We start from the raw sequence: 57671 nt of genomic DNA, 5'->3' as shown, positions 1-57671 counted from the left end.
CGCAGGTAAGATATTGGTCGTTGAGTTTGGCCAGCTGGTCATAATCCAGCTCAACGCCTAGTCCGGGTGCGTCTGTAATCGCAACGCACCCATTGCGAATCGGTAGCTTGCCACCTTTGATAACTTCTTCATCGGCCTCCTGCCAGGGGTAATGTGTGTCGCAGGCATAGGAGAGATTGGGTACAGCAGCCGCTACATGCGTCATTGCCATAAGACTGATGCCCAAGTGCGAATTGGAATGCATCGAAACGCCCAACCCAAAGGTTTCACACATACGGGAAAGGATCTGGGTATCACGCAGGCCACCCCAATAGTGATGGTCCGCCAGCACAATCTGTACGCTGTTCAGCGCGATGCTGCGGCGGAACTCATCAAAATCCGTCACGACCATGTTGGTCGCCAGTGGAAGGCCTGTGCGCCGATGCAGCTCAGCCATCCCTTCAAGGCCTGGACACGGATCTTCATAGTATTGGAGATCATCGCCTAACAGCTCCGCCATGCGAATCGAAGTCTCGAGTGACCAGTTGCCGTTTGGATCGATGCGCAGAGGTATGCCAGGAAAAGCCTGCTTGAGCGCTTTCATACAGGCAACCTCATGCTCGGGGCCCAGCAGGGTTCCCGCCTTAAGCTTGATGCTTTGGAATCCGTTCTCCTCGATCATGGTACGCGCCTGGGCGACTACCTGCTCCGGACTGATCGCCTCGCCCCACCGGTCTGGCTTATAGGGTGACTGAATATGCTCGGCATATTTTAGAAACAGGTAGGCGCTGAAGGGGACCTCCCGACGTACGGCGCCGCCCAGAAGATCTACCAGCGGCACCCCTATTGAACGGGCTTGTAGGTCCAGAAAGGCAACCTCGAACGCCGAATATGCATTTGCCACTTGTTTACTGGGGTGTGAACCCGGCGCCAACTCTGCTCCGGGATTGGCACCCGGTTGAAGACGGGCCACTGTCTGGATGACCTGAGCGCGCAACCCGTTGAGATCGAAAGGATCAAGGCCGAGCAGGCTTTCCTGCATGGCCTGCAGCACGCTAAGCACCGGTGCATCACCGTAGCTTTCGCCCAAGCCTATAACACCGTTATCACTCTCGACCTCAATGATCGAGCGCAGCGCATAAGGCTCATGGATACCACTGGCGTTAAGCAGCGGCGCATCCTTGAAGGCAATCGGGGTTACACGGATGTGTTTGATCTTCATGATAGAACTCCTGAACACTAGAGAGGGCCTACGGGACTGCCCGGCAGGCCCGTCCTTTACTCAAGCAGGCGCAGCGGCCATCTTGGCTTTGATCCCGTCGCTAGGCCCTCTTCTCGTCTTGGTCATGAAGACCAGAATGCCAGCAATCAAGGAGACCGTGGCAAGGCCAATGAGGCCACCCTCGATCGAGCCGGTCCGTTCCTCCAGAAAGCCAAACGTGGCAGGCGCAACGAAACCGCCCAGGCTACCTACCGAATTGATCAGTGCGATGACTGCCGCCGAGATACGTGCATCCAGATAAGACTGGGGGATCGGCCAGAACAGTGATGACGCTGCCTTGAATCCGATAGCGGCGAAGCAGATAGCCAGAAACGCAAACACCGTCCCCCCCATCGTCGAGGCGAACAGCCCAATGGCTGCAATGATGAAGGCCGATGAGGCCCAGGCCTGCTGCCATTTGAAGCGGGACGCCAGACTGGCGAACAGGTACATGGCCACGACGGAAATGATCCAAGGAATGGAATTGAAAAGACCAATCTCGAAGTCGCCCAGCCCGCCCATGGAGCGAATGATGCTTGGCAGCCAGAAAGTGCAGCCGTAGATCGTCAGCGAGATCGAAAAATACAGAAAGCAGAACAGCGCGATTTGCGGATCACGCAACAACTTGAACGCTGAAGGATGAGCCTTGCTCTCGCCTACTGCCAATTCGCGCTGGCGTTGCTCCTCATCGATACAGTCAGTCAGTGCATTGCGCTCTTCCGTGCTCAGCCATTTGGCATCCTTGGGCAGAGAATCCAGCCAGAACCAGACAAAACCGCACAGTACGACCGAGAACAAGCCTTCTATCAGGAACATCCATTGCCAGCCGGACATCCCCAGCCCGGTTATTCCCAGCAGGGCGCCAGACAACGGACCAGAGAGGATAGAGGCAATGGCTGAACCACTCAGAAAAATTGCCATGGCCTTGCCACGTTCATCAGCAGGCAGCCATTTGGTGAAGTAGTAAACCACCCCAGGGAAAAACCCCGCCTCGGCAACGCCAAGCAGGAATCGCAGGATATAGAACCAGGTTTCATTGGGTACGAACGCCATGGCCGTTGCGACAATACCCCAGGTGAACATGATGCGCGTCAGCCAGGCCTTGGCACCGAACCGCTGCAAGAGCATGTTGGACGGGACCTCGAATAGCGCATAGCCAATGAAGAATAGGCCGGCACCCAAACCATAGGCAGCGGCACCAATCCCGAGATCGGTCTCGAGATGGCTACGTACAAAGCCGATATTGACCCGGTCGATGTAGTTCACGATGAACATGACGACAAATAGCGGCAAGACATGCCGTTTCACCTTGGAGACCGCACGGGTTAGCACCGTGGAGTCCACGGAAGACTGGACATTACTCATGGGCGACTCCCGCTCATTGTTTTTGTAGGAGAGCGTCGATAATGGAGGCCGATATTGTTACTGTCTAATCTATATTAGGTCTTGATTGATACCGGTATTAGATCAATGTTTGAACTCGCTCAGCTCCGCTGCTTCACCACGGTGGCCACAGAACTCAACTTTCGCCGTGCGGCAGAGCGGCTGAACATGACGCAGCCGCCGTTAAGTCGGCAGATTCAGTTACTTGAGCATAGCCTGGGCGTAGAACTCTTTTCTCGAAGTACGCGCAGCGTAGCCCTGACTGCGGCAGGAAGAGCCTTTTTCATCGAAGCCCAGGCACTTCTGGAGCGAGCACAACAGGCTGCAATTGCCGCGCGACGTTTTGCCGAAGGCGACATCGGCTCGGTTACCATCAGCTTCGTTGGCAGCGCCGTTTATGAGTTTCTTCCCAAGGTCATTGCCGAAGCCCGTCTTAGTCAGCCTAACGTCAAGGTTGCCTTGACCGAGATGAATACGTTTCAGCAACACGAAGCGCTACGGGCACGCCGTATCGACCTGGGTATCGTCCGTGCACCACTCCTGCAGCCGGGCTATGAAACCGAATGCCTGGTGCGTGAGCCGTTCGTGCTTGCTGTACCCGCCAGCCATCCCTTAGCTCATGCACCTGTGATAACCATGCAGGATCTTCATGGGATGCCCTTTCTCATGTATTCGCACTCAGCTTATCCCCCCTTCAACGAGCTGCTAACCGGTATGTTCCGCTCCGCCAGCGTCGAGCCGGAATACATTCAATGGCTAAGCTCATCGCTCACCATTCTGGCGTTGGTCAACGCGGGGATGGGATTGGCGTTTGTACCTCGCTGCGCCACCAATGTCGTCTTCAAGGAGGTGGTCTTTAGAGAAATCGATCTGGGCGACGGCATACAAAGCGAATTGCATCTGGTATGGCGTACAGATAATGACAATCCCGCCTGCAAGATGCTGCTGGAAGCCATCCGCTCTGCCATCAAGGCGGAGCGTTAGCAGAACCCGCTAGGTCTCTATCAGGAACCCTTATTGGCTCACTCTGCCAGATTGATGAGGATGCTGTAGTCCAACGCTTTGCCGAGGCAGGAAGAGAGCTAGCCAGCGGACCGAGTGGTCACAGGCCAGGAAAAAGCCCCGGTAATCGCTTTCGATTTGGACGTACACCTTGGTGCACCCTGATCAAATCTCTCAGCCTTCCCTCTCCGCTTCGTTACGACGAGGGCCACGCTGGACCCCAGCGTAAATCCAAACGCGATCAACCCGGTTGCCTGGAGAAGTAGGCGTACCGTTGTTTAGCAAAACGGTATCGTCTTCTCCGCCAGCACTAGCGTGAAGGGTCGGTATCATTCAGTGGATACCGACACAATGGCAACATCTTCTCAAGACTCGTTGACTGACGCCCTATGAACCTCGATAGGTGCTGAAACCATAAGGGCTGAGCAACAGTGGGATGTGATAGTGCTGATCCGTTTGTTTGACTTCAAAGATCACAGGGATCTCAGGAAAAAAGGTTTCGTGGCCGGTTTTCTTGTAATACTCGCCGGTCTTGAAAACCACTCGATACTCACCTTTCTGTAAGGGCTTATCACTGGGATACAGCTCAGCGATGCGACCTTGCTCGTTGGTAGTGCCTTGGGCCAGCGGCTGCCAAGTCTCTCCGATGTGACGCTCAAGCGTTACATTTACACCGGATGAGGGTACGCCGGTCTCAAGATTGAGCACATGTACGCTAAGCGGATTATTGGCAGCGACAGCCATGCCGGACATTGCCGTCATACCCAGCGCCAGTATCAGAGTCTTCATGGTGGTTCTCCTTCAAGGGTTAGTTTTCAAACCTATCGCCGAGGCAGCCTCGGTCGCACATTGCTCATCCTGGGCAGCGCCGCCAGCACCTGCTACGCCAAAAGCGCCTACCAGCGCGTCGCCTTCATAGAGGGGCACACCGCCTCCAAGCAGCAGTAGCTCAGACAAGGTATTGAGGTTGGCAGCCTCCGGATTCTGGCGGGCCTTCTCGGCCAGCTGGCGTGTCGCTGTCTTGGTAGACAGTGCGGTATAGGCTTTGCGGCGGGCAGCGTCTGCGTTATGAGGGCCCACCCGGGTATCGCGCTGAATAAGAATGGGGTTCCCACCGCGATCAAGTGCTGCCATTGCAGCATGACAGGGCGCAGCGTCCAGCAAGCGACGGGCTGTGGCCAAATCCAGCTCCGCCTGTTTCGGTAAGGCGGCTTCTGCGTTTACGACTGCCAGCATGAGCAATGTGAATGTAACGATTCTGTCCATGACAGGGCTCCTTGGTTGGATCGATATACCCTAACCAGGCCGCACGGTCAGAAACGGGTCATTGCAATGACATTTTTGTCAGAAACCGCGTGATGCATGTATGACATACCCATTTAACTAGACACCGGGTGTAGTGCTAGGCTTTCCCAACGTACTGCTCAAGGACCATCTTCAATGGAAGTAAAACCACCTGCGTATCGCCCTGGCGCCATCGTTATCGGTGCCTCCTCCGGAATGGGTGAGGCACTGGCGCGCCGTTTGGTAACAGAAGGCTGGCGGGTCGGTTTGGCTGAAGAGTTGAACGCCTTCAGGCACTCGCCCAGGAACTAGGTGATCACGCCATCATTTGCCCACTGGACCTGATGGAAATAGACGAAGCCCGGATAGCTCTGAAAGGCTTTATCCAGCAGGTAGGTCACGTTGAGCTAATAGTCATCAGTGCGGGGACAGGCCATGTCAATCCGGACCTGACTTGGCAGCTCGATGAAGAAACTATCGCTGTCAATGCACTGGGCTTTGCGGCCATGGCCCAAATAGCCATGAAGCATTTCATAGCGCAGGGACAGGGTCACCTGGTAGGAATTTCATCCATTGCCAAGCTCCGTGCCAATGGGGGCGCTACCGCCTATTGCGCCTCGAAGGCCTTCGTCTCGACATACCTGGATGGCCTGCGCGACCTGGCACGTCACCATAAACTGCCTGTGACAGTAACCGAGGCGTGTCCCGGCTTTGTCGACACCGACATGTTGAAAGCTGATAAACCCTTCTGGGTGGCCACGCCTGAAAAAGCCGCCGATTGTATATATGGCGCCATCAGGACGCGTACCAAGCACGTCTATGTCACCAGGCGCTGGGGCTTGATTGGTCATCTGCTGCGCCTGTTGCCTTCGCCTGGCTGACAGTATTCTCAAGCGAGTAGCGCCAGCGAATTACTATACTAATTACCTCTATTGGTTTGCCAACGGCGGAGCTGCATACCGATATTTAGGAAGCTAGCAATTCGCATGAGTATCTTTAATACTGATCAATCCTCTATCAGGTTCAAAAAACAATCACCTCTTACTACTATTTAATTAAAAGCGTTATAAACTCAAGAAGAGTTTAATTTAATATTTCTACTTCTCTTTTATTTCACGTTGACTAACCAAACGTAAACGTGTGCTCTCCTGTATACGTACCTGTACCGGACTACATCAACAACAGGCCTATAAGGATATATATGTTCAAGATCAAACCCCTCGCGATTACCATCCTGTCCTTGGCTATTGCTGCCCATGCCTTTGCAGAAAACAATATGGCCAGCCTTACCCAGACCGGAGAAGGTAACGTTGCCAGCGCTGCCCAGTCTGGCGAAAATGGCAAGGTCACGCTTTCCCAAGACGGTACAGCCAATAATATCTACCTTTATCAGACTGGTCTTGAAAACGACGTCACTGTAAGGCAAGAAGGCGTTACCAACCGCGCTGAAAACACAAGCACAGGTGGCCTGGGGAGTACCTCTGTGGTTGAACAGAACGGTAACAACAACACCTCCCGCATTTTTCAGGATGCCAATACCTTCTCTCAGACGAATGTTACTCAGGAAGGCTATTACAACAGTGTTTACGCCTCCCAAGAAAACACCATTACATCCCATCAGGATTTTGTGCAGCGTGGAGACCATAACGTAGTAGAAGCAAAGCAGAACTCTGGGTTTTCACGGCAAGCCGTTACTCAGCTTGGCGATGGACATGCGGCGCACACTTATCAAAATGGGTCTGATCAAGTAAAGGTTAGTATTTACCAAGAGGGTGACGTCAATAATGCCCGCGCCAATCAGTACGATACTGTTCTGTCAGACATTGTTATTCAGCAGAACGGCTACGGTAATGTGGTGGTTGCCCACCAACATAAAGGTAATGACCACATAGTCACTACTAACCAGAGCGGTGCAAGTAATACTTCCCGTGTAGAGCAGAATGGTTCCAACAATCAGTTCAGGACAGCTCAGGTGGGCGGCGGTAATTTGATTACTAGCGAAGACGGCAATGGATATGGAGGTAATTTTAAACAGCAGGGTAGCTACAACTCGGTTGACGCGACACAGACAGGAAATGGCAACGATCTGTACTTTGATCAGACGGGTCAGCTAAATGCGCTGTCATTGGTACAGACAGGTAATAATAATGTGCTTGAAGGTTTCAGCTCAGGTAATGGAGACGTCATCTCCGTTATCCAAGAAGGCTTTGATCAGACTGCGCAAATCAACCAAAACACCGATCTGAATATGGCTACAGTTTCGCAGACAGGCATCATGAACGCTATCAATATCGCCCAAAGCACCGCTGGTAATATCGCCAATGCTTCTCAAAACGGTAACAGTAACACAATTACGCTTATGCAGCGCTGATCATAATAGGCCGTGTCGTAACGTTCCTTGATCGTTAAACATGGATCATTTCTTTGATCCATGTTTTAACTTCCGTTCCATATACGGCTTAAGCATCCTGAATAATACCGTTCAAATAGAACGGCTTAATAATCATTCTTGATGTCCATAGGCCACTAATACCATTGGTCTGAACCTTTTTAATAGAAAAGCATTGTCTATTCATGCACAAGCGTTTCAGCACCTTGCATATGACCTAAGGATACAGCCGGCTGTCGCCATTACCGACTAACTGGTCTTTAGAAAAGAAGTATAGGAACGAAAAGCTATTCATCATCATCCACACTTGCGGTCCAGTCATGTTCAATTCACATCTCAAACAAGAACTCGCTTCTCTCAAGGAAGAAAATGCCTCGCTACGGCAGATCCGAGAAGCACTTGAAGCAGAAATGATGACATTGAGGCTGGACAACAACGGCATCATCCAGACCGCCAATGAACAATTTCTTCAAGCGATGGGCTATTCAAAATCAGAAATGGTAGGTCAGCCCCTCGATAAATATATTCCTCCTTACGTTAAACAACTGGAATGCTATAAGGGCTTACAAGCTGCCATCAAACAGGGCAAACACATTAGCGGTCTTTATCGACTTTCCAAAGCGGATGGCAACTTGGTGTGGCTGCGTGCTGTATGGCAGACGCTAAAAGACCAGGATGGTAAAGCTGCCGGAGTCATCTGCCTGGCAAGCAATGTGACCGAATCTGTAGATGTGGCCACTGAGAATGCGGGCCTCATCAAGGCACTGCGCCGCTCCACAGCCGTAATTGAATTCAACCCAGCCGGTGAGGTGCTCGATGCGAACGATAATTTCCTTCAAGGGATCGGCTATCGTCTTGAGCAGATCAAGGGCAAGCATCACCGGATGTTTTGTGAGCCGGAAGAATACAATTCCGAAGAGTACCGTGAATTCTGGCGGCGGCTGAATCGGGGCGAGTATGCCTCCGGCCGTTTCAAACGTGTAGACAGCATGGGCCGTGTGGTGTGGCTCGAAGCAAGCTACAACCCAGTGTTCAACACACGCAACGAGCTCTACAAGATCGTGAAATTTGCTACGGTCATCACCGAGCAGGTCAACCAGCAGATGGCGGTTGCCGAAGCTGCCGATATCGCCTACCGCACTTCGCTGCATACCGACGATACAGCTAACAAAGGCGCTTCGGTAGTTCAGGATACGGTAAGCGTGATGCGCCAGATCGCCGATGAGATTCAGGTGGCATCCAACGGAATCGAGGCATTGAGCAAACAGTCGCTGCTAATCAATACCATTGTGCAGACCATCAGCGGCATCGCCCAACAGACAAACCTACTAGCCTTGAACGCAGCCATCGAAGCAGCACGGGCCGGTGAGGCGGGTCGGGGGTTTGCGGTGGTCGCTGACGAGGTACGCCAATTGGCTGGACGAACCAGCCTGGCAACCAAAGAAATTGTCGATGTGGTACAACAGAACCAGTCATTGGCCGAAGCCGCAGTTGCCAGCATGGCAACCAGCAAAAGTCAGACCGAACATGGTCTTGGATTGGCTAACGAAGCAGGTTCGGTAATTCTGGAAATTCAGGATGGCGCCAAGAAGGTAGTAAGTGCGGTAGAGCAGTTTGCCAATCAGCTGGGAAGTTGATTCATAAAACGCTGAAAATGACATCCGCTCAGTAAAGCTGAGCGGATGTCGACCAACACGGGACCATCAAGAGACTTTATTGATACGGCGTTAAACCTGAGCTGAAAACTTTTCCACCAGTTTGGTCGTGCCCGCTACGATCAAGAAGTCACCTTCGTGTATCCGTGTATCTGCCTTGGCATACACGAAGTCTGTCTTGAGCCGCTTAAGACCGATCACGGTCACGCCATAGCGTGTACGAATAGCCGATTCGGCTAGCGTTTTTCCATGGGCTTCCTGTGGCGCTCCGGTTTTGGCAATGGCAAAACCATCCTCAAACTCGATGAATTCGAACATCTTGCCTGTCACCAGATGAGCCACGCGCTCTCCCATGGCGGCCTCTGGATAGACAACATGATGAGCACCGATTCGCTCAAGAATCTGTCCATGCTTTGCACTCATGGCTTTGGCCCAGATGTCTTTCACACCCAGCTCCTGAAGCGCCAGGACGGTTAGAACACTGGCCTCAAGGTCGCTACCAATGCCAACAACAGCATGTATGAATTCATCAACGCCCAACTGGCGCAAGGCTTCGATATTGGTGCTGTCGGTTTGAGCGACATGGGTCAGCCGGTCGGACCAGTTCTGGACGAGGCTTGCATCCTCGTCCAGCCCTAGTACTTCATGCCCCATGTCGATTAGCGATTCGGCAACAGAGGCACCAAAGCGGCCCAGACCGATAACGACCACGCTGTCACTGCGGGTCGACGAGAACAGTTTATCCAACAATGGGGCGTTCCTCAGGATAGCGATAAGGTTTGTTTCGGCTACGCAAGGCCAGGGCAGTTGCCACGGTAATCGTCCCGACGCGGCCTACGAACATCAGGACGATGATAACGACCTGCCCTATTGGAGGAAGATCAGCCGTGATTCCCGTGGAAAGACCTACCGTGGCAAAGGCAGAAATTGTTTCGAACGCGATTTTTTCAAGAGGAAACGAGGTCACACTGATCAGAATGAGTGTTGCACTCGCGACCATAGCAGTTCCCAAAAGAACAACAACCAATGCTTGGCGTTGCGTTTCCGAAGCGATCCGTCGGTTAAAGACTGCGGTATCCGTGTTACCCCGGATCTCTGCCCAAACCACAAAGAACAGTAAAAAGAAGGTAGTAACCTTTATACCTCCAGCGGTACCCGCGCTACCGCCCCCGATAAACATCAGGATGTAATGGATAGCCAAGGTCTCTGTGGTGAATTGCCCGACGTCTAAACTATTAAACCCAGCTGTACGCGCGGCAGCAGAATGGAAAAAGGCGGCCAACAGCTTGGCCCCTGTGTCGAGTGGACCAAGTGTGCCAGCGTTATTCCATTCATATCCCAGCATGGCTATTGTACCGATGATCAACAGGAGCGCCGAGCCCAGCAAAGTAATGCGCGTATGAACAGACCATGGCCGGTTTTTCCGGCGCATGTGCCTGAGCTCATACAGGACGGGAGAGCCGATGCCGCCTATGATCAGTGCAGCAGTGATGGGAAGAATCACGATAGGGTCTGCGACGAACCCCATCAGATTATCTGAGTAAGTAGAAAATCCGGCGTTATTGAACGCCGAAATCGCGTGGAAAATACCATTCCATGCGGCACTCTCCCAAGGCTCCTGATAAGCAAAATGCAGATGGAAAGCGAGCAGTGCAGCTATCGTCAACTCGACTGTGAGCGTAACGGCCAACACCAATCGCAGCACCTCAACGACATCACCCAACCCAAGCAAGCGGGTTTCACTTTGGGCCAATAATCGGCTGCTCAGTTGCAAGCGTCGATTAACCAGAAGACCCAACAAGGTTGCACCACTCATGATGCCGATTCCGCCGATCTGGAACAGAACAAGAATGATGACCTGACCGAAGCCGCTCCAATAGGTCGCAGTGTCTACGGTGACAAGACCGGTCACACAGGTTGCCGAAACCGCAGTAAACAAGGCCGTCAGAAAGGGAGCGCTCGCCTCACCGGCTCGCGCTATTGGCAACATAAGCAACGATGTGCCTATCAATATGGTGATCAGGAAGGCCAACGGCACCAGCCGGGCAGGATGTTTTATGGTATTTCGCAGCAAGGGCCTGTTCTCGAGTCATTGTTTTGTAGGGCATTTACATTGTGGCAAGACGCAACGATATGCGCGTCTATGAGACCACAGTGAAAAAACGGCGTCCTCAAAAACTCTTATGATTGGCAACCTAATAAATAGCCTTACTATTGTTGGCATCCTTCCAAAGCCGTTCCTATACTCAAGCTGCTTTACGCACCGGTTGGGTGCCATGTTGACTCATTTGAATGTTGGTTAGGGAAGACCAGAATTCTTGCCTGCCTGTTCTGATGCGCTTTTCATGGCTCCCAGCCATTTGCTGATAGATACCCGCAGGCGAGATGCCTATGCAGTTGTGGGTGAGCCGTCATCAGTTGATAACGATTTCAGCGGTCTCATGACTTTGATATAGGGAGATTTTTCAATGCCTGCGCTCAAACCCCTCGCTCTTGCCGTACTGGCTACCCTCACCTTGCATGCTCATGCAGAAAACAACACGGTAGATCTTAATCAGGACGGCGAAAACAACACCTCCACGATCGAACAGAGCGGTACGTCCAATAACTTTACGCAAACGCAGACAGGACAAAACGGTTACGGATTCATTGAGCAGTCCGGTACTGAAAACAGCGGCACGGTTTACCAAGAGGGCGTTGGCAACAGGACGCAATTTATCCAGGAAGGCGGAAGCCTCAACGTTGGGCAGATTTACCAGTCGGGCAATGAGAATACGGCTTATATCACTCAAAGTGACTACGAACATCGCGGTATGGGGTTTCGTGGCAAGGCCGATCAAGATACCGCAATCATTGAGCAAAACGGCACGGCAAACAACGCTGGCATCAACCAGACCCTATCGTCTTACAGCAATGCCTCCATACGCCAGAATGGCGACAATAACGATGCTAACAGTGAGCACTACAGCTCCAACTACGGAACTCAAACGACAGTTCAGGAAGGCAGCGGTAACAGAAGTGACATCTTCCAGTCCTTCAGCGAGTACCCAATCGCCTCGGTTTATCAGTACGGTGATAACAACGATGCGCGGGTTTCTCAGCTGATCGATAACAGCGTCGCGCTTGCTACCCAGGAAGGAAATGGAAATAGCATCAGGCTGACGCAGAACAGCATCTTTGGGGAACCCTCTGCAAATAATGCTACTGCACGTGTCGATCAGTCCGGCGACCTCAATAAAGTCGATATCACGCAGGGCGGGACCTACAACGAAGTCAATGTATCGCAAACAGGTAACAGCAACGTTGTAGGCGTGGCAGGAGAGACGTCCTACGACGTGGCCCAGACAGGTAACCGCAACTTCCTGTCATCGGTTCAGGACGGAACGGGTAACGAGCTGTACTTCAACCAGAACGGCGATGACAACGAACTGTATGTATCACAGTCGGGTGATGCCAACACGATTACGGCTACGCAAACCGGCATAGGCTATTCGGCCATTCTCTCTCAGAATGGCTCAGCCAACAGCATGAACGTAACCCAATCTTCTCAGGGCGATATGGCGACCATTACCCAGAGCGGTACGGGTAACACTGCGACACTGACACAGCGTTAACCGCTGACGCTGGCCAGGTTCAGGCGCCTTGCGAAAGGCCTCTGAACCGGGCTCTTATCCTTAAATACAGGTTCCCACAGGGTCTACCGGCGGCGTATTGTCATCCTCCGCAGGCATCTCGTCCGGGTGAGTCTCGTCTGGAACACCGTCATCGAAATGACGATGAGGATCGTTGTCCATCAGCTGTACTCCGGGTCAGTCGGATTCTTTTGAGGAAGACGCTCATCGGGGGCATGCTCACGCTGATCATCACCGATTGGCTCATCCTGTGGTGAAGGGGTTGGATCGATTTCCGGGTCGTCCGGTGCCTTTTGGAATTCAACCATCAGTCTTCTCCTGTGCAGTGGGTGCCCTTTTTGTTGGGCAAGTCTATGACCACTTTGTTCAGGCTGGCTGAGCACTTGGAGTTATTGCAGCAGGGATTGAAGACGAGGATCCGTACTTTACTGGACTATTACACGTCTCTGCACCAGCGAGCCGACGTCTGACCACTAGCGACTTGGCAAACCTTTTCTATGCTTTGGAATATACCGTTCAGGCATCAAGGAGCCTTCATGAATATCGACACCCTGTTCAATGAGATTCACAACCTGCCCAGCGTGCCCAAGGTCGCCCAGGATCTCATCCAGCAATTCGATAACCCTTCCTCCAGCCTGGACAGTGTTGCACGTAATGTAGAGCGGGATCCCGTCATTGCCGCTAAGGTATTACGCCTCGCCAATTCGGCCCGGTTCAAGGGTGCTCGTGATTCGACCAGCATCGAAGATGCCACCATGCGCCTGGGCTTCAATACGCTTCGTACGTTGGTTCTGGCGTCCGCCATGACAGGCGCGTTCAAGGTGGACTCAGGCTATAACCTGAAAGCGTTCTGGACTCACAGTTTTCGGGTAGCCAGTATCTGTCGACTCCTGGCAAAGCAGCTGGGCAAAGACCCGGACACAGCCTTTACCTGTGGCATGATGCATAACATTGGTGAGCTGCTGATTCAGGCGGGTGCGCCTGACTATGCAGCCACGCTGAACAAGCAACCTAAAAGGGACGCTACGGGACGAGCAGCGGATGAGACCGTGCAACTGGGCTTTGGCTATCCAGAAGTAGGGGCAGAGCTGGCAAAGCGTTGGCAATTACCCAAGGTCATTCAACAAGCGATCGCTTATCAAGGTCGTCCCACCCAGGCACCTGCCGAGGCGGACGATTACCCACGCATTGTGGCGCAAGCAGTAGCGATCAGCGATGTCTACGAAGCCCATGGTGCCACGCCTGAGGCACAGCAGCATCTGACCGGCCCCCTGTTCAACGGACTAGATACAGACAAGCTGTTTGCTGCCTTACCCGACGTGCTTGAAGCCGACAAAGCGTTTGCCGAACTGATCGGCTGAACCCTGCCCGGCAGCCATGTGCTGCCGGGTATCACCTCAGCTTAACGGTCAGGTCGCCGGAACGACAAGATCGCCGCCGGGCCGGCGAAAGCCCAGCATGTTGCCATAACGCATGACCCCCCAGGTTTCCACGACCGGACCGGAGCGCAGCATCATGCGGACTTTGACTTCACTCTGGTAACTGGGAATGACGGTACAGGCCTTGGCCTGCTCGCCAGGGATATGGAAGGTGTTCTGTGGATCCAGAGCGGCCTGCGGGCAACGGTCAAAGCCGAAGACCGGCACTTCTGCACCATTCACCACGATTTTGAAGCCGGGGCCCATCGTGATCACAGGAGGCAAATCAGCCCATGCAAGACCACTTGTTACACCAAGGGCCACGGTTGCCGCCAACATACGGATTGCCTTCATAGACTGGCTCTCCTCTACCTATAAAGCACTACCACTTAAGACTAGAACCGCTAATCACGGAGGGGTTCCCCTAAGTCTTGTAGAGCAGGCCCAACGGTCCCGACGATACGACGCCCATGTTTCAACTGATCGTGTTACCGGTCGAAACCCAAACGCCGCCTTACGGATAAAGGCTATGCTCATCAACTAGACGCTGGATTGAGCTATAGGAGACACAGGAAAAAAGACTTTTTTCAGGAAATCTTGCATGCGTTTGATAGGCAAAGTGACGTGCAAGAAAACAAAGCGGAACGCTCTTTTTGAATAAACGAAAGGCTGAATCGGCTATGTCCATGTCTATCTGAACGCCTGGTTCAGTACCAGGAGAAAGATCGCTCAGGATCGCAGTACAGTCATTGGATAATCAGCGCTGCAATGCGTTCTATCCGACCCAAAGGTTGAGCTGTAAGACTAGCGCATTAACCAAACCGGCTGAGCTTGTGCTTTTCATGAGCTAACCATGCGCTTTATGGCTTACGCCGGCGTTCTAGCTCGTTGCCAATAGCATTTCCGCAACGCCAGCTATGGGCTCTCACATCCATACCTGGCGGTGTCAGGAGGGGCTTGCAACCATGCGTACCCCTCCTGAAGGCTGATTACGTCCGAAATCCTCCGATCAATCCATGTAGCTCCTCAGAAAGATGCTCCAGACGTGCGGCATCTGTACGAGCCGCTTGAGCCAACTGCTCTACCACCAGGGCGTCGTCATGAATATGCGAAATATGTCTATTGATATCTTCGGCGACCTGATGTTGCTCTTCGGCAGCCGCAGATATTTGTATGTTCTGATCGCGGATATTGTCGACCGAGCAGCGGATCTGCTCAAAGCTAACCCTGGCTAATTGAATGCGTTCAACGCTGTTATGGGACATCGACAAGCTGTTTTGCATCTGTTTCGTGACTTCCTGGGTGCGCCGCGCCAGACCGCCCAAAAGCCCGTCAATCTCTCCGGTTGAATCAGACGTGCGCTTGGCTAACGCTCGAACCTCATCGGCTACTACGGCAAAGCCTCTGCCCTGCTCGCCTGCTCTAGCCGCCTCGATGGCAGCGTTCAGGGCCAACAGGTTTGTCTGATCGGCAATCGAGCGGATTGTGTCGAGGATGGCATTAATGTTCTTGCTGTCCTGCTCAAGAACAAGCATCGCCTGGGTAGCCTGCGCGAGGTTGTCACTTAGTTGCGAAACACTTCCTGTAGCCTCGTCGATCTGTAGTTGACCATTATGTACCTCGCGGAAACCGGTATCCGCCGACACCGCGGCCTGACTACAAGAGCGCGCCACTTCGTTGGCTGTAGCAACCATCTCATTGAATGCAGTAGAAACAAGCTCTACGGCTTCGCGTTGCCGCCCTGCAGCATCGTTAATCTGATGCGCGACGCGTGCACTGTCGTGGGAGGCTTGCTGCAACCCTGTCGATGCACTGCTGACGCGCTGCACAAGCTGACGGATTGTGTCCAGGAACTGGTTGAACCAACGCGCAAGCAGGGCTGTTTCGTCCTTGCCACGAACGGTCAAACTCCGGCTTAAATCACCCTCACCCTGTGCAATGCCCTCCAGCCCATCGGCTACGCTGCGGATTGGCTTTGCAATTAAACCGGCGAAGCTGGCGCCCACCAGAGCAAAGATAATAACCAAAACCGTAGCGATCAAAGCGATCTGCCAAGTAAGGCTCAACGTTCTAGCCATCACTTCGTCCCGCTGAATCAGCCCGATGAAGCGCCAGCCCAGGTCTGGCGAAGACCAGACATTTGCCATGTACTGCACACCATTAAGTTCAACTTGCTGCAGTCCACTCGTAGCGCTCGCCAAGCGAGCGTATTCATTTCCTAAGTCCTTTAGCGACTTGAAGTTATGCTCTGCATGGCTGGGGTCGACCAGTACGTTACCATTGTCTTCGATCAGCATAAGGTAGCCGCTATGACCCAACTTGATCTGCTTAACCAGGTCGGTCAGCTGCTTGAGCGACACATCCAGCCCAAGCACGCCAACTGGCCTGCCCTGAGCATCGTCTATGGTGCGTACGGTTCCCATTAGCACCACATCGTCAGGTGCCCAGTAATACGCTGATGTCCGTACCGTTTTGCCCGGATTATCCATGGCGGTCTTATACCAGGGTCGTACCCGTGGATCGTAATTGCTGAGCTTAGGATCATCCGGCCACAGTGCATAGCCGCCATCAGCCTGCCCTACTGACAAATAGGCCGTAGCGGGATGCGTAGTGGCAAATCGAGTAAAAAGATCAAGCATTACCGCGTTGCTGCTGGGTGTTGGCAGTTGATCAGCATTGGGCTGCATATAACGTTTGAGTGGCTCTGTATTTGTCACAGCGGGCAGCTTAGCGAGATACTCAACGTTCTGGCTGATGCCGGCAAAAAATTGTTGCATAGCATTGTCGATCTGACGAATTTCACGACTACTGCTGTCAATAAAGTCGTCCTGAGCCTGGCTGCGCAGGTTCATAGCCACAACGACCGCTATCAGAAGCACAGGTGTACAGGCAATGGCCGCAAATGCGCAGGTAAGTTTTTGTTTGATAGTCATAACGGCCTTGCTCCAGCGAAAGCAATAGGTGGTATTTGCCAATCAAGGTGGGGCAAAGGAGTAATGAAAGACTCGATTGGTATGAAAGTTATCTGCTGGAAGCTTGATAGCTGTAGGCCTAACAACGTTTTTAAACGTGTGCAAATGCAACCTTGAGGTCAATGAGAAAACCAAGCTATCTCGAGGACAGTATCGATAATTAGAAAGATAGCTCTGCAATATTTTTAGTAGTACCCCAGTAGTTCAGCCAAATCATTTTAGTTCGTACATTTAGTAGATGCTTGGCGCCAGGGCTACAATAGAGCGCGCTAATTACGCAGCGCAAATAGCATCTAACCATGACGGATTGAAATTGAAGTCTGAAAACCGTGTCTATCAACATGCATCTTCTTGAGGACGACCGTATGGATGGGCACGAAAAGTATGAAGCGCTGACGGGCAAGTCCTGGACGGCAGCTGTGACAGAGTGGAATCAACTTGAGCAACGGGTACAAGAAGCAGCCACTCAATATCTCGAATGCGCAGCACCTCATCAATCGGATGAACGGAAACAGCTCGAAACGGCCTTGAGATCACGACACAGCGAAGCGGACGCGTACTGGAAAAAGATGTGGGAAGATCTTGATCGCTGTTAGCAAAAAGCCCGGTCATATAACCGGGCTTCTATTCGAGTATTCGACTACAAAGGACGATTTACATCGTCATCATCCAAAGTATCGTCTGGCATAGCGGGATCAACCACATCGCCGCCAATACCTGTATCGTCTGGCTTAAGCGGATCAGGGCTTTGTGCTGTTACTGGAGCGTGCTCATACGTAGCCATGGTGCATCTCCTTTCTTATAAGGCCAAAGCGGCCTTGTAACTTAGAGACATCAAATCAAGAAATGTTCGCACCACCGTTTCCGCTCGTCTAATTAGCTGAACAATAAAAAGCTCGGCATAAAACCGAGCGTTCATCTATGCAGATCAGTCCAGCAGGCTATAGGTAATCGTCGCTAAACATAAAAAGGTCAGAATCCCAATTCCCAGCGCTATAGGCATACACATCATCCCAAAGGACAGGTATTCAAGCAGCCAACCCATAATGCCAAATAAAAGAAAAAGAACAGCTGCACCTACCGCTAATGCGGTTCCTTGTCTTACCAAGAAACCACCGCCTGACCTGACCATAATGATGCCTCTGCAGGAGCAGCGATTGCTGCTGCGCAGAGATATCATGTTGTGACAGGATTCACATCAAATACTGTATTAACAATCCGACCGTTAATCTGATACCTCAAGCCTTGCATTGGCAGGACTTGAGGTAACCCTCTATCAGATGCCACCTTCTTCATCGGCCTCGTCAGGTGCCTGGTCAGGGTCCAGTGGTGCCATCTCGTCATCGTTCGCACCTACTTCATCACCCGGACCTAATGGATCAGAGCCCTGCATCCGCCATGTGTCGATTGGTTGAGTATTCATATACACCTCGAGTGGGGTCCTAAATGACCCTATCGTTGGACAGCACTTGTAGGGCTTCATTGAATCCGTGAAACGCTTTGAATCAAACGGTCTTTATGAATACCCAAGGCTTGCCGGCCTTAATGCTCTGGTTCCGCTACTGGTTGATCCAAAGTATCTAGCGATGCAAAGACCTCTCGGGCTGCGAACAGTCCGTTCAATGCCGCTGGGAAGCCTGCATAGACCGCCATCTGCATGATGGTTTCAATGACTTCTTCACGCGAAACACCTACATTCAGCGCGCCCTGAATATGTACTCTGAGTTGAGGCGCTGCATTCCCCATAGCCGTGAGCGCCGCCACCACTGCAATTTCTCGACTTTTAAGGTCAAGACCGGGACGAGAGTAGATGTCTCCAAACGGAAACTCGATTAGATAGCGTGCAAAGTCCGGAGCGATGTCAGCAAGACTAGCAACGACGCGCTCGCCTATCTCACCATCGATTTCCTTTAACTTCCCAAGTCCGCGTTCATAGCGCGTTGCAGTGTTCATCAGGCGTCTCTCCATGGTAGCTAAGGGTTATGTCAGGAATGCTCCAGCGCCTGGTAGTGCTCGACCTTGGCTTGCAGGGCATCGGCAGACTTTTTCATGGCCTCGATCTGGGCAAGTACCTCCGCCAGGTGATCCTCCAGTAAGCGACGGCGCTCGGATACGGTTGAGTCTCCAACAGCACGCAACTTTGCGAAGGTCAGCATTTTTCCGATAGGCATCTGGGTGGTACGCAGCCTTAGAAGAAAACTGATCCAGGCCATGTCTGATGCTGCGTAACGCCGTTGGCCGCCAGGGGCTCGGCCAACAGGCGCAATCAACCCGATACGCTCGTAGTAGCGCAACGTGTGAGCCGTCAGACCAGTACGCTTGGCAACTTCATCTATCGTTAAATTCGAGTCCATGGAGAAGATCCTAGAGGTTAGAGTGCGCTCTAAGTCAAACACTTTTTTCCGCCCGCCGACACCTCTTCATGTTGTGCCGCAATCGTCTAGAGACCGCTTGCTACAGACGCGGCTGCCCTATTTCTCGAAGGACTTGCGGGGCCATTCACTTGAGCTGATCACGGGAGCTGTCGTAGGAGGCGCTGCCGGCCATGTTGCCGGACATCACGACAGTGCAGGTGCGGCGGTTGGCCATCACGAGACCAATAAGAAGGACACAGCCAAAGATACCCAGTCGGAACAAGAGATCCGGTGCCGCGCAGTCAGGCTCCTCTCAGGCGGCACCGGCTGATAAATAAACAAGGTCGCCATAAGAGCACTGCCGGTACAGTAACCGGCAGGCAGCTGATTGTCTTTTAAAGGTAACGTCTTTGATACCCGCCTGTTGAGCCTGAACGTCTGTCTTTGACAAACGTTCAGATGACTCAGACACTAGCCGGATCGGCTGATAACGATAATCAAGCGTAGCTCAGCAAAACGAGTCAATCGATTACACGTGCGGTTTATACCAACCTGAACCGACCTACCAGCTTTTGCTGGTGCTCAGCCAGACGCGCCAGCTCCAGACTGGTTGCGGCAGTCTGCTCGGCACCTGCGCTGACTTGGATAGCCACATCGTTGATATCCACGATGTTGCGGTTGATGTCCTCCGCTACGGCGCTTTGCTCTTCCGCAGCCGCAGCAATCTGCAGGTTTCTATCGTTGATACTGGCTACGCCCTCGGCAATCCTGGTGAGCATATCACCGGCCCGCTCGATGTTGGAGGCGCCTGCGCGAGCCTTGCCTACAGTCTCCTGCATCGATTGAGTAGCGCGATCAGAGCCTGTCTGCAGGTTTGCAATCATCTGCTGAATATTGCCAGTAGACTCTTGTGTCTTTTGGGCCAGCATACGTACCTCGGAAGCCACCACTGCAAAGCCCCGACCGTGGTCGCCGGCCCGTGCCGCCTCGATGGCCGCATTGAGCGCCAGTAAATTGGTCTGGTCCGCAATACCGCGGATCACATCAAGCACCGTGGAAATGGAGTCGCTTTCTCGCTTCAGGTCGCTGATGATGGCTGCGGTCTGATCGGCCTGGGCAGACAGTTCGCGTATGACACTGATCGTGCTTTCCACCTCACGTCGACCCTGGCTTGTGCTCTGGTTGACCTCTTGTGACATGCTGGCGGCATCGCTGGTGCTCTGAGCCACCTCCCGCACGGTCGCGCTCATCTGGTTAATCGCGGTGACGACAAGCTCAGTACCCTGGCGCTGGCGCTCAATGCTTTTGCTGGTCTGAAGCGTGACCGCTGAGGATTCTTCCGCGGCCGTCGCCACCTGCGTGGTGGCGTTACCAATCTCCTGAATCACCTGACCCAACTCGTCAGCCATACGATTGAGGTTATGGGTAATCTCGCCAAATTCGTCCTTACCCTTGTAATCGGATCGCGCAGTAAGATCGCGTTGCGAAAGTGCCAGCAGCGCATTGTTCACCGCTTTTACGGCAACGCTGATGTTGCGAATGATCAGGTAGGACAGCACCGAGACGACCAACAGCGCAAGCACTGCGACACCCAGCGTTGTCCACAGAACGGCTGACGCATGATGCTGCGCCTTGGCTGCCAGGGCGCCCACCTGCTGTCCCAACTCTTCCTCTACTTCACCCATCAGATCGATTCGGCTCGTCGAGGTTTTGAACCATTCTTCGGCCGACACACCCAGTGACTGACCGATCGGCGTCTCGAATGCCAGACGCTGCAGACGTGCGACCTCAAGCGCGCTGGGCTGCTGCATCTTTTCATCAAGCTTGCGCACAAGCGCCTCAGACGCGTTACGTCTGAAGGCCTCGGAGTAGGCGGAAAACTCACCCAGGTTACGGCTGAAAGCTGATAGCAGATCAGAATCGAACCGATCCTGGTTGAACACGACACCTAGCATGGCCCGCTCACGACCTGCCCGTTCCTTCATCTCGATGAATTCATTAAGCGAGGATAACGCTCGGGCAAGCGATGGCTCATTCACATTGTGCTCCAGTGAATGAGTGAATCCAATCAGCGTTTGAATGACTTTGGTAAACCGCGAGCCTGATTCACGGTTGGTGATGCCCAGCGTATCGATCTGGTCACGGGTGGCTTTCAAACCATCCAATCCAGCCATGGCATCGCGAATCTCACTGGCGCTTCCAGAAAGCGCGCGCAAGGCCGCCATAGCTTCATCCGTCTGCTGACGCATGCGAGGCAGCATATCCCGCATTGCATTTCCCTTGCTGCCCAGATAAACACCGCTTGCGCCGCGCTCACGCTGCAGCACAGTAATTAACTGACTTACCTTCTGGGCAACCGTGCTCGCTTCCACCGTTCGATTCATCTCCTGCAAGGTCTGGTAGCTATCAACCACCTTCGCCGTCGCGAGCCATAGGAAGCCGAGAAGTGGGCATATGAGAATCAGCAGAAGCTTGAAACCCAACGGGATGTTTCGGAGCACGATGTTCACCTCAGAGTCTGCTTCGATATCAATGGTACGAAGCTCAGTCGATTACCTGCCGTCGTGCTTTATTGGCTGCACGTTAAGCAGGATGAGCGCAGCCAAAGGCTGCCCTTGCAAGGCATCACATTCTCTATCGGGCCGATAGAAAAAATCTTTAGAAAGGATATGTGTCCAACCCCTATAACTTTCGGCTTCTGTATCGGTAGTTAGCTTGCCCGTCTGGCTCGTGCGCCATGGTCCTGCAAGAGCTTGTATTGATGATCGGGTAAAACGATATGCTCCGCATGGCCGCCGACGAGATAACTGACCTGTTTCCCTGGAGTAAACCACCGACAATGTCGAAAGCCAGGAAAGTACTGTTGCTGCTCATGATTGTGGGCGCTGCCCTGGGTTATCTCGGGCTTCGTGCCGCTTCAACTCCGCGCGAGGCTCAAGTAGGAAGCACTGATACCGCTCAGCGGCAGCAGCAACTGATTCATGCACTGGTCTCACACAAGAAAAGCGCTATCAAGGAAGCCCGCTGGGTTACACCTTCCCTACTCCAGGTAGGTGTTGTTGATGATCATACCTTGCAGTTCCGGCTGGCCGAGTCCGTTTGCCTGAGTGCCAAACAGTACGGTACGCCCGCAAAGCTTGTCAGAGTGGTGGATGCAACAAAAATGAGGCAAGGTGGAAAGCTGGTAGAGCTTGGGCAGGCCGCTTGTCAGTAGATAGTCTCGTAAAGGTCGTATAGACGAGAAAGCCAACTCTCAAGCGTGCCCCGATCATCACAATCGGGACACGGCGAATCTGGAATGCTGAGCCGTTTAATGTAGCCATTAATCGGCCTGGTGCCTTCCGGTTGATGTGAGAGATGCCACCTTAATTAGCGGTTGATCAGCCCGTATTTACGGAGCTTGCGGTACAACGTATTGCGACTGATACCGAGCCGCTCAGCCACATGCCCCCGATGCCAGTGCTCAGCCTGCAAGGCTGCAACCAGGGCATCACGCTCCGCTGTCCCCAAAGGGTTACATGCATTTTCTGCAGGTGTCTCCAGCGGCAGAACGGCTGCCACATCCCTGAGGCCGATCCAGCACCCTTCGCTCAAGGCTACAAGCGTTCTCAACAGGTTTCTCAGCTGACGAATATTGCCGGGCCATGGCTGCGCCAGTAGCGCCTGCCTGGCTGCCGATTCCACTCGAATTTCTTTGCCACGAGCCTCCTCTCGGAGCAGATGATCGATCAGCTCAGCCTTGTCGCTTCGTTCTCGCAAAGGCGTCAAGGTAATCTGCAGACCGGTCAGACGGTAATAGAGATCTTCCCGAAACTGACCCGCCGCCACCAGCGCCTTGAGGTCTCGATGGCTGGCACTGATCAGGCGAATATCAAGCGGCTGTGGTGTGGTACTTCCCAACGGAACGACATGACGTTCCTCTAGAACACGCAGTAGCCGGGTCTGCAGGGCAAGCGGCATATCGCCAATTTCATCAAGGAACAGGACGCCGCCATTGGCATGCTGGAGCTTGCCTGCCATACCTTCCTTGCGTGCACCGGTAAATGTTCCGCCGCAATAACCAAACAGCTCGCTCTCGATCAGCGTCTCAGGAATGGCCGCACAGTTGAGTGCGATAAATGGCTTGCCTGCACGTGAACTGGCACGGTGCAGCGCAGTAGCGAAAGCTTCCTTGCCAGTCCCGGTCTCCCCATAGAGAAGAACCGGCACATCATGCTCCAACACCTTGAGCGCCCGATCGAACGCCGCATGTAGTGCATGATCGGCGAGACATAGCCCCTCGATCTTTGCGCGGCGAACCGGCGGAGGCGTTACAACCGTACGCAGCTGTATGCCCCGTACCTGTGCATGGAGCAACACGCCGCTCAAGGTGCATATCGACCAATAGGTACTGGGTTGCGGCTGCGCATAGGCCAGGAGTTCATCGAGTCTGATGTCAAGCACGCCCTCCAGCGACTGACCCAGCAACGCCTCACGGCGGGTGGCCAGCAGGTTCAGGGCCGGCTCGTTAACTGCGGTAATCCGACCGCCTCCATCGAATGACAGGAGCCCCTCGCTAAGCAGACCGAGAAACTCGGGCTGGGTATGGAAGCGCAGCAGGTAGTCCTGCTTACAATGCTGTAGGAAAAAGCCATTTTCGATCAGTTTTGCCGAAAGTGTCGTGAGCGCCATCGTATGAAACTGGCTCTGCCGCGATTGCTGCTCGCGAACCGTAGAAACGTTGAGTACCGCCTGGAGATTTCCGGCCGGATCAAAGACGGGCATCGCCGAGCAAGTCAAACCCGTGTGGCGACTGCGAAAGTGTTCTTCCCGAAAAATCGTGATGGGTTGGCGCTCAACCAGACAGGTACCCACCCCGTTGGTCCCCTCGATATCTTCGTTCCATACCGCACCAAGCCACAGACCAGCACGCTCGAGCAGAGTTTGCTCTGCCTCATGGAAGACGCTTTCAATCACCACCCCCTGGGCATCGGTCAACAAGATCGTGTGTCCTGCCCCGCCCAGCTGCTGGTAAAGGGTGTTCATCTGCCCACGGGCCAAGCCAAGGAGGTTACACAGCGGCTCTCGGTGATCAACCAGGCGCGGCTGCTCTATGACGCAAGGTGCCTGGGAACTGGCAGGATCCAGCTGGTAGTGCTCAAGGCAGCGCTGCCAGGAGCGTACGACAACCGGGTCTGTAGAGCCTGAAGGCAAGCTGACTGGTGCTTTTGAAAAAGGAGGTCTTGAAATATGAGGCCTTTGGGACATTCTTGTTGTTCTCCCTTATGCAGGCGGCAAGATGCAATGTCTAGTGTAGGTCATTCAAGCCTCCAAGACCGGTAGGCCAGAAGCGGTACAAAATGTCACCCCCTTAGGCCATGATCGATACACGGGCTGACCTGGGATAGCCACAACCGTATCGGCAACACCACAGCAGGTAAGCGTTTTCCAAACCTGGCCTTATCCTTGCTCCACTCTCCTATGTATTCCCCTGCACAACAACAACGATCAGGAGAGTCCATTCATGCGTTACGCCTTTTTCTGCACCAGGAACGTTTGCGCCCTGCCATACGGTACGCCAAGGCCATCCATTATCGATTCAAGGGAGCAGCACGCTACGCCCGCTGAACAATCCCTCCTACGCCAGCATGCCTGGTACAGGGAAGCCCTCACCCTCTTGCCCGTTGCGTGGCCTAACTAACCCCGTCACAACAGACCTGTTTGAGCCAACGCGGACTTGCCGACCCGGGGCGGACTGCGCACAAAAACAATTAGTCCGGGAGGAGACACCTATGAATATTCATATTGATCCTACAGCCGTATCTCAAGCGCAATCCCCCACAGCCCAGCTCTCCAACTGGGTAGAGCGCTTCGGCAGCCGCCTTGCTGCACGAGACATCAATGGCACACTCGAGCTGTTTGCCGATGATTGCCACTGGCGTGATCTGGTGCTGTTCAGCTGGAACCTGATTACGCTGGAGGGCAAAACCGCGATTCGTGAAATGCTTGAGGAGCGCCTCGAACAGACCCAACCTGATCACTGGACACTGGAGGGCGAGGCGACTCTAACCGACGGTGTACTCGAAGGCTGGATCCGTCTGGAAACAGACGTTGCCCGTGGTAAAGGTTATGTGCGGCTCAAAGACGGGCTGTGCTGGACACTCCTCACCACCATGCGTGAACTCAAAGGGTTCGAGGAGCCTTCCGGGCGGCGTCGCCCCATGGGTGCAACGCATGGACATGGTTATGCCGACAAGCGCAACTGGCTGGAAAAACGCCGTGACGAGGAGGCGGCCCTGGGTATCACCGAACAACCCTATTGTCTGATCATCGGGGGTGGGCAAGGCGGTCTGGGGCTTGCCGCACGGCTCAAGCGCCTTGGCGTTCCTACCTTGATCGTCGACAAGGCTGAACGACCGGGCGATCAATGGCGTGGTCGCTATAAGTCGCTTTGCCTGCATGATCCCGTCTGGTACGACCACATGCCGTATCTGCCCTTCCCTGATCACTGGCCCGTCTTTACGCCCAAAGATCAGATCGGCGACTGGCTGGAGATGTATTCCAAAGTCATGGAGCTCAATTACTGGGCAAAGACCGAATGCGTCAAAGCCTCTTATGACGAGGCTGTGCGGCAATGGACCGTAGAGGTGGTACGTGACGGCAAGCCGATTACGCTTAAACCTACCCAGCTAATTCTCGCAACCGGTATGTCGGGTGTGCCCAATATTCCCGTTTACCCCGGCGCTGAGACGTTTGCCGGGCAGCAGTATCATTCCAGCCAACATCCAGGAGGCGATGCCTGGCGTGGCAAACGAGCAGTCGTTATTGGGGCCAACAACTCGGCCCATGACATTTGCGCCGATCTTGTGGAAAACGGTGCGGACGTCACCATGGTGCAGCGCTCCAGCACCCATATCGTACGCTCCGATTCGTTGATGGAAATCGTCTTCGGCCCCCTCTACTCCGAGGATGCCCTTGAGAAGGGGATCACGGCAGACAAGGCCGACATGCTGTTCGCTTCCCTGCCCTACCGTGTGCTGCCTGAATTCCATCGCAAGGCCTTCGACCGTGTTAAGGAACGAGACAAGGACTTCTATGAGCGGTTAAGCGCAGCCGGTTTCATGTTGGACTTCGGGGACGATGAGTCCGGCCTCTTCCTCAAATATGTTCGCCGCGGCTCAGGCTATTACATTGATGTTGGGGCGTCGGAGCTCATCGCCAATGGCACTATCAAGCTCAAGAGCGGGAAAGGACTGAGCGTCGATCATATCGAGCCAGACGCCGTAGTCCTGACCGATGGCAGCCGTTTACCAGCCGATCTCATCGTTTACGCCACCGGCTACGGCTCGATGAATGGATGGGCCGCCAAGCTGATCTCACAGGAAGTGGCTGACAAAGTAGGCCGGTGCTGGGGGCTTGGGTCAGGTACCACCAAGGACCCAGGCCCATACGAGGGAGAGCTGCGTAATATGTGGAAGCCTACCCAGCAAGACAACCTCTGGTTCCATGGGGGCAATCTCCATCAGTCCCGACATTATTCTCTGTATTTGGCTCTCCAACTCAAGGCACGCTTCGAGGGGCTGAATACCTCGGTCTACAAACTTGCGCCAAGCTACCACAAGGGGTGATCGGCTTGCGCCAATCGCTCAACACTGCGGTCTTGCATGCTTTCTCCAGGCGATGTGCAAGACCGTCTCACGATACGCCGGATATCCGTAGGGCGCTTGAAAATGCAGATCAATGCAGGTGTCCCTGTCATGCTCTTGACTAGCAGCTTGTCCGGACTGGTCGGTGCCACTTATATAGGGGGTAGATGATTAGGCCGCAGGGCACAACGCCGCTACAGGCGGGCGTCAAGTAAGACAGGCAGCAAGACGGGCCTTTCCCTGATCCGCCTTGCTGTTTTGCTATGAGTCGCAGCTCAATCCGCGGTTCGACTCATTTTCAGGCGCTTATGCCATTTGCGTATCGAGGTTAGCGCCATCCCCCTTGTAGTCTTCATGCTTGATGTTGTCGAAACCGGGCGACGGCAAATGCCCTCCGTCTGCAAAGAACTCATACTCCTCCTCACGGTATTCGAAGATACTGAGCTCCTCCGGTGCGTCACGCTGGCCGTAGTTGTACATGTATTCATCCAGAAACTCGAAGCGCTGTTTGCCATCAGCGGTGAGCAGGTTCTGATCATTCAGATCGTTGATCAGGCTTTGCAAATCTTCGCGATGAGCATCCATGCGGTTGTTGTGCTTGATGTCCTCGACGATCAGGAAGGGCGTCAGCGCCACCGTCAATGCTGCGCCAACCCATAGCAGCGGCCCCGCCAGGGCACGAACGGCGTTGGCTCCCATGACCGCGGCCATTTGTGCGCCGCCACCGGCAAAGTTGAAGGCGCCCGCAGCAACAGTAATAGCACCCTGCGCCACGGCGACCTTGTCGTTGCTGTTAAGACCTGACTTGATCTTCAAGCCACCCAGCACAATGTCAGCGACCCCGGTGAAGGTATTAGCGCCTGCATCCATGACCCGCAGGAATGCCGAAACGCCACGGCTGGTAGGGGTACTGCCCTTGAGCCCCGGATTTTTGGCAAAACCGTCACGGAAGCCGTCGTTCAGCGTTGTCCATTGCTCCGGCGTCAGATCCATCTTTGCTGCAAGTTTCTGCTGATCGGGAACAGGGGCCGCATCAATCGCTGCGTTGAAGCCTTCATAGATCTTTTTCAGATCACCCTCCACAAGGCTCAGGTTTCTGCCAGAACCTTCCGGTACATCCTTACCAAAGATCTGCGGCAAGGACTTGTCCAACCCCATCATCTGGTTGATCTTGGTCCCCCAGATGCTATCGACGATATTACTGCCCAGGTTCACGAAGTGCTGCCCTGCGCCCAAGACACTGACAAAGTCTTTTGCAATCGCCAGACGCTCCTCTGGAGTATCCGCCAGTGTGCCGCCCTTGCCTGCAATCTGGTAGATCCCGGAAGCCAGGGAAATCAGACCACCTGCAGACCCCAACGCACCGTTGCTGTTGAGCTCGGTAATGGTCTTGAGCATGCTGCCATGGGCGCCCTCACCCAAGGTCTTGTAGACGTCTTTGCTCATAACCTTGTTGATGTCATCCGCCGTCACGACCCCGTTCTTGCTAAAGGTCGCCCCCAATTCCTTGAGTGCTTCGCCAAATGCTTTTGCAGTCTGCTTGTTACCCAGGAACTCCTGTACGAAGCGCTCGGTTTCCACGGTGCGCCGCGATATGTCGATGCCGCCTTTTTTCAGTGCGGTCAGGAGCGTCTTGATGGTGTCCTGGGTAGCTAGAACTGTGTTTTCGTCGTTGATTCCCGAGGGATCGGCCAGCAGCTTGTCGAGATCAATTGTCGTGGCGTCGATCATCATGTGCTGTGAAAACTGCGCAGCCTTGTCTGGGTCGAAGGCCGCCAGCGAAGCATAGGTTTTGCCGATGTCAGCCTCCGCCAGTTCATCCTTGCCATTCTTCTTGAGTTCGGCGATATAACGCGAGTACTCCTCGGAGAAGGCCATGGTCTCGAGTTTTTCGCGCACCGCGTCCTTGTTTGGCAGTGCGTCTAGGGCCTTACTTTGTTGAGCCTGGAAATCCTTCTGTACGCTTTCCGAGCCGAAGAGCTTGCCGACCTGTTCGTCCACCTTGGCCTTATCAATGATGGAAGACAGGTCTTTACCGCTCACCTTGGCTGTACCCTGCCCCATCGACATGTCCAGCACGACCATATCCAACCCGTTCTCGCTGGCGCTCTGAGCACGCAAGGCGTTATAGAGCTTGGCGCGGTCATCGTCCTTGGCAATGCTGCCGTTGTCGATTCCCTTTTTCCAATCGGCGAGCAGGTTCTGCCACGTCAGTTCGCTCACGGTAAGTTTGCGGTTCTTGTCCGCTGGATCAGTTGTGGTAGTTTCCAGGTTGGCGACATCCGTTTCAGTATCCGGTGGCAGGCCTGCACTTTCGCGTGCAAAATCGATTTTCCCTTCTTCGGTAAGCTCTGGCCCCTTGAGATTGGAGAAACCGTACTTGCCAAAATCCTGAAGTCGGCCGGCTTCAGTGCCATTTTCTGCTTCGCCGCCCTTGGTGATGCCATTGATCTTGCCATCGCCAATATCGCTACCAGAAAGAACCTTGCCTTCACCGTCGTAGCGCTCGATGTGTTCGAGCACCTGTGAAGCCCGGTAGGCTGCATCGGCATCTTTTTCAAAATCGCCGACTCGCTCCTTGAGCATATCCTTGATGCCACTCTGGTTTCCCAGATTCTTGAGTAGCGGATCGCTGTCGATAATATCCTGGGCCGAGCGCTTATCGTTCGGAGGCAGCTCCCATACAATGCCCAGCTTCTCGGCCTGCTCACGGGCCTGCTTGTCACCCGCTACCGCTGCAGGGTCCTTGAGCTCACCTTTCAGGCTAGAAAAACCGTACTTACCAAAATCCTGCAGCCGACCGGCTTCAGTGCCGTGCTTCGCCTCACCACTCTTGGTAAAGCCGTTGATACTGCCATTACCCACATCTTTTCCGGCAATCTTCTCACCAGAGGCGTCCAACGTTTCTACATGCTCCAACACTTGTGCAGCCCGGTAGGCCGCATCGGCGTCCTTCTCATAATCACCTACCTGCTCCTTGAGCATGTCCTTCACGTTGCTCTGGTTGCCCAGGTTCTTGAGCAAGGGATTGGAATCAATAATGTCTTGCGCGGAGCGATCATCACCTTCCGGCCGCTCCCAGCGGATACCCAGTGCTTCTGCCTGCTCGCGAGCCTTGTCGTTATTACCAGCTAAAGAGACCTGATGGAGCTCGCCCTTCAAAAAAGAGAACCCATACTTGCCAAAGTCTTGTAGGCGGCCAGCTTCAGTACCGTGCTTTGCATCGCCCCCCTTGGTGAATCCATCGATTCGATCATTATCGACATTGCTGTCACCGATGATGCGATTACCGTTTTCATCGATCTTCACTACGTGCTCAAGCACCTGGACAGCCCGGTATGCGGCGTCAGCGTCCTTCTCGAAATCGCCCACCCGCTCCTTGAGTTTGTCCTTCACCCCGCTCTGGTTGCCCAGATGTTTGAGTAGCGGACTGTCGTCGATGATTTCCTGAGCCGAACGCGTATCGTCCTTAGGGCGCTCCCAGCGGATGCCGACCTCCTTGGCATCTTCCACTGCCTGATTCCAGGCTTTGTCTGACTCCGAGCCTGCTGGCGGGTTATCGTTATTACTTACAGCCTTGACGGTCATTGCCTATTCCTTCTTGTGGTGGACCAGACAAGTCAGTGACTACATGAGCTTACGTAAACAGGCCGCAAAACTCCCTACTGGTTAGACTGGGCATGGATGAGGTATGGCTATAGGGTTCGGCCTCTCACCAGGATGCTATCGTCAATACATAACGAAGCACCCGAGCCAGATGCCGACTCCGACAAACCTCGCCTATCAAAAACCTTCACGATGAAAATACAATGACACTGCTGATTGCCACGCACAGGCAATACCGCAGATAACAGCTAAGTTTCGTCGCTTAGAGAAGATTTTTAGAAGCAGGCCTGTAGGCTGAGCGCCGCAGACAGAGATGTAACAAGCAAATGATGGCCGGGGACTAACAGACTTATCCTGCGTAACATCTGGATGGAGCCATAAAGAAGGTTCAGTGCGATACCAGCAAGCGGCGCAGTCAGTGCCACGCCGGGTGGGTTATAGCCGCTATCAACCCAATACCACGTGCGGTAAAAACCGGCTGGAGTCCTTGGTAATAAGGCTGTCATCTTCTCTGATGCCGATACCCGAAGCTACATCGGCAATCAACCAGGAGCCGATCAGGGTGTAACTGTCACCAAAGCGTGGGAGCGGTGAAAAAGCCTGGAGTATGTACGGCGCGTCCGTATAAGGACCATCCTCCCTGACAACCTGATCCTCATCGGTGCGGATTTCAATGTTGGCACCCTCCCGCGAAAAGAAGGGTTTGCGCACCCAACCTTTGGGAACCGGCTTTGCTGGATCAGCATCGACCATACACGGCAGCAGATTGGGGTGTCCCTCGTTGAATCGCCACAACAGCGGCAGAATACCCTTGTTGCTGATCAAAGACTTCCAGGCGGGCTCCACGAACTGCGTATCACATCGTGGTACGGCTTTGCCAAACTCTTCGCTGAAGATATGCTCCCAGGCATGGAGCTTGAAGAGCCGCTCGATCCAACGTCCTTCAAGATCCACGAACCGCCCCTCAGCCGTCAGCCCGATATCCTCCACATTGATATGCCGCGCATCGATTCCGGCGTGTGCCGCCATTCGACGCAAGAAATCTGTCGTACCGCGGTCCTCGACCGAGCCCGACATGGCCGAAAAATAGAAAGCCCCACCGACAGGAAATGCAGCAAAGGCACGTACCAGGTCTTCGGCGATGGTATTGAACTGATTTGCCTCAGGCGGCAACACGCCACGGGCAATCTGATCTTCAAGCCATAACAGCTGCACGGACCCTGCTTCAAGCAACGAGGTAGGCGTATCCATGTTGGCTTCCAGCAGTTTGGCCGGCCCGCTTCCGTCGTAGGCAAAATCGAATCGCCCATACAAATGCGGGTGGCCTTCCTTCCATGAGCTGCGGACCAGATCGAAAAAGGCCGAGGGAATGGCGAGACCTTCGAGCAGCTCTTCGCTGTCGACAACCCGGTCGACAACATCCAGGCACATCTCATGCAGTTCCCGGGTTGGCTGCTCCAGATCGCGGGTGATCTGGGCCTCGGTGAACTGGTAGTAACCCCGTTCATCCCAGTAGCGCTCGCCATCGATCGTGTGAAAGTTGAAGCCTTCACGCTCTAGGGTCTCGCGCCAATCCGGGCGCTCTTCGATGCTGATCTTTTTCATGCTCGAATGTCCTTAGCTACTGCTGTATCCACCGCTGCTCTTGCCACCCCAGCCGCTACGAGCGCTGGCCTGACTGCCAAAGCCTCCGCGAGAGATGGTGGAAGATACGGCTGACCCGGATGTTCCCGAATTTCGACTCAGGCTTCTGCCCAGAGTGGATGAGGTATAGCTGTTGGTAGGACTGGTCCTGGCCTGCGTCGAACGGCTGAATGTCTTACCCTGCTCGATCTGGCGCGAAAGCGTCGAGTTGTAATAGTTGCCGCGGTTGTCACGCGCCTGGTAAATCGGCTGCGAGTAATAGTGGTTGTTACCCGAGCCACTAAGCATGTTGCCGATCAGGAGTCCCATGAGCAGGCCGTTAAGGTGACTGCCCCCACCACCTCCGCCGCCGCTTTGATTGTTCGCCTGCTCGACAGCCTGCTTGGGCAGGTCTCCGGACATGGCCAGTTCAAAGCCCCCCAGCTTGGGCATGTATTTGCCATCGGATGTCGCCTGGCAATAACCGGGTACGAAGTCGGCATCGCATGACGCTTGATCGTCGTAGGTCGGCGCGATGCGCTTGTGATCAGCCATCGCCTGCATATAGGCATCCGAACAGATATCGACCGGAACCTTGGCCTCGACGCACTGCTGCACGGAGCTGAAGTTCTGGCTGGCGCTGTAGGTGGCGGTATTCTGTGACTTGCCACAGGCGACCAGCGCCAGCGGCAGGGTACTGGCCAATACTAGCTTGACGGAACTGCGTTTTCTCATCGGTTATTCCTCCTGGCTCAGACCGACGGCGTCATGCAGGCGGAATTGATAAAACCGATACTGATTGCGACAGAGGCTGAATACACTGCCGCAGCCGTTTCACCTCGCCCGATACGAGCAGAAAGGTCCTTCACCACCAGGCTGGTGCCAAGGAAGGTCAACAGCTGAACGACCGCGGCGATGACTACCCAAACCACAAAGTCCAGAACGCTTACGCTGTAGGCAATGATATTGCTCGCTGGCAGGGCAAAACCGATCAGCGAGCCACCCAAGGCAATGGCAGCCGCAGTGTTGCCCTCGCGAATGAGCGCAAATTCCTTGTGTGGTGTGAGACGGGTATAAATCAGCTGGAACAAGGCGAAGAGGATAGCGGCAACAACAATATAAATGATGAAGCCCATTACCGCGCCGGCGTTCAGGGATAGACGAAGTGCTTCAAGCATGGAGATTTCCTTATCAGAGGACCTGAAGGTCTGTAGGTTGTAGCGTTACGCCAACGGCCGTCGACAGCGAGATGACACCCTCATCATCTTCCTCGACCGACAGGAGCAGAAACTCCCGACGATTCACCAGGCCGATTTCACGTGCGTAGAGCATGCAATTATGCCGGATTCGATAAGACTGCTCTGGACTTTTGACGTACTCAAGGAGCGGCGTCAGCTCCGTCTGGCCGTCTTCCGTCCCCCATTGGCGTTCATACTCCTCGCCGTCGAGCTCATAGAGCGGCATACCCAGCTTTGCGCCCGGCCCCGAAAGGCTTAGCAATTCGGCCTTGCTGTTGATCGTGGTGACGCTGTGATAGCCAAAAAGAATGATGTCCTGGATGTCATCATTGCTAGGGCCGTTCATGACTATCTGGAGGAAATAGTCCTCATCGTCCAGATAGAAACGCAGCAGCCGCATGGACTGGCCAAGGTCGATATTACCCACCGCCCAGACCTTTTCATCCCCTGGCAGGGTAACGTGCGAGTGCCCGTCGAGCAGCAGCTTCAGGGATTTGTCCAGGCATATCATCCGCTCCCGGGTCAGCCCCAGCGGGCTGGCGTTGGTGATAGGTGCAGAACCTGCCCTTTCCTTAGGGAGCGGCGCCTCCATGCCTAGCGCCCTCTTGATCCAACTCATAAAGCACCTCCTGTTTCTTTATTGTAGAGATTATCTGGCATTAGCCAGTAATGTCTTCGAATGCATGATCCATCCGACCACTATGCCTGCAACGGCACCGGCGATGTGGGACTCGAACGAAATACCCGGCACGGGTAGAAAACCAAAGACCAGCCCGCCATAACCCAGCAAGGCGGCTGCGGCAATCAACAGACTTAAAAGGCTCCGCTGAAACCATGCGCGGGCCAGGACATAGGACCACAGACCGAAGATCAGCCCACTGGCTCCTACATGAATACTAGGCCGACCCAGCAGCCAGACCAGCAGTCCGCCCAACATGGCAATCAGCACGAGCACCCGAACATAGCGCTCGAGGCCTTCGTTGGAAATAAGCCAGCTGAGCACTACAAAGGGCGCAAGGTTACTGAGCAGATGCCGGATGGATCCGTGTAGAAAAGGGGCAAACAGGAGCCCCTGCAAGCCGCTGGTCGTACGAGGGATGATTCCGTGGTGTACCAGGCTGTTCGCCGTCAAGGTGTTCACCAGTTGAACCAGCACCATGATCCCGGCCAACATGAGGATAACCGGCAGGCATTTTCCTGTACGCATCGACATCTCTCATGACACAGAAGGGCAGCCGGAAGGATTCGGCTGCCCTTCTGTAACGCTTATTGTGCAGAGCCCGAGGACTGCTTGGCCTTCAGGCGAGCCAGGACATCAGCACCGCCGCCCGACTTGGAGCCAATCCCGGCTTCTTGTAGACGGCGCTCCAGATCACCGCCGTTGGAAGCGCTGGCGAGCTCTTCAGCGGCTTGCAGGCGAGCATCCTGCTCGTCCTGACGGGCCTTGATCCGGGCCAGCGAATCTACAGCCGTTTCCAGGGAACCATTGGCACCACCTGTAGCGGCAGCTGTTGCCACTCGTGCCTTCTGAACGGTTTCCCGCGCCTTGGCCATCTCGACTTGCTGCTTGAGCCCCTTGATCTGCGCTTCGGCCTTGATGACCTGAGCATGCAGGGCTTCTGTCTGCTTGCCGAACTGATCCGCCAGCACCTGCTCCTGATCACGCTGGGCCTCGATCTCGGCTACCTTGTTTGCACACTCAGTCGCCAGACCTTCCTCGCCCTTCTCCAGCGCAGCCATCGCCTTGCCTTCCCAGTTCTGAATGTCCCCCTTGAAGGCATCCAGACGTTGCAGCGAGAGCTTGTGCTTGGCCTTGATATCGACCAGGCCGTTACGAGCCCGCAGCAAGGCGGCTTCGGCATCACGGATTTCCTGGTCAAGAATACGGATTGCCTGCTGATCGACAATTGCTTCGCCCACTTCAGAGGCGCCACCGCGAAGCGCGGTTACTACTTTTTTCCAAATGCTCATCTGTGTACTCCAATGCGAATAAAGGGTCAGGCCTTGATATGGTCTTCGAATGCTTCAGCAGCACGAATCACGTTTTCCGCCAGGGTGTAGATCTCCTGAACGATGACCGTCAGGGACGAGGCCGCGCTCAAGGCACCAAACATGCAATAAATCTCTGTACCGTCTACCGATTCGATACCTACCGAGGACAGGGGGAACATGTCTCGGCTACGCAGCAGCAGGCTGTTGAACTCAACGGTATCCTTGACTTTGCCCGCCTCAAACAGCGTGGCATCGACTAACACCTGATCACCGGAGACCGCCAGGTAAATCGGCAGGTCGCCATACTCGGTCATGATAAGTTTGATGCTGGGCACCGCACCTTCGGCAACGGTCAGAACAATCTCGCCCTTTTCAACCACCTCCAGCTCGGCCAGGGCCTTGTGCAGCGAGCTGATACTCCAGTTGGTGTTCTCGGTCATAAAGTCCTCCAGTTTGACTTTCTCGCCCAAAAAGGGCTGCCGTAGCGCTTTTTCTATACCCCGAAGGGCGTTAACGTTTTCAGGAAGAATCCAGAACTCACGCTTTACCAGACCTGCCTCACGTAATCGTGTCCGCATTTCGCGCACATAATCAGCAGTCGTTTTACCCTTGCCGGAGCCTGCCTTGGCCATAGCATCATCCGATGGTTTCTTGCGAGGCATCTGACCTCCCAGACTCATTACATGTAAGAAAATCTACTCCTGAATTCAGGACAATACAATACTTACATGTAAGTATTTTTAACCGTTACATGTAATATTTTTTGGGTGCTTCCGGGATGAGATAAAGTGCTGTAGCTATCACTGGATTTTCCGCTTGGGCTCATTGATAAAGAGTCAATACCGCTGCGATGGCCAGGATCAGTCTTTTAAAAAGCACTTGTGCTTGAGTCTTGCCCATAGACACTTGGTTAGACCCAAGCCTGATGAAGCTCTTAGCGTCTAACTGATAATGTACGAGCTGAACCAAAAGACGCGGCGAAAACAGTTGGATATGTAGGTGCCCAGAACGGCCTATTCTCAACGAGATAGTCTGGGCGGGCGGATAGCCTAACTCATGCAACTGCTATTGCTGGACAATCGTTGCGCGGTTGCCAGTACCGGTCTGACTCACAGTAGCCGCGTGGCCTGCCAGGCTCGAGTCAGCGATCTGCTGAGTAATGCTTGCAATGTTCGCAGTACCATTTTGCAGGACAGTCGCTGCGTTGCCATTATCGTAGATGATCTCACCTGAACCGGTCTGCGACACTGTAATCTCATTAGAAGTACCAAGCTGCGTCAGATCAGCTTGGCTACGATTGCCGTTCTGGCTGACCGTCAAGCTGTTGGCATCACCTTCCTGGGCGTAGTTTGTACGCGTCAGATAATCCGCTTGCCTGATATCTGCAATGTTATTGCTTCCACTAGAGTGTCCGCTAATGGAGCCTGATATTGCACCTTGGTCAACAAAGAGTTCGTTGTTGTTGCCGCTTTGCCTGACATCCATGGAGTTGAGGCCGCCCCCCTGGTTGATCGTAGCAGCATTGGCCGTACCGTCTTGAATCAAAGCCAAGCCATATTGTTCATAGCGGCTCCCAGACCACTGGTCTACGGCTGCAAAGTTTTGATCGCCTGTCTGTGAAATAGCCGCCGACGCATCTAAGGGGCCGCCTTGCTGGTTCAGAACGATCTGGTTGCTATCACCGAACTGTCTCAACTCAGCTGATTTTCCTGTCGTCTGTACCACATTGACGATATTGTCATTGCCCGTGGTACTGGCTGATAAGGCGTTATAAGCCTGAGAGCCCTGCTCAACCAAGTGAGTATTGTTGTTTCCCTCTTGATACAACGTGGCGTCATTGGGTCCATAGCTGCTCAGCTGATTGAGAGCAGCCATATTGGAATCGCCAACCTGCGTTACCGAGGCAATGGCTGCCTCTCCTGAAGAAGACTGATAAACAGACACTGTATTGGTATTACCTGTCTGGCTAACGTCTATCGAGTGCCCAGTTCCTTCCTGAGTCGTCCCCGCCAGATTGCCGTTACCGCTTTGCAGAATGGCTGAGCGGTTCAAGTCACCTGTTTGTAATTGGGTAGCTGTATTGCCTTCCCCGCTCTGATCGAGCGTCACTTCGTTATTGTTTCCCTTCTGGGTTTGCGTAGCACTGTGGTTAGCCGCCATTGCGTGACCGGTGAATGCGATAAGAACGGCAAATGTAAGAGGCTTTAGCATGAACATGAGTTACTTTCCTTGTGAAGTCATTGGCTCTTTTGCTAAGTCATGGACAAAGCTTAAGAGCTATAGACCAGCACCCTGAAAGTGGCAAATGTTCATATTCATGCCTTACTGGCGCGATAGCTAAACGATATCAGACTGCATTTATTAATATCGATTGCTTGTAATCTTTTTCTACCGTTTTCCCAGCAGTAAACTAGACAAACGCTTTATTACGTGCTCGCCAGGCTAGTGACTGAGGGCAGGCGCAAATTACTTATTATCCTGGGCAAAACTTCTTCTTAATGTTATTGATTTGTCTGCCAAACCATTGTTTGTATCGTTATATGTGGATGACTGTCTAAAGGACTCCACTCCTCCATAAAAACGAACCCTTGCCGTAAATAAAAATTGACTGCTCTTGTATTGGTTGGAGAAACTTCAAGAAATACGTGCGTGTATCCTTTTTCTATCGCACGGGCTTTCACTGTCTCAACAAGCCGGACAGCCGCACCGGAGCCACGTAGGGATGGTTTGACCCACAGACCAATCAGGTTGAAACGGTTCGCTGCATCTTTGCCACCACCTATCATCCCAACCGGATTATCGCCTTCGAGTGCTAGCCAAAACTCCGGTCCAGCCCGAGAAGCGGCTCGCGCTCTCCATTGAGTCTCGGTATAAGCTGCCGCTGCTGTATAACTCGCGCCAAAAGCGGTTGGTGTATCCAGAAGTGCCGCCAGACGAACCTGTTTCAGGCGCCTCCAATCCTCTTCCCGAGTTGCCAAAATTTCCATAACTCACGCCCAAGTAAATCTGTTTAACTGTGTATCGAAGTTATATGGTTAAAGAACACAGATAGCCTGTTACTTCACTTGCGAGTCGTTGAGATGGACGAAGTCTACTGCTGCATAAGAGCTGCTGTATTGGCCAGTCCGCTCTGCGTGAGTTCTACTTGGTTACTGATACCGGTCTGTTGGATATGTGCATTATGAAAAGCGCCCTCTTGGGTCAGTAAGCTGATGCTACCTGTTGCCTCAACCTGAGCGACCACGCCGATCAAGTTATTACCCTCCTGAGCAATATCAATACTATTAGGAGCCCTGTACCAGAGGTTTGATTGAGTAACATCCATACTGTTATCAGATCCAGTGACATTGGCAATAATCGTAGATCGCGTACTGTTACTTTGTTGTTGTACGGTTAGGCGATTGGAAGTTCCTACCTGGCTTGACTCCAATAAGGAGCGATAACCCGTCTGATCCAGATTTGCCTGATTATTGCTGCCATCCTGAGCAATCCGTGCACGCCCGGAGAGTCCCTCGTCATCACTTCGTTGATAGCTTTCAACTGCGTTGCCATTACCCTGCTGCGTGACTGTAATCTCTGCAGCCGAACCACCCTGCCACACCGTTACGCCATTTGAATCACCCGCTTGGGAAATAATGGCCCCGTTACTTGAGATATAGCTTCCCGGCAATGCTCCTACGGTAATGACGTTGCCGCTCCCGTACGATTCGAGCTGCGCGCTAACCAGATACCCTTCCTGCCTAACTGTATGCTGGTTATTGTTTCCCTGTTGCAGGCTGGTTATGTAACTAAAGGCGCCTTCCTGAGTAAGGGTGGTTACGTTTCCTGCACCCTCCTGCGTTACATAACCACCGTTGGCTGCACTTCCATCGCCAGAGGCGCCCCACTGCTGCACCACTGTGGCCTGGTTGTTGGCGCCTGCCTGATCGATGCTGATCCGACCTTCACCTACAGTGGTCTGAATGGAGACCGCCTGATTATCCGTGCCGGACTGACGGGTCTCTGCCGTGTCATATCGATCGCCTTCCTGGCGCTGTAAGGAATAGTTGCCCGAGCCAAGCTGCGTTACTGACATCTGTAATCCGGTACCGTCCTGATATTGCTCTGCTACGTTTTCTTGTGCGGTTACAACCAGGGGAGCCACCAGGATCAACACCCCTGCAAAACAGGCTGAACGTTTCATATGAAACTCCATGTAAGCCTAAAGTCGCGCCAAGCACACTCGACAGTCAACGTGATCAGAACCGCATACCGCGCATGAACCTAAGTTCGATAGGGCTTGGGCGGAGCCATCACGTAAACATGACACTCATTTGGAGAATAGTGGAATTTTCAGGAAATGCTTCCATAGCCGTAACGGCCATATTCATACATTCATAAGGCTTGATTTGAAGAGAGCTTCAAGGATATTGCAACTAGTCATGCACGCGAACTCCACGCCTCAGGAGAACTCAATTATCTCGTACCCTTCATGAGGACTCGCCATGAGAAAGATAACTGCTTTTCTAACAGCTTCAGTGCTTACTGCCAGTGTTGCGGGTGTAGCCTGGGCCGATCAGCCCGGTGCTGACTGGATCACCAAAGATCAGGCAGAGGCTGCACTTAAGGCTGCCGGTTATACGCAGATCACCAAGATCGAAGCGGACGATGGACACTGGGAAGGTGAAGGCACCAAGCAGGACGGCATGAAGTATGAATTTCATGTAGACCCGCACAGTGGCAAGATCACTAAAGACGAAATGGACCATTAGCGCCTACTCGTGTGCCTACCTACGCCGGTAGGCACACTTCACACCGTGCTTCTGTGACGTGTACGCCTCTGCCCTTTCTTCCGAACTTGAACAGTGGTTTAACCGCTAGGCCGCCTGTACACCACAAATAGGCAGATATGCTTATGATAGGTGTCCCTTTTCAGGAAGACGGTCATGACGCAAAAGACATTATTGTTGACGGGTGCGAGCCGTGGCATCGGCCATGCCACGGTCAAGCACTTCAATGCAGCGGGCTGGCGCGTATTTACCGCTTCACGCCAGAATTGGGCGGCAGACTGCCCCTGGTCCGAAGGATTGATGAATCATATCCATCTCGACCTCGAAGACATCGATAGCGTTGAGCAGAACCTGGCGCTGATTCACGACAAACTGGGTGGTCGTCTTGACGCGCTAGTGAATAATGCTGGCATCTCACCCAAAAGCGAGACCGGTTCACGGCTGGGTGTGTTGGAAATGGGCTACGCCGATTGGATCAAGGTATTCAACGTCAACTTATTTTCTACCGCCCTGCTGGCAAAAGGGTTGTTCAATGAGCTCAAGGCCGCCAAGGGCTGCGTCATCAACGTTACCTCCATTGCTGGGTCGCGAGTTCATCCATTCGCCGGCGTAGCCTATGCAACGTCCAAAGCGGCCCTTTCGGCGCTGACCCGGGAAATGGCCTACGACTTCGGCCCGCATGGCATCAGGGTAAATGCTATTGCTCCAGGTGAAATCGATACCTCGATTCTTTCACCCGGAACGGAAGAAATCGTTCAACGCGATATTCCACTTCATCGCCTGGGTAAGCCCGAGGAAGTGGCCTCCTTGATCTACTTTTTATGTACAGGAGGCGCGTCGTACATTAATGGCTCCGAGATCCATGTCAATGGCGGCCAGCATGTTTGAAGCGCAGGAAGGCCGGAGTAAAAGCTGCTACGGCTTTTCTCTGAATCAACCAAGTCGGCTCAACCGAGTGGATCGTTTACCCGAGCGCTCCTTTGGAATGCCTGAAGGGAACGGAGCTGTTGGCCGTCCTCGTTAAAGTTGGCCGGGTCTAACCATCCCGTAAATGCGTTACGCAGTACCGGCCATTCAGTGTCAATGATTGAAAACCAGGCCGTATCCCGGCTCCGTCCCTTGTAGACCAGAGCCTGCCGGAATACCCCTTCAAACTGAAACCCCAAGCGAAGCGCAGCCTGGCGCGAGGGCTCGTTCAGGCTATCGCATTTCCACTCGTAACGCCGATAGCCCAGGTCCTCGAAGGCATGATACATAAGCAGATAATGTGCTTCGGTTGAAAGTATCGAGCGCTTCATGAGTGAGGAGAAAGCAACATGCCCAACCTCCATAACGCCATTGGCAGGGTCTATCCGCATCAGGGACAACGTCCCAACCGCGCGACCGCTTCGTAGATCGACCACCGCAAAGTGCATCGGGTCCTCACTCGCAGCAGCCTGCTCGGCAAACCGATGATAGTCCGCTTCATGAGTGAAAGGGCCGGACAGCATATAGGTCCAGTCTCTGCCGTCTTCTGCATGACCATACGCCTCGTACAGGTCGGATGCGTGGATCTCAGCATTGAGTGGCTCAAGGCGACAATAGCGACCCTCCTTTACCGTACGAGACGGCCGTGAACGCTCTGTCCACTCTGCCAGAGGCTGCCCTATGGGTTGTTGGTACGCGTTCCGTATTTTTTCCCGATTCATCATCTACCTGACCGACAGTTGAATGAGCTATAACGGTATTCAGGATATGGCTCTGCCAAAAGAGCCACATTTGAGCTTTTTTGTAGAGCCAGACACTTAGCTGATGAATACGATACGTGAAACCCTGTTGCTGTTTGGCACACCACTCTCTCGAGCCCCATCAGCGGCGTCGTTGCAGGCACAGCTCTATGAACGACTCCAATCAGCTATTTTGAAGGGACAGTTGGCGGCAGACACTCGGCTGCCCGGCTCACGTGAATTGGCCAGTGCGTTATCAATTTCACGCAACACGGTTATTGCCGTATATGAGCAACTTTCGACCGAAGGGTATGTTCATGCGAGCCCTACCGGTACCCGAGTCGCGAGGTTGTCCGAGAGGCATGTATCCGCTGCAGATGATATGCCATGTACGGCCGGACTGGCCCGACGCATTGAGCAGATAGGGAATGGCTCAGCGCTCGCCGAATCCAGCGGTGCACTCCGGCCTGGTATCCCGGCGCTTTCCTACTTTCCGCTCTCTACCTGGCGACGGGTGTTGGATCAGGAGATCAGCCATGCGGGCTCTTCGAGTCTGGGCTATGGAGATCCGTTGGGTGAGCCACGTTTGCGCGCCTCGCTAGCACGTTATCTCTCGCTTTCACGCGGGGTTAACTGCACGGCAGAGCAGATCATCATTACCGAAGGAACCCAGGAAGCCCTGGCGCTATCTGTTCGCCTGCTGACCAATCCAGGCGATACGGCCTGGATTGAAGATCCTGGCTACCGGGGTATAAAGACTGCAATGCGTGCAGGTGATCTACATATCGTTCCCAAACGGGTCGATACAGAAGGGTTGGCAGTAGCAGCCGCTGACTGGGTTACTGCTCCACCTCGCCTGATCTACACCACTCCCTCTCATCAATATCCCATGGGGTCAGTGCTTAGCGTAAGCCGGCGTCTGGCATTGATTGAGCACGCACGGGCGCATGGCGCCTGGATCATTGAAGATGATTATGACAGCGAGTTTCGCCATTTCGGTGAGCCTGTAAAAGCCATGCAAGGCCTCGTCCTGAATGCGCCGGTGGTGTATATCGGCAGCTTCAGCAAAACCATGTTTCCAGCGCTTCGCCTGGGTTTCATGGTACTGCCTCACTCACTGATGGTAGCGACCCGCGCCTCCCTGACAGAAATGCTGCGTGGAGGACATCGTCATGAGCAGCTGGCGATGGCGTCCTTTATCGAGAAGGGACATTTCAGCCGTCATCTAGGCCGTATGCGGCGTCTGTACCGTGAGCGCCAACAGATCTTGCGCACCGCGCTCCAGCAGTTCATCCCTATGCCCTATGAACTCATGGGTGGAAATGCGGGAATGCATCTGACGTTACGTCTACCCGCACATTGTTGTGATCAGAAGGTAGTTGAAGCGGCTAGTCGCTACAATATGGCTCCAGCGGCTCTGTCACGTTATACCTTGTCACCGCTGCCCGAGGACAACGGCTTGGTAATTGGATATGGCAATACGGCGACGGAACTGTTTGCTCCGCTGGCCAGCAGACTTGGGCAACTTCTTAAAAGCGCTTGATTACTGATGTTGCTGAAGGGTTCCAGTCACGGCCCAGGCTTAACGTTATCTCTTTCGTATCCATGCAGATCTACCGTACGAACTTGAAAGAGCCCCTTGCACCCTTAAAGACAACCTAAGGCTGGCTATAAATTGCCTCACTTCACTAGCATCCGGTCAGGCTAAGGCGTCAGCATGTAGCTATTGAGCTAAACCACTACATTTCGTCTGTTCCGCCTCGCTTTTTTTGCAAAAAAATGAATTTTTTTACTGAATTTGTTCTTCTACGGCCCATGCGGCATGGACAAATCACTATCAGCATTGCACCCTTGGGTCGGAGCTTCTCTAACCGCCCTACCTGAAGGAAAAAGTGATGGCCAAGGCCTCTGATTTGATCGTACGTTGTCTGGAAAACGAAGGTGTGGAATACATCTTTGGTATTCCTGGGGAAGAAAACCTGGACCTGCTGGACTCGCTCTCCCGTTCCAGCCAGATCAAACTGATCCTGACACGTCACGAACAATCCGCCGGATTCATGGCGGCGACCTATGGTCGTCTGACCGGTAAGACCGGCGTGTGTCTGTCGACGTTAGGCCCAGGCGCCACAAACCTTGTGACTGCAGGCGCCTATGCCTACCTGGGCGGCATGCCGATGATGATGATCACCGGGCAGAAGCCGATCAAGAAGTCCAAGCAGGGCCGTTTCCAGATTATCGATGTCTGCGGCATGATGGACCCGATTACCAAGTACACCCACCAGCTGGCTTCTGCCGACAATATCCCTTCGCGTATCCGTGAAGCGATCCGTCTGGCTGAAGAAGAAAAGCCCGGTTCGGTTCACCTGGAACTTCCAGAAGACATCGCGGCTGAGCAGACTGAAAGCACCCCGATTCCACCCAGCCTGACCCGCCGACCCATCGCTGAATACAAGTCCATCCAGGCGGCCATATCCAAGCTGGAAGGCGCACGCAGCCCAGTCCTGGTCATCGGTGCGGGGGCCAATCGCAAGATGACGGCGCGCGTGCTGCGTCAGTTAATTGAAAAGACGGGTATTCCGTTCATTACCACCCAGATGGGTAAAGGGGTGGTGGATGAGCGTCATCCCCGTTTCCTGGGTAACGCGGCGCTGTCGGCCGGTGACTTCGTGCACCGTGCGCTGGAGTCGGCTGATCTGATCGTCAACATTGGCCACGACGTCATCGAGAAGCCACCGTTCTTCATGGTGCGTGGAGGTACGGAGGTCATCCACATCAACTTCCGTTCGGCCGAAGTCGATCCGGTGTATTTCCCTCAGGTAGAAGTGGTAGGCGATATCGCCAATGCCATCTGGCAAATCAAGGAAGCCATTGAAGTTCAACCAACCTGGGACTTCGACCGCCTGTTGACCATTCGTGAAGCCAATGAGGCTCATGTCTCCGAAGGCTCCACAGATGACCGCTTCCCGATGTACCCGCAACGTATGGTCGCAGACCTGCGCAAGGTACTGCCGTCGGATGGTATCGTGGCGCTGGATAACGGTATCTACAAGATCTGGTTTGCCCGTAACTACAAGGCCTACATGCCCAATACCGTGCTGCTAGATAACGCACTGGCAACCATGGGTGCTGGTCTGCCTTCTGCCATGGCGGCACGCCTGGTTCATCCACAGACGCCTATCGTTGCCGTATGCGGTGACGGCGGCTTCATGATGAACAGCCAGGAACTGGAAACCGCTGTACGCCTGAAGATGAACCTTGTGGTCATTATCCTGCGTGATGACGGATACGGCATGATCCGCTGGAAGCAGGCACAGATGGGCTTTGAAGATTATGGTCTGGACTACGGTAACCCGGACTTTGTCCGTTATGCCGAAAGCTATGGCGCTCAGGGCCATCGGGTGGAAAGCGCTGCGGAATTCGCCTCATTGGTTGAGCGCTGCGTGAACACACCAGGCGTACATGTAATCGATTGCCCGGTCGATTACTCCGAAAACGACCGCATTCTGCACCAGGAAATCAAGGAGCGCAGCGCTCAGGTCTAAATAGCACTGTACCCGATGAAACCAAACGCCCCCGTACTAACGGGGGCGTTTGGTTTGAGAGTCTGGAAGGATGGGTATGGCCCCACCTTTTCACCCTATCGCGCCGGCGCCTCATGAATCAAAGCGATCCGGTTACTGCTGGTCGCTGCCCAATCTCAAACTGATCAAAAAATGATCAACTCTGTCCAGCCCTTGCCGTATATGGGCTAGCCGTAATTATCCACAAGCATATTCACTTTATAAGTGGAAAACCTATCAGGCTGAAACACTGAAAATCCGCAGCCCGGCCTGTTAGCTCACTCCAACATCGACGCCTTATTGATTCGGATCAACGTCCTGCACGGCAAAATGCTGAACTTCTGGTCACAAGCGGGTTACTAAATCGTAACCGAAGGACAATGTTATCGATCCCTCTAGAAAGGAGTGCTGATTTGAGCCAGTTAGAGAATGTCCCGAAGCGTAAACGCATTACGGCTACGTATGTCATAACGCTTGCGATCCTGGGAATCCTGTTTGCCATCGTGGTCAACAAGTTCATTCTGCCCAAGTCCGAGACCTTTGATGGCGATGCCGTCAAACCCAGACCTTCAGTCAGCGAATACATTACCCAGGCCCAGCCGGACGTCTGTAAGGATGAGGCAGCAGATGCGCCAAGTCCGAAATGTGTATCAGACCTTGCCCTGAAGGCCAAAGAGCAGGGCTATGACTTTAATGAAGTGGATACTTACCTGAAGCAGCGCTTCCCTAACGTACAGCGTTAACGAAGCAGCCTGGAAGCGCCAGTCCTTCTCAGGAACGCTTCCCAGAACAACAGAGCGCCTGCAGACATCTACCGCAGGCGCTCTGGTTTTAAAACATGAAACAGGACGTAATTGATCAACGATTACGGACGGCACCCAGCCGGATCAGCCGGCTACTGCGGTCAGATGCTCATGCAGAATGACCGAGCCGATACCGATTAGCACTACCCCACCAATGATCTCGGCCCGCTTGCCGATGACAGCCCCCATCACGCGCCCCAACATGACGCCGATAGTCACCATGATCATGGTTGCCAAGCCGATGGCCAGCGCCGCGCCAATGATATTGACGTTGATGAAAGCAAGCCCCACGCCGACCGCCAGGGCATCGATACTGGTGGCTACCGCCGTAATGGCGAGCAACCAGAACGAGTGCTGAGTGGGCTTTTCCTCGACCTCTTCTGCTTCTCTCACGCCAGACCAGATCATGCGCAGACCCAGACCTAACAGAAGCGTAAAGGCAATCCAGTGATCCCACTCTTGTACAAACTGAGCAGCTGCAAGGCCGGCAGCCCAGCCAATGACGGGGGTAATGGCCTCAATGGTGCCAAAGATCGCACCGGTGCGTAGCGCTTCTCGCAGACAAGGCTTATGCAGGCTGGCACCTTTGCCCACCGCAGCGGCGAACGCATCCGTGGACATGGCTAAGGCAAGTAAGACGAGAGCAGCTGGATTCACGATTTCCGTACCGATCGGGCTAACATCCAATGACATATCCACGCGCCCGATCCTGAACGCAGATATATCAATGGTCTCGCCAACCGGGTGGTCGTTTATGCCACGGCATGCATGCCGAGAATGTTGACATAAACACTTTCGAAGCATTCGAAAGCAGGCTACTCCCCAAAGAAGCCGCCACAATACACAAAGAAATTTATCAAGTCTATCAGATAGATAGAGCTAATCTTTTTAGCCATGGCTATGTTTTGTCGTCACCTCATAGGCTCGAAAGGGCCTCACGCACCTTGAGCCTGTATAACCTCAGCGTATACCTCTCCCTCTGGCACAGGCGTCAACGTACCGCCAGCCGCGCGGCTCGGTGCCATATGCCTGACACACTTGCGCCGTATTGTGCTCAGTACCACTGGAGCAGCTGCCATGGGCTTGCGACCGGTGCACTCACTTCCTGGACGGAGAAGATAACAATGAAAAAAGTACGGCCTCTCTGGGTCGCGCTGGCGGCTGCGCTGTCCACCCATGCGCTGGCGTCTCCCAATAACACGCTGGTAGGCTGGGCTGTCATGCCACCTGATACGTTTTCCGATGGGCCTACTTCTGGCCAGTTCATCAGTCCAAATCCGTATGGCACCTTTGTGCCGCCTTATCAGGGCCGCCAGCCCGTACAGGGGTTTTCCGCGGTGTTGCCAGGCGCTGATGAAAACAGTTTTCTGTTCCTGACAGACAATGGCTTCGGCACTCAGGCCAACTCTGCCGATGCCCTGCTGCGTCTGTATAGCGCACGGGTTGATTTCAAGACCCGCGGCGGCGGTACCGGTACGGTTACCGCAAGCAATGCTCTGACCGGCATGCCTCTGGCTCGCTTTACCGAGCCGTCGCGAATCACGCTCAACGATGTCAACCGTAAACTGACCATGCCTATCCAGGCGGATTACGCTCACTACTACAACAAGAGCACCAATCCCGAAGTGGATCCCGCCATTCAGTTCTCTCGCCTGATCACTGGTGCTGATCTGGACGTCGAGTCCGTGCGCCGTGACAAGAACTGTGCATTGTGGTTTGGCGATGAGTTCGGACCTTATCTGGTCAAGACAGACGGCTCAGGAACCGTATTGCGGAGCGAAATCCCACTTCCGGGCGTTTACGCGCCGGAAAACAAGGACGTTGTAGCAGGAAAGGCCACGGCCAACCTGGGCGGCTCGGGTGGGTTTGAGGGTATGGCTATCAACCCCCGTGGTGACAAATTGTATGCCCTACTGGAAAAACCGGTGACAGGTGATCCGGCTAACCAGCTGCGTATCAACGAATTCGACATCGATCATGAGCGCTTCACTGGCGTTACCTATTTTTATCGTACCCAAGCTGCTGGCAATGCTATTGGGGACATGACAGCCATCGACGATAATCGCTTTCTGGTCATCGAGCGTAACGGCGGCACAGCCACCAATGGCGTCCCGTTCAAGCGGATCTACCTGATCGACACCCGTGCCGTGCCTAATGGCGGTGTGGTACGCAAGACCGAACTGGTCGATCTGATGCGCCTGGACGATCCAGACGACCTGAACGGCGATGGATCAAATGTATTCACGTTCCCCTATGTCACTATCGAAGACGTGCTGCCGCTGGACGAGCGCACCCTGCTCGTGGTCAACGACAACAACTTCCCTGGCGGAGGCGGTCGCGAGCGGGCAGCAGATGCGACCGAGTTTCTTAAAATCCGTCTGGCTCAGCCCATTCCTGGCATGTGGCCTCCACATCTGTTACAGCGCACCAGTAATGCACGGTGCGGTCTGCCCTTGAAAATGGCCAGAAACGGCTAGTAAACCAGAAGCGCTCCGAAGCATTCCTCGGAGCGCTTCTACCAGACTTACAGCTCCGTGTTTCCAGACGAGCCACGGGGTCGTTCACGGCAGCTGAAACTTGCTGCCGACTCGATATCGCCGGTGCCGTTGTACAGGGCAATACGCGGGTAAGGACACAGTGGGCGTGTCCGTGCAGGTGACCAGTCCGCCGGAACGTCAGCATTCACTCCGCCTGCATTACCTACGCCGCGTGCGGTAGCAATGATCTCTTCTGGCGCCCTGCCCTTTTCAACCCAGTTGACCAGAGGCGTCAACATGTCGAATTGATCGGTGGACGGTCCACCCTGGCAATGCCCCATGGCCGGTACGGTATAAAGGCGGGCAAACCGCTCTGCCTGTCCTCGGTTGGCCCTCTGAAGGCCCTCATACCAAGCTACAGTATCGTCAACCGAGAAAATAGGATCGCTAACGCCATGATACACCATGACCTTGGCTCCCCGCTGCCTGAGTAAATCAAGACGGGTAGGATTCGGGGGTGTCATGAATCGCATGGCGGATTCGGTGTAGATCGCATTAGAACGTGTGATTCGTGCGAGCAGATCATCAATGGAGCTGTTGAGGGCCAGCGACTTGCCATCGAACGTCGCCGGGCTTACCGGCGGTACGCCAAATACAATACCCACAGCCAATGAGTCACGGCTGATAGGCGACTCGAACTCCCAGGAAGCTACATCCTTGGTCGCAAGTCCGCTGTCATAGGGGAAACTCGAATAGAATCGCTTGCCCACCCGCGTTGTAGCTCCCTTGAAAATAGGGTCTATGGCACGCTTCTGCGCAATGCTCAGGCACTGACCGTTGCGCTCACCCCGACAGGTGGGAACATCTCGCCACAGGCTGAACGTACGCTGGCAGCGCGGGTAATCCTGCACAAGCCCATCGGTAGCACTATCCAAGGCATCGCAACGTGCCAGGACGCGTTTTGCAACCAGGGCACGTTCCTGGGCAGTGAATGCAGTAGACAAGTCATTGGGATCCGTGGCGACCTTGGCATACTGCTGCGCCCCAAAGATACTGGCTACCGCTGCCAGGGGAAGCCGATAGCCCGGTGCACCGGCCAGGAAGCCATCGTAGTCGTTCGCCAGCCGATTCATGGCTACAAAGGTATGCCGACCGCCATTGGAGCATCCACCGAAGTAGGAGTGTTCAGGCCGCCTGCCATAGGCTATCTGTAACGCCTGCTTGGCCATGGGCGTCAGTCTCAAGGCCGCCTGATAGCCATAGTCGAGACGGGCCTGCGGGTCGATGCCAAATGTCATGTTCTGTTGCGCCGTATGACCGGCATCGGAGCTCAGAACGGCAAAGCCTTTATCGAGGGCATTAGTGACCGGCCCTCCGCCCAGCCCGCCTGTAGCGGTAACTACGTTGCCATCCAGCCCGCCATTGGCCTGATAGAAGAACCGTCCGTTCCAGGCCAGGGGCAAGCGCATCTCAAAGCCAACGGCATAATGGGCGCTATCGATACCAGTTCGAGGATTCATGCGCCCCTGAATCAGGCAGTGGGCCGCAATATCGTGCCCGCCGACCTTGAGCTCACCGGCATCAATCCGCGTGGCTGTGTCAATCAGAGTGTTATCAAGCGTGGCAAGCTTGCTTGCCAGCGAGGTGCAACTACCTTGCAACGAGAGGGTGGAGTCAGCGCTGGCGAGGGGAATAACAAAAGCTAAAGCACTCAGGCAGCCAGCAACGGCCAGCGTCTTGTGGATAATGGTTCGCTTCATGGTGCGTCCTTCTTGTGTTTATTGTCGGAGCAGTCAAAGAGCAATCACAGAGGCGACACCGGATGACAGCAGCGGTTACCTCTGTCTAATAGTTAATATAATTAACTATTAGACGCAAGCGAATCCGCGTAGACAAATGCATTCAGCCATTGACGATCAACCTGATCACCCGCAGAACATCTTCACGGGTCGTCGGCTCTTGCTCAACGGAGCGATGTATGGTCAGCCCTTCGATCAGAGCATCTAGCGTTCTGGCAGTGCGTGCATCGAAATGCTGCGCCAGTGCCCGCTGACTGCGAAACATCCAGTCCTGCATGATCGACTTCATTGCGGGGTTGCGACTCGCGTAGGCGTAGAGTTCGTAGGAAAGCGTCATCACGCGGCCATTGTCTTCCTGCCAGAAATCGCCACAGATCACATCCGCCACGGCGTCGAGGGCTTGCTCGGGTGTCTTGGCTGCGCCCAGGAGAGCATCGAAGCGGGCAGAAATGGACCAGGCAAAACGGGTGAACGCTTCCTTGAGCAAGTGCTCGATGCCGTCAAAGTGGTAGGTCATGGAGCCCAGTGGCACATCAGCTACGGCTGCGATGCGGCGGTGGGTAGCGCCTGACACGCCATCACGCGCGATGACCTCCAGAGTGGCATCAATGATGCGACTCCTTCGCTCAGGATCCAGACGTCGTTCAGAGGGCATGCCGTGTCAGTCTCCGAAACAATGCAACGTAACCGTATAGGTCGGGTGGACGGATGGAACGAACAGGCTACCATGTGTACGAACGTACACATAAGCCCTGATTTTGTTTTACCTAGGATGGAGTGAATCCGTGACACCCGCGATTCGGCGCAGACGTACCGCTCTGTTTGTACTGTTTTTGATCCCCGGACTCCTGTTGGCGTCATGGGTAACCCGGACACCCGATATCCGGGACTTGCTGAGTGCCTCGACCAGTGAGATGGGCATGATCCTGTTCGGCCTGTCATTGGGCGCCATGCTCGGCGTACTTGCCTCGGGCCGCCTGGTGAGCCGCTTGGGTACCCGACCGGTCATTGGTGGTGGATTGGTATTGGTATACCTGGGGTTTCTGGCTATTGCCGGAGCTTCTACCGCCTCGCTAGCCATTGGTGTGTTTGCCGGGCTTTTTCTGTTCGGCCTGGGTCTTGGCCTTTCGGACATCGCCATCAATATCGAGGGCGCCGAACTTGAAACCACTACACGCAAACCGCTTCTGCCCGCGCTTCATGGCTGCTTCAGCCTTGGTACATTGGCAGGCTCGCTGATCAGCCTGGGACTGACTCATCTTTCGCTGCCGGTCTTCTGGCATCTTATTCTCATGGGCGCGGCAACCCTGCTTCCCTGCGTCTGGGCGTGCCTCGCCATCCCCCCGGGTACCGGGCAGACGCAGACCGCCAAGACAGAGCAGCAGTCGGTCACGCCTTTCAAACCCTGGAAAGACAAGACGCTGATCATGATCGGTCTGATCGTACTGGCGCTTGCCCTGGCGGAAGGCTCCGCCACCGACTGGCTGCCGCTGTTGATGGTCGATGGACACGGTTTCGATCCCGCGTCTAGCGCACTCGCGTATGCTGGCTTTACCACGGCCATGACGATAGGGCGCTTCTCAGGCACCTATATCCTCCAGCGATTCAGCCGAGAGGCCGTCATACGGGCCAGTGCCCTGTCCGGTGCGTTAGGTATCGCCCTCGTGTCGTTCTCTGACAACCCCATCTTGGCGGCGGCCTCCGTACTCTTCTGGGGGCTTGGCGCATCGCTGGGTTTTCCGGTGGGGATCTCTGCTGCCGGCGACTCTGGCGAACAGTCGGCCAAGCGGGTAGCGGCCGTTGCAACCGTAGGCTATCTCGCTTTTCTGATCGGCCCGCCCTCGCTGGGCTTCATTGGACAAGCCTACGGGTTACGCATGGCCATGGTGGTTGTGCTGGTATTGGTAGCGGCCACGGTTCTGCTGGCACCTGCTGTACGAGACAGTCGATTGCATTCGGAACGTCGAATCAAGGAAGCCTGCCATGAATGAACGCGAAAAAGCGGCCGCCGGCCTGCTCTATGACGCCAACAATGATGCTGAACTTATCCAGCAGCGCCTGGAGGCCAAGGTTCAGGTTCATGCTTATAACCACCTTGATCCTCGGGACCTTGAGGGCAAAAAGCGTATTTTGAAAACGCTGTTGGGCAAGACAGGGGAGCATGTGCTCATCGAGGCGCCCTTTCATTGCGATTACGGCTATAACATCGAGCTGGGAGAAAATTTCTATTCCAATGTCAATCTGGTGATTCTGGACTGCGCCAAGGTCAGCATTGGCCGCAACGTATTCATAGCGCCCAACGTAGGACTTTACACGGCTGGCCATCCGCTGGATGCAGAACGACGAAACCAGGGTCTGGAATATGCGCATCCCATTACCATCGGCGACAACGTCTGGATTGGTGGGGGCGTTACAGTGTTGCCAGGCGTGACGATTGGCGAAGGCGCTGTCATTGGCGCAGGTAGCGTCGTAACGAAAGATATCCCGGCCCATGTGGTGGCGGTAGGTAATCCCTGCCGGGTGCTGAGAACAATAGACAACGCCGATCGTACCAACCCTCCTTCGCACTGACCCCTGGAGTCCAGATCATGTGGAATCACTGCAAATGGTTGAACGAGCCCAGCCGCTGGGCACTTGAGAATGATCACCTGCGCGTGACAACGGATGCGCGTACCGACTTCTGGCGCGAGACTTATTATGGCTTTATCAGAGACACCGGACATTGGTTTCACGTCGCCGCAGGAGGTGACTTCACGGCAACGGTGAAAGTGGAGGGTCGGTTCAGCGAACTCTATGATCAGGCAGGACTCATGATCCGTCTGAACAACACCACATGGTGTAAAGCGGGCATAGAGGTCAGTGATGGCCAACGCCTCATCGGCAGCGTGTTGACGCTGGGCCATTCGGACTGGGCTGTAGGTGCACTGCCGGGCGAGCCTGATACCTTCTGGCTCAGGGCGACCCTCAAGGACAACGCCTTGAGAATTCAGTATTCGCTGGATGGGCAAGAGTGGCCATTGCTAAGGCTGGCCTATTTTCCAGGCTCCAGCGCCGTTGAAGTCGGACCGTTCTGCTGCACGCCCGAACGCGCTGGCCTGGAAATCGTATTCTCGGACTTTACCGTTGGGCCTGCACTGGACAAGCCGTTGCATGATTTGAGTTGAACGCCCTTATAAAAGGTCAGCCGTGCTTGGCTTCCACGAAGCGGCGAAAGATGTCTAACGTTTCGCTGCTGACATGGTGTTCGATACCTTCCGCGTCACGTCGGGCAACGCTTGGATCCACTCCCAGGGCCAGGAGGAAGGACTCGACAATGTGGTGCCGTTCACGGCTGGCTTGGGCGAGCGCTTCCCCCTCCGGCGTCAGGAAGATGCCCCGGTACGGCTTTTGGACGACATAGCCACAGGTAGCAAGACGCTTGAGCATTTTCGCGACCGTAGGCTGGGCGACGCCAATCCGGGTGGCGATATCAATCTGGCGCGCCTCGCCGTGGGCATGGATCAGGTCGGAAATCAGTTCGACGTAATCCTCAATGAGTTCCTGCCGATGCGCTTCACGCACCTGCTGAAAGCCTTCCATGTGTACGGAAGCCTCTACCAAGGGTTTCATCGATACCGCTTCTCCTCGAACTTTGCTCACCACACATTCTCCAGAATGAATCAAGCGCCCGATACACACGGATAGCGCCGCCCTATTCTGACCGATCCCCTCTGCAACGCCAAAATGTTTAACCGTCAATCCTTGAAATAGATAAGTTTTATTGCCCGTGCTTGGAAACTTAGCCTAGGCTAAGTTTCATATGTATTACGTTGTACAATCCTTGCGAGCGTTCATTACATGAAAGAGTCGGCCACTTATGCAGCACTTTCCTGGGGTGACAGGGAAGAACCGCGCCCCAGCCTGGGACGAATGAACGCCAGCGTGCCTGTTCCTGCAACCGGGCACTGGCTGCGTCGTCTGATGGCTTTTATCGGCCCTGGCTACATGGTAGCCGTGGGCTATATGGATCCGGGCAACTGGGCAACCGACCTCGCGGGCGGCTCCAAGTTTGGCTATATGCTGCTGTCAGTGATCCTGCTGTCCAACCTCATGGCTATTCTGCTCCAGTCGCTGGCAGCGCGGCTGGGTATCGCATCGGGGTTGGATCTTGCGCAGGCCTGCCGCCATCAATACTCCAGGCCAGTCAATTTCCTTCTCTGGATCGCCTGCGAGGTAGCAATCATTGCCTGCGATCTGGCTGAGGTAATCGGCACCGCCATTGCCTTGAATCTATTGTTTGGTATTCCTTTGGTCTGGGGAGCCATCATTACCGCCGCCGATGTCTTCATCATTCTGCTTTTGATGCGCCGTGGTTTCCGCTGGCTGGAGGCCTTTGTCATCGCCCTTTTGACCATTATCTTCGCCTGCTTTGGCGTTCAGATGATGCTCGCACAACCCGCCGTGGGCGAGATTCTCCAAGGCTTTTTGCCCCAGGCAGAAGTGGTGATGAATCCAGAAGCCCTTTACCTGGCCATCGGTATCATCGGTGCGACCGTGATGCCGCACAATCTGTATCTGCACTCCTCCATCGTGCAGACGCGTGCCTACCCCCGTACGGAAGAAGGTCGCCGTCAGGGTATTCGCTGGGCGGTAACGGACAGTACCATTGCCCTTATGCTGGCCCTGTTCGTCAATGCGGCCATTCTGATTACAGCAGCGGCTGTCTTTCATCAGGCAGGTCGTACAGACGTCGAGGAAATCGATCAGGCGTACCACCTGTTATCACCCATGCTGGGCGTAGGTATCGCCTCGATACTGTTTGCGGTAGCGCTATTGGCTTCAGGGATCAACTCCACTGTGACGGCCACCCTGGCGGGTCAGATTGTCATGGAAGGCTTTCTCAACCTGCGTCTGCCAGACTGGGCACGTCGCCTGATCACTCGCGGGCTGGCCATCATTCCAGTCGTGGCGGTTACCATCCTGTTCGGGGAAAGCGGCACGGCAAAACTGCTGGTCCTGAGTCAAGTCGTTTTGTCCATGCAGTTGCCATTTGCAGTGATACCGCTGGTACGGTTCGTATCAAATCGCACATTAATGGGCAGTTTTGCCATTAGTCGTAGCGTGGCGGCGCTGGCATGGTTTATCGCCCTGCTGATCGTCGCGTTGAACATCAAGCTGCTCTTCGATGTACTTACAGGCCAGGGAGGCGGTATCTTCTAGCCTTACGGCGAGCAGCGGCCAGGTAATACGCCAGGCTGCATACAAAAAAGCCAGGACCGTTTCTGATCCTGGCTTTTTTGTATCAAGTGTTTTTATTGAGCGTCCTTCAGCGTCCCTGAACGACAGCGGCAGGTACCCGGTTGGCCGCCGCATGGCGCTTGCCCACCAGATTGCCGATGGCGACCACGATCAGGGCCAGCAGGCCGGTTGCCATGATTTCCATACGGTGCGCCTCGCTGAACAGCATGACGGTCAATGCGCCAACGATGAAAACGATAACTGCCCAGGTCAGGTAGGGGAACAGCCACATGCGAAACTCGATCACCTCGCCATGGGCTTCCAACTTGTGACGCAGACGCAGCTGGGAAATGGCGATGACCAGATAAACCAGCAAGGCAACAGCGCCGGAGGTTGCCAGCAGGAAGCCAAAGACGGCTTCAGGCATAGTGTAGTTTGCAATGGTACTCATAAACCCTACGGCCGTGCTGGCCAATACAGCCGAGCGGGGGACGCCGTTTGCCGAGACACGCCCTGTCATTGCAGGTGCATCGCCACGACGGCTCAGCGAGAACAGCATGCGTGAGGCGGTATACAGGGCCGAGTTCAGACAACTGGCTACTGCCACCAGCACCACAACATCCACGATCAGCTTGGCGTGCGGGATGGACATCACCTCAAGCGCACGCTGATACGAACCCACGATAGGCAGTTGGGGGTCATTCCACGGAACCATGGAAACAACCAGGAAAATCGACACCAGATAGAACAGTGCAATACGCCAGATAACCGAGTTAGTCGCCTTGCTGATTTGTTTGGAAGGATTCTTGGACTCAGCCGCAGCAATGGTCACGATCTCGGTGCCCATGAAGCTGAACATTGTCGTAAGCAAGGCACCCAGCACTGCGCCAAAGCCATGGGGCATAAACCCACCGGTCATTTCCATCAGGCGTCCCAGGCCGCTGACTTCCCGTCCTGGCAGCCCACCGGCCAAGGCAAATGCACCCAGCGCAATGAACGCAACAATAGCCATAACCTTGAGCAGCGCGAACCAGAACTCGAACTCACCGTATTTGGCAACACTAAACAGATTGGTAACGGTAAGAAGCGCAGTGATAGCCAGTGCAAATTGCCACGTAGCCACTACAGGGAACCAGGAGTTCAGAATGGACGCTGCGGCAACGGCTTCGAGGGGGATAACCAGTACCCAGAACCACCAGTACAACCAACCGATTGTGAACCCTGCCCAACGTCCAATGCCGCGTTGCGCGTAAGAAGAAAAAGAACCCGTGTCCGGCGAGGCTACCGCCATCTCGCCCAACATGCGCATAACCAGTACGACAAGGGTGCCTGCCAGTGCATAGGCCAGCAGAACAGCGGGACCTGCAGCGGCAATGGCGTGGCCGGATCCTACAAATAAACCGGCACCGATTACCCCAGCGATTGAAAGCATAGTGACATGGCGGGGTTTTAGAGCGGGTGAAAGGCTTTTTTCATTATGTACTTGGCTCATAGGTGCTACCTAAAGCGGAAAAACCCTTCAGCAGCAATATATGAGCCAGCTACCAAACACCTTTGCTAAATGCCATAAATTGAAGCGAACTTCTACCAATGTGCACGATTTTTAAGCTTACTCCTTGCCATAGGCTTGCTGAATGGTTTCATCCATATGAATAGCTCGCACTTTAATTGTGCTTATAACGGTAACAATGTGTGCAACCCGCATCAAAAAGGTGCATAGATTGGTAGCAACTTGGTTGCACCTTTGCAAGACAACTAAAGAAAGCCTCGTCTTAATGGCGAGGCTTTTCCCAAGTCAGATTCTGAAACTTGAAACGAGCTGATCGAGGCGATTGGCCTGTTGCTCCAGCGCATGGCAAGCGCCCAGGGTTGCGTTCAGGTTTTCCACGCCCTGCTGGTTGAGCGAGTTGATCTCGGTAATGTCGAC

54 protein-coding genes, 2 pseudogenes and 1 riboswitch (1 of these 57 running past the window's edge) are annotated in these 57671 nt (G+C 54.2%); of the genes and pseudogenes, 22 read left to right on the top strand and 34 right to left on the bottom strand.

Annotated elements, in window-relative coordinates:
• Together GM154_RS21670 and GM154_RS21665 are read right to left on the bottom strand one after the other, a co-directional pair.
• Positions 1–1201, bottom strand: the 5' portion of a protein-coding gene (locus GM154_RS21670; RefSeq protein WP_125889115.1) for a glucarate dehydratase family protein. Its footprint begins 77 nt before the window's first position; only the first 1201 of its 1278 coding nucleotides appear in the window; its start codon is at positions 1199–1201; the stop codon falls past the left edge of the window.
• A gap of 60 nt (positions 1202–1261) precedes the next feature.
• Positions 1262–2605, bottom strand: coding sequence for an MFS transporter (locus GM154_RS21665; RefSeq protein WP_074829037.1), 1344 nt, complete (start codon positions 2603–2605; stop codon positions 1262–1264).
• 105 nt (positions 2606–2710) lie between these two features.
• Here GM154_RS21665 and GM154_RS21660 point away from each other — a divergent pair, with 105 nt between their 5' ends.
• Complete coding sequence (locus tag GM154_RS21660; protein WP_219653318.1) at positions 2711–3607, top strand: LysR substrate-binding domain-containing protein; 897 nt, start codon at positions 2711–2713, stop codon at positions 3605–3607.
• A 405-nt stretch (positions 3608–4012) separates the two neighbouring features.
• Here GM154_RS21660 and uraH read toward each other — a convergent pair whose 3' ends face one another.
• Together uraH and GM154_RS21650 are read right to left on the bottom strand one after the other, a co-directional pair.
• Positions 4013–4414: a hydroxyisourate hydrolase gene (gene uraH, locus GM154_RS21655; RefSeq protein ID WP_125889118.1), complete on the bottom strand. Its 402-nt coding sequence runs from the start codon at positions 4412–4414 to the stop codon at positions 4013–4015.
• Positions 4415–4426: 12 nt separating this feature from the next.
• A complete protein-coding gene (locus GM154_RS21650) occupies positions 4427–4891 on the bottom strand; it encodes a heme-binding protein (RefSeq protein ID WP_219653317.1) in 465 nt (154 codons plus the stop codon).
• Positions 4892–5065: 174 nt separating this feature from the next.
• Here GM154_RS21650 and GM154_RS21645 point away from each other — a divergent pair, with 174 nt between their 5' ends.
• The 5 genes and pseudogenes from GM154_RS21645 to GM154_RS26060 all read left to right on the top strand — a co-directional run bounded on the left by GM154_RS21645 (position 5066) and on the right by GM154_RS26060 (position 8935).
• On the top strand, positions 5066–5221 hold the full coding sequence (locus GM154_RS21645; RefSeq protein ID WP_216822623.1) for a hypothetical protein: 156 nt from the start codon (positions 5066–5068) through the stop codon (positions 5219–5221).
• Between the two features lie 11 nt (positions 5222–5232).
• On the top strand, positions 5233–5790 hold the full coding sequence (locus GM154_RS21640; RefSeq protein WP_216822624.1) for an SDR family oxidoreductase: 558 nt from the start codon (positions 5233–5235) through the stop codon (positions 5788–5790).
• A gap of 320 nt (positions 5791–6110) precedes the next feature.
• Positions 6111–7280, top strand: a complete 1170-nt coding sequence (locus GM154_RS21635) for a hypothetical protein (protein WP_074829051.1) — start codon at positions 6111–6113, stop codon at positions 7278–7280.
• A 338-nt stretch (positions 7281–7618) separates the two neighbouring features.
• Positions 7619–8389: pseudogene (locus GM154_RS26065) on the top strand (PAS domain-containing protein); the annotation flags it as partial.
• 12 nt (positions 8390–8401) lie between these two features.
• The gene (locus GM154_RS26060; protein WP_374940337.1) at positions 8402–8935 is read left to right on the top strand and encodes a methyl-accepting chemotaxis protein; all 534 of its coding nucleotides are present in this window, start codon (positions 8402–8404) and stop codon (positions 8933–8935) included.
• A gap of 90 nt (positions 8936–9025) precedes the next feature.
• Here the strand turns inward: GM154_RS26060 and GM154_RS21625 are convergent, their stop codons facing one another.
• Together GM154_RS21625 and GM154_RS21620 are read right to left on the bottom strand one after the other, a co-directional pair.
• A complete protein-coding gene (locus tag GM154_RS21625) occupies positions 9026–9703 on the bottom strand; it encodes a TrkA family potassium uptake protein (RefSeq protein WP_074829063.1) in 678 nt (225 codons plus the stop codon).
• Complete coding sequence (locus GM154_RS21620) at positions 9693–11027, bottom strand: TrkH family potassium uptake protein (protein ID WP_258019973.1); 1335 nt, start codon at positions 11025–11027, stop codon at positions 9693–9695. The genes GM154_RS21625 and GM154_RS21620 overlap by 11 nt, the downstream gene beginning before the upstream one ends.
• 394 nt (positions 11028–11421) lie before the next feature.
• Between GM154_RS21620 and GM154_RS21615 the strand changes: the two genes are divergently transcribed.
• Positions 11422–12567: a hypothetical protein gene (locus tag GM154_RS21615; RefSeq protein ID WP_219653316.1), complete on the top strand. Its 1146-nt coding sequence runs from the start codon at positions 11422–11424 to the stop codon at positions 12565–12567.
• 179 nt (positions 12568–12746) lie between these two features.
• Here the strand turns inward: GM154_RS21615 and GM154_RS21610 are convergent, their stop codons facing one another.
• Complete coding sequence (locus tag GM154_RS21610) at positions 12747–12893, bottom strand: hypothetical protein (RefSeq protein ID WP_010798779.1); 147 nt, start codon at positions 12891–12893, stop codon at positions 12747–12749.
• Between the two features lie 228 nt (positions 12894–13121).
• Here GM154_RS21610 and GM154_RS21605 point away from each other — a divergent pair, with 228 nt between their 5' ends.
• Positions 13122–13946 carry an HDOD domain-containing protein gene (locus GM154_RS21605; RefSeq protein ID WP_074829070.1) on the top strand — a complete coding sequence of 275 codons (825 nt, stop codon included), beginning with the start codon at positions 13122–13124 and terminating at the stop codon, positions 13944–13946.
• 48 nt (positions 13947–13994) lie between these two features.
• Here GM154_RS21605 and GM154_RS21600 read toward each other — a convergent pair whose 3' ends face one another.
• From GM154_RS21600 to GM154_RS26050, 3 genes and pseudogenes are all read right to left on the bottom strand, one after another.
• Entirely contained in the window at positions 13995–14357 is a 363-nt protein-coding gene (locus GM154_RS21600; RefSeq protein ID WP_010798781.1) for a hypothetical protein, read from the bottom strand.
• A gap of 635 nt (positions 14358–14992) precedes the next feature.
• Positions 14993–15832 (bottom strand): methyl-accepting chemotaxis protein, encoded by an 840-nt coding sequence (locus tag GM154_RS26055; RefSeq protein ID WP_374940336.1) that lies wholly within the window; start codon positions 15830–15832, stop codon positions 14993–14995.
• A gap of 15 nt (positions 15833–15847) precedes the next feature.
• Positions 15848–16855: pseudogene (locus GM154_RS26050) on the bottom strand (cache domain-containing protein); the annotation flags it as partial.
• Between the two features lie 485 nt (positions 16856–17340).
• Between GM154_RS26050 and GM154_RS21590 the strand changes: the two are divergent.
• The gene (locus GM154_RS21590; RefSeq protein ID WP_125889124.1) at positions 17341–17571 is read left to right on the top strand and encodes a hypothetical protein; all 231 of its coding nucleotides are present in this window, start codon (positions 17341–17343) and stop codon (positions 17569–17571) included.
• Between the two features lie 44 nt (positions 17572–17615).
• Here the strand turns inward: GM154_RS21590 and GM154_RS21585 are convergent, their stop codons facing one another.
• From GM154_RS21585 to GM154_RS21570, 4 genes are all read right to left on the bottom strand, one after another.
• Positions 17616–17759, bottom strand: coding sequence for a hypothetical protein (locus GM154_RS21585; RefSeq protein WP_219653314.1), 144 nt, complete (start codon positions 17757–17759; stop codon positions 17616–17618).
• A 492-nt stretch (positions 17760–18251) separates the two neighbouring features.
• Positions 18252–18398 carry a hypothetical protein gene (locus GM154_RS21580; protein ID WP_010798786.1) on the bottom strand — a complete coding sequence of 49 codons (147 nt, stop codon included), beginning with the start codon at positions 18396–18398 and terminating at the stop codon, positions 18252–18254.
• 119 nt (positions 18399–18517) lie between these two features.
• On the bottom strand, positions 18518–18928 hold the full coding sequence (locus GM154_RS21575; RefSeq protein ID WP_219653313.1) for a carboxymuconolactone decarboxylase family protein: 411 nt from the start codon (positions 18926–18928) through the stop codon (positions 18518–18520).
• A gap of 32 nt (positions 18929–18960) precedes the next feature.
• Entirely contained in the window at positions 18961–19329 is a 369-nt protein-coding gene (locus GM154_RS21570) for a MerR family transcriptional regulator (RefSeq protein ID WP_150346282.1), read from the bottom strand.
• Positions 19330–19426: 97 nt separating this feature from the next.
• Here GM154_RS21570 and GM154_RS21565 point away from each other — a divergent pair, with 97 nt between their 5' ends.
• Positions 19427–19660 carry a hypothetical protein gene (locus GM154_RS21565; protein WP_125889125.1) on the top strand — a complete coding sequence of 78 codons (234 nt, stop codon included), beginning with the start codon at positions 19427–19429 and terminating at the stop codon, positions 19658–19660.
• Between the two features lie 211 nt (positions 19661–19871).
• On the opposite strand, the gene GM154_RS21560 is transcribed toward GM154_RS21565, so the two are convergent.
• Positions 19872–21830 carry a methyl-accepting chemotaxis protein gene (locus tag GM154_RS21560; protein WP_219653312.1) on the bottom strand — a complete coding sequence of 653 codons (1959 nt, stop codon included), beginning with the start codon at positions 21828–21830 and terminating at the stop codon, positions 19872–19874.
• A 287-nt stretch (positions 21831–22117) separates the two neighbouring features.
• Between GM154_RS21560 and GM154_RS21555 the strand changes: the two genes are divergently transcribed.
• Complete coding sequence (locus GM154_RS21555) at positions 22118–22543, top strand: hypothetical protein (RefSeq protein ID WP_219653311.1); 426 nt, start codon at positions 22118–22120, stop codon at positions 22541–22543.
• 155 nt (positions 22544–22698) lie between these two features.
• Here GM154_RS21555 and GM154_RS21550 read toward each other — a convergent pair whose 3' ends face one another.
• Positions 22699–24576, bottom strand: coding sequence for a sigma-54-dependent Fis family transcriptional regulator (locus tag GM154_RS21550; RefSeq protein ID WP_219653310.1), 1878 nt, complete (start codon positions 24574–24576; stop codon positions 22699–22701).
• 524 nt (positions 24577–25100) lie between these two features.
• Here GM154_RS21550 and GM154_RS21545 point away from each other — a divergent pair.
• Positions 25101–26936 carry an NAD(P)/FAD-dependent oxidoreductase gene (locus GM154_RS21545; protein ID WP_219653309.1) on the top strand — a complete coding sequence of 612 codons (1836 nt, stop codon included), beginning with the start codon at positions 25101–25103 and terminating at the stop codon, positions 26934–26936.
• A gap of 324 nt (positions 26937–27260) precedes the next feature.
• Here the strand turns inward: GM154_RS21545 and GM154_RS21540 are convergent, their stop codons facing one another.
• The 11 genes from GM154_RS21540 to GM154_RS21490 form a co-directional block, all read right to left on the bottom strand.
• Positions 27261–30542 carry a hypothetical protein gene (locus GM154_RS21540; protein ID WP_219653308.1) on the bottom strand — a complete coding sequence of 1094 codons (3282 nt, stop codon included), beginning with the start codon at positions 30540–30542 and terminating at the stop codon, positions 27261–27263.
• Positions 30543–31007: 465 nt separating this feature from the next.
• On the bottom strand, positions 31008–32165 hold the full coding sequence (locus GM154_RS21535; RefSeq protein ID WP_219653307.1) for a glutathionylspermidine synthase family protein: 1158 nt from the start codon (positions 32163–32165) through the stop codon (positions 31008–31010).
• 12 nt (positions 32166–32177) lie between these two features.
• Positions 32178–32918 carry a DUF1190 domain-containing protein gene (locus GM154_RS21530; protein ID WP_010798796.1) on the bottom strand — a complete coding sequence of 247 codons (741 nt, stop codon included), beginning with the start codon at positions 32916–32918 and terminating at the stop codon, positions 32178–32180.
• 17 nt (positions 32919–32935) lie between these two features.
• On the bottom strand, positions 32936–33361 hold the full coding sequence (locus GM154_RS21525; protein ID WP_019364662.1) for a DUF350 domain-containing protein: 426 nt from the start codon (positions 33359–33361) through the stop codon (positions 32936–32938).
• A gap of 13 nt (positions 33362–33374) precedes the next feature.
• Positions 33375–34040, bottom strand: a complete 666-nt coding sequence (locus tag GM154_RS21520) for a DUF2491 family protein (RefSeq protein ID WP_010798798.1) — start codon at positions 34038–34040, stop codon at positions 33375–33377.
• Between the two features lie 30 nt (positions 34041–34070).
• Positions 34071–34628: a rhomboid family intramembrane serine protease gene (locus GM154_RS21515; protein ID WP_010798799.1), complete on the bottom strand. Its 558-nt coding sequence runs from the start codon at positions 34626–34628 to the stop codon at positions 34071–34073.
• 59 nt (positions 34629–34687) lie between these two features.
• Positions 34688–35392, bottom strand: a complete 705-nt coding sequence (locus GM154_RS21510) for a PspA/IM30 family protein (protein WP_010798800.1) — start codon at positions 35390–35392, stop codon at positions 34688–34690.
• A gap of 26 nt (positions 35393–35418) precedes the next feature.
• Positions 35419–36075, bottom strand: a complete 657-nt coding sequence (locus GM154_RS21505; RefSeq protein ID WP_219653306.1) for a YjfI family protein — start codon at positions 36073–36075, stop codon at positions 35419–35421.
• Between the two features lie 403 nt (positions 36076–36478).
• Positions 36479–37630, bottom strand: coding sequence for a hypothetical protein (locus tag GM154_RS21500; RefSeq protein ID WP_219653305.1), 1152 nt, complete (start codon positions 37628–37630; stop codon positions 36479–36481).
• A gap of 284 nt (positions 37631–37914) precedes the next feature.
• Complete coding sequence (locus tag GM154_RS21495; protein WP_219653304.1) at positions 37915–38400, bottom strand: GNAT family N-acetyltransferase; 486 nt, start codon at positions 38398–38400, stop codon at positions 37915–37917.
• Between the two features lie 104 nt (positions 38401–38504).
• Positions 38505–39596, bottom strand: a complete 1092-nt coding sequence (locus tag GM154_RS21490; RefSeq protein WP_219653303.1) for a hypothetical protein — start codon at positions 39594–39596, stop codon at positions 38505–38507.
• Between the two features lie 301 nt (positions 39597–39897).
• Between GM154_RS21490 and GM154_RS21485 the strand changes: the two genes are divergently transcribed.
• Together GM154_RS21485 and GM154_RS21480 are read left to right on the top strand one after the other, a co-directional pair.
• A complete protein-coding gene (locus tag GM154_RS21485) occupies positions 39898–40164 on the top strand; it encodes a PepSY domain-containing protein (RefSeq protein ID WP_125889133.1) in 267 nt (88 codons plus the stop codon).
• Positions 40165–40338: 174 nt separating this feature from the next.
• Positions 40339–41070, top strand: coding sequence for an SDR family NAD(P)-dependent oxidoreductase (locus GM154_RS21480; protein WP_074829093.1), 732 nt, complete (start codon positions 40339–40341; stop codon positions 41068–41070).
• A 59-nt stretch (positions 41071–41129) separates the two neighbouring features.
• Here GM154_RS21480 and GM154_RS21475 read toward each other — a convergent pair whose 3' ends face one another.
• Positions 41130–41873: a GNAT family protein gene (locus GM154_RS21475; RefSeq protein ID WP_308460629.1), complete on the bottom strand. Its 744-nt coding sequence runs from the start codon at positions 41871–41873 to the stop codon at positions 41130–41132.
• Between the two features lie 100 nt (positions 41874–41973).
• On the opposite strand from GM154_RS21475, the gene GM154_RS21470 reads away from it, so the two are divergent.
• From GM154_RS21470 to GM154_RS21460, 3 genes are all read left to right on the top strand, one after another.
• Positions 41974–43431 (top strand): PLP-dependent aminotransferase family protein, encoded by a 1458-nt coding sequence (locus GM154_RS21470; protein WP_219653302.1) that lies wholly within the window; start codon positions 41974–41976, stop codon positions 43429–43431.
• Between the two features lie 352 nt (positions 43432–43783).
• A complete protein-coding gene (locus tag GM154_RS21465) occupies positions 43784–45430 on the top strand; it encodes an acetolactate synthase large subunit (protein ID WP_010798806.1) in 1647 nt (548 codons plus the stop codon).
• A 431-nt stretch (positions 45431–45861) separates the two neighbouring features.
• The gene (locus GM154_RS21460; protein WP_010798807.1) at positions 45862–46191 is read left to right on the top strand and encodes a hypothetical protein; all 330 of its coding nucleotides are present in this window, start codon (positions 45862–45864) and stop codon (positions 46189–46191) included.
• A gap of 144 nt (positions 46192–46335) precedes the next feature.
• On the opposite strand, the gene mntP is transcribed toward GM154_RS21460, so the two are convergent.
• Positions 46336–46908, bottom strand: a complete 573-nt coding sequence (gene mntP / locus GM154_RS21455) for a manganese efflux pump MntP (RefSeq protein ID WP_074829148.1) — start codon at positions 46906–46908, stop codon at positions 46336–46338.
• A 9-nt stretch (positions 46909–46917) separates the two neighbouring features.
• Positions 46918–47082: riboswitch (yybP-ykoY riboswitch) on the bottom strand.
• Between the two features lie 293 nt (positions 47083–47375).
• Between mntP and GM154_RS21450 the strand changes: the two genes are divergently transcribed.
• The gene (locus GM154_RS21450) at positions 47376–48728 is read left to right on the top strand and encodes an esterase-like activity of phytase family protein (RefSeq protein WP_219653301.1); all 1353 of its coding nucleotides are present in this window, start codon (positions 47376–47378) and stop codon (positions 48726–48728) included.
• Between the two features lie 47 nt (positions 48729–48775).
• On the opposite strand, the gene GM154_RS21445 is transcribed toward GM154_RS21450, so the two are convergent.
• Both GM154_RS21445 and GM154_RS21440 read right to left on the bottom strand, forming a co-directional pair.
• Complete coding sequence (locus GM154_RS21445) at positions 48776–50488, bottom strand: tannase/feruloyl esterase family alpha/beta hydrolase (RefSeq protein ID WP_219653300.1); 1713 nt, start codon at positions 50486–50488, stop codon at positions 48776–48778.
• Positions 50489–50630: 142 nt separating this feature from the next.
• Positions 50631–51182, bottom strand: coding sequence for a TetR/AcrR family transcriptional regulator (locus tag GM154_RS21440; RefSeq protein WP_010798811.1), 552 nt, complete (start codon positions 51180–51182; stop codon positions 50631–50633).
• Between the two features lie 130 nt (positions 51183–51312).
• Between GM154_RS21440 and GM154_RS21435 the strand changes: the two genes are divergently transcribed.
• The 3 genes from GM154_RS21435 to GM154_RS21425 are packed head-to-tail and all read left to right on the top strand — an operon-like array spanning position 51313 to position 53691.
• Positions 51313–52518, top strand: a complete 1206-nt coding sequence (locus GM154_RS21435; protein ID WP_219653299.1) for an MFS transporter — start codon at positions 51313–51315, stop codon at positions 52516–52518.
• Positions 52511–53098 carry a sugar O-acetyltransferase gene (locus GM154_RS21430; protein ID WP_219653298.1) on the top strand — a complete coding sequence of 196 codons (588 nt, stop codon included), beginning with the start codon at positions 52511–52513 and terminating at the stop codon, positions 53096–53098. Before GM154_RS21435 ends, GM154_RS21430 begins: the two co-directional genes overlap by 8 nt.
• Positions 53099–53115: 17 nt before the next feature.
• Entirely contained in the window at positions 53116–53691 is a 576-nt protein-coding gene (locus tag GM154_RS21425) for a DUF1349 domain-containing protein (RefSeq protein WP_125889140.1), read from the top strand.
• A gap of 16 nt (positions 53692–53707) precedes the next feature.
• Here the strand turns inward: GM154_RS21425 and mntR are convergent, their stop codons facing one another.
• A complete protein-coding gene (gene mntR / locus GM154_RS21420; protein WP_237719454.1) occupies positions 53708–54166 on the bottom strand; it encodes a manganese-binding transcriptional regulator MntR in 459 nt (152 codons plus the stop codon).
• 198 nt (positions 54167–54364) lie between these two features.
• On the opposite strand from mntR, the gene GM154_RS21415 reads away from it, so the two are divergent.
• Positions 54365–55726, top strand: a complete 1362-nt coding sequence (locus tag GM154_RS21415) for an Nramp family divalent metal transporter (protein ID WP_219653297.1) — start codon at positions 54365–54367, stop codon at positions 55724–55726.
• A 106-nt stretch (positions 55727–55832) separates the two neighbouring features.
• On the opposite strand, the gene gabP is transcribed toward GM154_RS21415, so the two are convergent.
• Both gabP and GM154_RS26045 read right to left on the bottom strand, forming a co-directional pair.
• On the bottom strand, positions 55833–57236 hold the full coding sequence (gabP, locus tag GM154_RS21410; RefSeq protein ID WP_219653296.1) for a GABA permease: 1404 nt from the start codon (positions 57234–57236) through the stop codon (positions 55833–55835).
• A 303-nt stretch (positions 57237–57539) separates the two neighbouring features.
• Positions 57540–57671: hypothetical protein (locus tag GM154_RS26045; RefSeq protein WP_374940335.1), on the bottom strand; the 132-nt coding region annotated here is incomplete at its 5' end.

This window comes from Pseudomonas sp. MAG002Y, assembly GCF_019400845.1.
In the GTDB taxonomy this organism is placed as follows: Bacteria; Pseudomonadota; Gammaproteobacteria; order Pseudomonadales; family Pseudomonadaceae; genus Chryseomonas; species Chryseomonas luteola.
The sequence above is the reverse complement of the archived record's forward strand: the minus strand, read 5'-3'. Positions and strand labels throughout refer to the sequence as shown.

Bases quoted from the DNA above. Each gene is read 5' to 3' on its own strand.
- GM154_RS21520 (WP_010798798.1), bottom strand. From the start codon at position 34,040: ATGAGTTGGATCAAGAGGGCGCTAGGCATGGAGGCGCCGCTCCCTAAG.
- GM154_RS21425 (WP_125889140.1), top strand. From the start codon at position 53,116: ATGTGGAATCACTGCAAATGGTTGAACGAGCCCAGCCGCTGGGCACTT.
- GM154_RS21660 (WP_219653318.1), top strand. From the start codon at position 2,711: ATGTTTGAACTCGCTCAGCTCCGCTGCTTCACCACGGTGGCCACAGAA.
- GM154_RS21510 (WP_010798800.1), bottom strand. From the start codon at position 35,392: ATGAGCATTTGGAAAAAAGTAGTAACCGCGCTTCGCGGTGGCGCCTCT.
- GM154_RS21585 (WP_219653314.1), bottom strand. From the start codon at position 17,759: ATGGCTACGTATGAGCACGCTCCAGTAACAGCACAAAGCCCTGATCCG.
- GM154_RS21485 (WP_125889133.1), top strand. From the start codon at position 39,898: ATGAGAAAGATAACTGCTTTTCTAACAGCTTCAGTGCTTACTGCCAGT.
- GM154_RS21615 (WP_219653316.1), top strand. From the start codon at position 11,422: ATGCCTGCGCTCAAACCCCTCGCTCTTGCCGTACTGGCTACCCTCACC.
- GM154_RS26060 (WP_374940337.1), top strand. From the start codon at position 8,402: ATGGCGGTTGCCGAAGCTGCCGATATCGCCTACCGCACTTCGCTGCAT.
- GM154_RS21430 (WP_219653298.1), top strand. From the start codon at position 52,511: ATGAATGAACGCGAAAAAGCGGCCGCCGGCCTGCTCTATGACGCCAAC.
- GM154_RS21645 (WP_216822623.1), top strand. From the start codon at position 5,066: ATGGAAGTAAAACCACCTGCGTATCGCCCTGGCGCCATCGTTATCGGT.
- GM154_RS21450 (WP_219653301.1), top strand. From the start codon at position 47,376: ATGAAAAAAGTACGGCCTCTCTGGGTCGCGCTGGCGGCTGCGCTGTCC.
- GM154_RS21480 (WP_074829093.1), top strand. From the start codon at position 40,339: ATGACGCAAAAGACATTATTGTTGACGGGTGCGAGCCGTGGCATCGGC.
- GM154_RS21415 (WP_219653297.1), top strand. From the start codon at position 54,365: ATGAAAGAGTCGGCCACTTATGCAGCACTTTCCTGGGGTGACAGGGAA.
- GM154_RS21540 (WP_219653308.1), bottom strand. From the start codon at position 30,542: ATGACCGTCAAGGCTGTAAGTAATAACGATAACCCGCCAGCAGGCTCG.
- GM154_RS21500 (WP_219653305.1), bottom strand. From the start codon at position 37,630: ATGTTCATGCTAAAGCCTCTTACATTTGCCGTTCTTATCGCATTCACC.
- GM154_RS21650 (WP_219653317.1), bottom strand. From the start codon at position 4,891: ATGGACAGAATCGTTACATTCACATTGCTCATGCTGGCAGTCGTAAAC.
- GM154_RS21610 (WP_010798779.1), bottom strand. From the start codon at position 12,893: ATGGTTGAATTCCAAAAGGCACCGGACGACCCGGAAATCGATCCAACC.
- GM154_RS21605 (WP_074829070.1), top strand. From the start codon at position 13,122: ATGAATATCGACACCCTGTTCAATGAGATTCACAACCTGCCCAGCGTG.
- GM154_RS21470 (WP_219653302.1), top strand. From the start codon at position 41,974: ATGAATACGATACGTGAAACCCTGTTGCTGTTTGGCACACCACTCTCT.
- GM154_RS21550 (WP_219653310.1), bottom strand. From the start codon at position 24,576: ATGTCCCAAAGGCCTCATATTTCAAGACCTCCTTTTTCAAAAGCACCA.
- GM154_RS21635 (WP_074829051.1), top strand. From the start codon at position 6,111: ATGTTCAAGATCAAACCCCTCGCGATTACCATCCTGTCCTTGGCTATT.
- GM154_RS21490 (WP_219653303.1), bottom strand. From the start codon at position 39,596: ATGAAACGTTCAGCCTGTTTTGCAGGGGTGTTGATCCTGGTGGCTCCC.
- GM154_RS21525 (WP_019364662.1), bottom strand. From the start codon at position 33,361: ATGCTTGAAGCACTTCGTCTATCCCTGAACGCCGGCGCGGTAATGGGC.
- GM154_RS21475 (WP_308460629.1), bottom strand. From the start codon at position 41,873: ATGATGAATCGGGAAAAAATACGGAACGCGTACCAACAACCCATAGGG.
- GM154_RS21665 (WP_074829037.1), bottom strand. From the start codon at position 2,605: ATGAGTAATGTCCAGTCTTCCGTGGACTCCACGGTGCTAACCCGTGCG.
- GM154_RS21505 (WP_219653306.1), bottom strand. From the start codon at position 36,075: ATGCCTCGCAAGAAACCATCGGATGATGCTATGGCCAAGGCAGGCTCC.
- GM154_RS21570 (WP_150346282.1), bottom strand. From the start codon at position 19,329: ATGGACTCGAATTTAACGATAGATGAAGTTGCCAAGCGTACTGGTCTG.
- GM154_RS21495 (WP_219653304.1), bottom strand. From the start codon at position 38,400: ATGGAAATTTTGGCAACTCGGGAAGAGGATTGGAGGCGCCTGAAACAG.
- GM154_RS21445 (WP_219653300.1), bottom strand. From the start codon at position 50,488: ATGAAGCGAACCATTATCCACAAGACGCTGGCCGTTGCTGGCTGCCTG.
- GM154_RS21555 (WP_219653311.1), top strand. From the start codon at position 22,118: ATGGCCGCCGACGAGATAACTGACCTGTTTCCCTGGAGTAAACCACCG.
- GM154_RS21575 (WP_219653313.1), bottom strand. From the start codon at position 18,928: ATGAACACTGCAACGCGCTATGAACGCGGACTTGGGAAGTTAAAGGAA.
- GM154_RS21535 (WP_219653307.1), bottom strand. From the start codon at position 32,165: ATGAAAAAGATCAGCATCGAAGAGCGCCCGGATTGGCGCGAGACCCTA.
- uraH (WP_125889118.1), bottom strand. From the start codon at position 4,414: ATGAAGACTCTGATACTGGCGCTGGGTATGACGGCAATGTCCGGCATG.
- GM154_RS21590 (WP_125889124.1), top strand. From the start codon at position 17,341: ATGGATGGGCACGAAAAGTATGAAGCGCTGACGGGCAAGTCCTGGACG.
- GM154_RS21530 (WP_010798796.1), bottom strand. From the start codon at position 32,918: ATGAGAAAACGCAGTTCCGTCAAGCTAGTATTGGCCAGTACCCTGCCG.
- GM154_RS21465 (WP_010798806.1), top strand. From the start codon at position 43,784: ATGGCCAAGGCCTCTGATTTGATCGTACGTTGTCTGGAAAACGAAGGT.
- GM154_RS21580 (WP_010798786.1), bottom strand. From the start codon at position 18,398: ATGAATACTCAACCAATCGACACATGGCGGATGCAGGGCTCTGATCCA.
- gabP (WP_219653296.1), bottom strand. From the start codon at position 57,236: ATGAGCCAAGTACATAATGAAAAAAGCCTTTCACCCGCTCTAAAACCC.
- GM154_RS21515 (WP_010798799.1), bottom strand. From the start codon at position 34,628: ATGCGTACAGGAAAATGCCTGCCGGTTATCCTCATGTTGGCCGGGATC.
- GM154_RS21600 (WP_010798781.1), bottom strand. From the start codon at position 14,357: ATGAAGGCAATCCGTATGTTGGCGGCAACCGTGGCCCTTGGTGTAACA.
- GM154_RS21440 (WP_010798811.1), bottom strand. From the start codon at position 51,182: ATGCCCTCTGAACGACGTCTGGATCCTGAGCGAAGGAGTCGCATCATT.
- GM154_RS21545 (WP_219653309.1), top strand. From the start codon at position 25,101: ATGAATATTCATATTGATCCTACAGCCGTATCTCAAGCGCAATCCCCC.